Raw genomic sequence first — 57,671 nt, forward strand, 5'->3', positions numbered from 1 at the left:
TTACCACGGGCCTTACGCCTGGCACGCCGAGAGGAGAGTAGCGGGAGCAACGACGCAACCCGATCCAGCGCAGGTAACCTAACGAGGGCCTCCCGGCAGGGCGGTTCCTCGTTTTTTATTGCTTGCAGGGCGTTTCGCAGCGCTCTCACCTGGATTATCTGGTCTCAAGCGACTATCTTTTGTCAGTCTAGCGAGCTATTGCAGGGACGCCCCTAAGTTAAGGAGGAAGGTAGTATGACAACAACTGCGACGGTTACTCAGGAGTCAGGAGATGCCCGTAGGGCCAGCGCTCATGCCAGTGACGAGGCGCGCGAGCTGGCTGGCAGTCATATTCTCTGCGAGGCCCTGGTGCGCGAGGGCGTAGAGCTGCTCTATGGTTATCCGGGCGGCGCCATCATGCCCTTCTATGACGCCCTCCCGGCCTATCCGCGGCTGCACCACGTCCTGGTGCGCCATGAGCAGGCCGCCGCCCATGCCGCCGACGGCTACGCGCGCGCCACCGGTAAAGTTGGCGTCTGCGTGGCGACCAGTGGTCCGGGGGCCACCAATCTGGTCACCGGCCTCGCCACCGCTTACATGGACTCTACGCCGGTGGTCGCCATCACGGGCCAGGTGGGTCGTCCCTTCATTGGGCGCGATGCCTTCCAGGAGACCGATGTCCTCGGTCTGACCCTCCCCATTACCAAGCACAACTTCCTGGTCAGGCACGTCGAGGAGCTGGCCGATGTGGTTCATGAAGCCTTCCAGCTCGCTCGCAGCGGGCGCCCAGGTCCCGTCTTGATCGACGTTCCCAAGGATGTCCAGTTCGCCAAGACCATCTATCGCCCTGCGGCCTCTGTGCGCTCGATCGAGCTATATCGGGCCACGCGCGTGCCCCAACCGGCTCCCGAGGCCATTCAGCAGGCCGCGCGCCTCATCGCTCAGGCCCGCCGCCCAGTCATTATGTCTGGTCATGGCGTCATCCTCTCAAATGCCTACGCCGAGCTGCGTGCCCTGGCCGAGAAGACCAACATCCCGGTGATCAGCACCCTCCTCGGTCTCAGCGCCTTCCCGGTCGATCATCCTCTCTTCCTGGGCATGCCGGGCATGCATGGGCCGGCCTTCGTCAACCGCGCAATTGGGGTCACCGACCTGATTATCGGCGTGGGTCTGCGCTTCGACGATCGCGTGACCGGCAAGGTCAGCGAGTTCGCTCCCCAGGCGCAGATCATCCACATCGATATCGATCCGTCGGAGCTGAACAAGGTCAAACCTGCTGCCGTTCCCATTCTGGCCGATGCCAGGGCAGCCCTGGCGGCCCTGGTCGAGGCCGTTGAGCCGGGCGATCACGGCGAGTGGCTCAGCGAGCTGCGCCAGTGGGAGGCTGAGGAGCAGGAGCGCTCTCGCCGTCTGCGCCGTCCCGTCCCCTATCCCACCCCGACCGATATTCTCGATGCCATCTACGAGGTCACTGACGGTGAGGCGATCGTGGTCAGCGATGTGGGCCAGCACCAGATGTGGACAGCTCGCTTCTATAAGTGGACCCATCCCAACAGCCATATTACCTCCGGCGGCCTCGGCACCATGGGCTTCGCCCTGCCGGCGGCGATGGGAGTGAAGATGGGACGACCGGAGGCCACCGTTTGGGTCGTGGCCGGCGACGGCGGCATCCAGATGAATATCCAGGAGCTGGCGACGATCCGCGATGAGGGCGTTGACATCAAGGTGGCCATCATGAACAACGGCTACCTCGGCATGGTGCGCCAGTGGCAAGAGTTCTTTCACCAGAGAAACTACTCCGAAACTCCCATCAGCAGCCCGGATTACGTCAAGCTGGCCGATGCCTATGGCCTGACAGGTATGCGGGTGGAGCGACGCGAGGATGTCAAGGCCGCCGTCCAGAAGGCCATGCAGACACCTGGCCCGGTCATTATCGACTTCGCCATCGAGGCTGAGGCTAATGTCTATCCGATGGTGCCCCCAGGCGCGGCCATCACCGACATGATTATCGAGCGTGAGTAGCCTCCGACGGGTAAAGTGTGTAAGTGTGCGAGGCAAGACAGAAGGATGGGATTGAACATGACAGAGCAGGCAGTCGCCTCTGCGCGAGCTGGACAGGCAGATGCCCCTCAGGGGAGCGCGCGCCTCTACACCCTGGTGCTGCTGGTCGACGATCGCCAGGGGGCAGTTGATCGGGTGGTCAATGTGTTGCGCCGGCGGCGGGCCAACATGCGGACCCTCATCGTTGGTCCGAGCGAAGAGGCCGGCGTGGCGCGGATCACCGTGGTTGTCGACGATGCCGAGGTTGGGGTCGAGCACCTCAGCGAGCAGTTGCGTAAAATTGTCGACGTTCGTCAGGTGCTGCGCTTCCCGGCTGGGCAGGCGATCGAGCGCGAGTTAGCGCTCGTCAAGGTCAATTGCACCGCCGCTAACCGTAGCGAAATCATTGAGCTGGGCCAGCATTTTGGGGCACAGGCCGTCGATCTTGCCCCTGAGACGCTCACCCTGCAGGTAGCTGGCAAAGGCGAACAGGTGGAGCAGCTACTGGAGCGGCTCCAGCCCTATGGCATTCGTGAACTGGCGCGTAGCGGTCGCCTGGCGATTGCGCGCGAGGAATAGGAGGAGAAGCAGTCAATGGCGAATATCTACTACGATGCTGATGCCAATCTTGAGCTGATTCAGAGCAAGCGGGTGGCAGTCATTGGCTATGGGAGCCAGGGCCACGCCCATGCCTTGAACATGCGCGACAACGGCTGCAACGTCGTCATCGGCCTGCCGGCAGGCAGCAAGAGCCGTGAGAAGGCCGAGGCCGATGGCCTGCAGGTCATGACGACCGCCGAGGCGGCGGCCCAGGCCGACATTATCATGCTGCTCATCCCCGACCAGTACCACCGCGAGGTCTTTGAGCGCGATATTCGCCCGGGCCTGGCCCCAGGCAAGATGCTGATGGTCGCCCACGGCTTCAGCATCCACTATTCGCAGATCGTGCCGCCCGCTGATATCGATGTCGCGATGGTGGCCCCCAAAAGCCCCGGCCATATGATGCGCCGCCTCTTCACAGAGGGCGTAGGCGTGCCGGCCCTGTGGGCGGTCCATCAGGATGCGACCGGTCAGGCGGAGGCCCTCACGCTGGCCTATGCCCGCGCCGTTGGCTGCACGCGTGCCGGCGTGCTGCGCACAACCTTCGCCGAGGAGACGGAGACCGACCTCTTTGGCGAACAGGCCGTCCTCTGCGGCGGGGTCACGGCCCTGATCCGCGCCGGCTTCGAAACGCTGGTGGAGGCCGGCTATCAGCCCGAGGTGGCCTATTTTGAGTGTCTCCACGAGATGAAGCTGATCGTCGACCTGATGTATCAGGGCGGCATGAGCTACATGCGCTACTCCATCAGCGATACCGCCGAGTACGGCGACTACGTCTCTGGTCCGCGCATCATTAATGAGCAGGTGCGCAACGAGATGCGCAAGATCTTGCGCGAGATCCAGGACGGCACCTTTGCAACACGCTGGATTCTGGAAAATCAGGCTGGACGCCCGGCTTTCCAGGCCATGCGCCGCGCCAACGCCCAGCATCAGATCGAGCAGGTTGGCAGCGAGCTGCGCGCCATGATGCCCTGGCTCAAGCCTGTAGACAAGCGGCCTGAGATTGCGGGGCCGACCAAGAAGTGAGGACGAGGGCAGCCTGAGCTGGTTCGCCGGTGACGAGCTGGCCCTGGTCTGACCTGGTCTGGCTCTCCCACCGGCGCGCTCATCGGCTTGCCGCGCAGCGGGCGGCGAGACGCCGACAAATGGCCTCCCGCCGCCCGGTGAATGGTCACAAGGAGGAACAACAAACATGGGAGATCCTGCGGTAATTCGCGTCTTTGACACGACTCTGCGTGACGGCGAGCAGTCGCCTGGCGCCACTATGACCACTGAGGAGAAGCTGCAGGTTGCAGAGCAGCTTGTGCGCCTGAACGTCGATATCATCGAAGCGGGCTTTCCCGCAGCCTCGCCCGGTGACCTGGCAGCCGTGAAGGCCATCGCTCAGCGCGTGCGTGGCCACGATGTGGCCGTTGCCGGCCTGGCTCGGGCCAACACCGAGGATATCGACGCCGCCTGGGAAGCCGTCCGCGAGGCGGATCAGCCAGTGATCCATGTCTTCCTGGCTACCTCTGATATCCACCTGAAGTATAAGCTGAGGATCACGCCTGAAGAGGCCCTGGAACGGGTCAGGACGATGGTGGCTTACGCGCGCAATCTTTGCCCCCGCGTGGAGTTCTCGGCGGAAGATGCAACACGCAGTGACTGGGACTACCTGTGCCGCGTCTTTGAGCTGGCTATCAAGGCGGGCGCCACGACTATCAATGTGCCCGATACGGTCGGCTACGTGATGCCCCACGAGTATGAGATGCTCTTCCGCTATCTGCGCGAGCGTGTGCCGGGCATGGAGGATGTGGTGCTGAGCGCGCACTGCCACGATGATCTTGGACTGGCTACGGCCAATACTCTAGCGGCGATCCGCGGCGGCGCTCGACAGGTGGAGGTGACCATCAATGGCATCGGTGAGCGCGCCGGCAATACGGCGATGGAGGAGGTGGTGATGGCCCTGCGCACGCGCCCGGATGTCTTCCAGGCCGATACGCGCATCAATGCCCGCGAGTTCGTGGCGGCCAGCCAACTGGTCAGCCGCCTGACCGGCATCCCGGTACAGCCCAATAAGGCCATTGTGGGTCAGAACGCCTTCGCTCATGAGGCCGGCATCCACCAGGATGGCGTCCTGAAGAACCGCTTGACCTACGAGATCATGACGCCCCAGTCGGTCGGCTGGGATGATACACGCCTGGTGCTCGGCAAGCACTCTGGACGCCACGGCCTCGATGCTCGCCTGCGGCAGCTCGGCTACCGCTTGAATGCTGAGCAGCTGAAGAAGGCCTATGAGCGCTTCATCGCCCTCGCCGACGAGAAGAAGTATGTGACTGATGATGATCTGATCTATATCGTCGAGAGCAGCCTGGAGACGCCTTCGGCCATCTAAGGCCGGCGCCGGCCTGCCGGGAAAAAGGTCTTTCTCCCCGGCCGGAATGGGCCAGCGCTCACAGGATAGCTTCTGGCCGCAAGGGTGTGTCTGTCGTGAGACTCTAACGACACACCCTTGCGCCTTCTTCCTTTTTGTGTTTTATGCGTTTATTTGCGCGTGGGACGATCCTTCTCGCCCACCGCCTTGCCTGTATCGATCGAAGGAGTGAGGTCGTGACGCAGACACAGAGTTCTCAGGAAACCACATCCTCAAAGGTCTCTATTCAGGACCCGCTGGAGGGCTTTGCCTTCTTTGAAGGCCAGTTTGTGCCTATCGCCGAGGCTAAGGTCAGCATCGCTACCCATGCGCTCCAGTACGGTACCGCTTGCTTTGAAGGAATTCGTGCCTATTGGAATGCCAATCATGAGCAGCTCTACGTGCTGAAGATGCGCGAGCACTACGAGCGCATGATGCACTCTTGGAACGTGATGCGCTTCAATCTGCCTTATTCGATCGAGGATCTGGAGCGTATCACTTTAGAACTATTGCGGAAGCATAACTATCGGCAAGATGTCTACATCCGGCCTATTGCCTACAAGGCTTCGTTAACGGTCAAGCCGCGTCTGACAGGTCTCAAAGATGAGTTTGCCGTCTACACCTTTGGCATGGGCAACTATGTGGACATCGATTCGGGCCTGCGGGTCTGCACGTCGAGCTGGCGGCGGGCCAACAGCAATGCCATGCCTGTGCGGGCCAAAGTGACCGGTGGCTATGTCAACAGCGCCCTGGCGACCGAAGATGCTCTGGCCAGCGGTTTTGACGAGGCCATCATGCTGACGCACGATGGCTATGTTTCTGAGGGCAGTTCCTGCAATCTCTTCATTCTGCGCAATGGGAAGCTGATTACTCCAGCGCCCTCGGAGGATATTCTCGAGGGGATTACGCGCAACGCCTTGATTCAGCTTGTGCGCGATGAGTTTGGTATGACGGTTGAGGAGCGGCGCATCGACCGCACGGAGCTCTACGCCAGCGAGGAGATGTTCCTCTGCGGGACGGGTGTGCAGGTGTCGCCGGTCATCAGCGTTGATCATCGTCCGATTGGCAGTGGGCGGCCTGGTCCGTTCACCATGAAGTTGCAGGCGCTCTATCTGGCGGCCTGTCGGGGAGAGAACGACAAGTATCGTCACTGGCTGACGCCGGTTTACGAGTAAGCAGGGCATGCCATGGAGCAGGCGGGGCAGGGTTCTCCTTCCTGATGTCCGGGCTTACTGGAGTTGGCTCCAGTTGGCTGCCCGTTTGGGTCTGAGCGGCGGCAAAGAGGGGGGAGCCGTCCCTGTCGCTCCCTGGTTGAAGCCTGGGACTACTGACGAGTAGCCCAGGATCGTGATACAATAAAAACCACTCTTGTCCGCTGACGAAGCAGACAGAAAGGAGATAGTGAGAGCAATGGAAGGTCTTGCAGCTGAAAGACAGGAGGCCCGTGGCGATGGCACCGGTATTTCCTGTCGCTTTCACTGTGCTCGTACCGGCCACCTCTGCTAATCTGGGGCCGGGTTTCGATAGTCTGGGCCTGGCCCTCCAGCTCTACAATCGCTTTGAGGTTGTAGAGGGTGGCAATGATCCGCAGCGTCCTGTCATCCAGATCGAAGGCAGTCTGGGGGCAGGGCTTCCCACTGGTCCCGAAAATCTCTTCTTCCGCGCTTTTTCCTCGGTCTTTCTTTCGAAGGGCATGGAGCCGCCGGCGGTACGCATTCGCATGGTCATTCAGATTCCGCCGGGGGCGGGGCTAGGTAGCAGCGCGACCGCGGCGGTTGGTGGAGTGGTGGCGGCAAGCGAGTTCCTGCGCCTGCGGGGGCTGACGCTCTCCGAGCAGGAGATTCTCGAGTTGGCGGTGGCCAACGAGCAGGGAAACCATCCCGACAATGTGGCCCCGGCCCTTCTGGGTGGGCTGGTGGCGACCACGGTCAGGGATGGGAAGATCCACGCCGTCAAGACCCCCTTCCCGGATGCCCTGAAGGCTGTCATTTTTACTCCCTCTTTCTCAATGGATACGCTGGCTGGGCGTAAGCTGCTCCCTCCCAGCTATCCCAAGGACGATGTGACCTTCAATACCGGGCGTGTGGCCTTGCTCCTCTCAGCTCTGCAGACGGGGCGCTATGAGCTGATTGGGGAGGCGATGCAGGATCGCCTGCATCAGCCCTATCGCCAGGCGCTCTTCCCTGCTATGCCCGACATTATTAACGCTGCGGTGGCCGCCGGGGCTTATGGCGCCTGTCTTTCTGGCGGCGGTTCTTCTCTAATTGCTCTTGCAAGTTCGCGCTTCCAGGAGATCCTGCGCGCGATGCAGGAGGCAGCGCGCGCCCGCGGCGTGGAAGGAACCGGCCTGATCCTGCGGGCTGATAAGCATGGGGCGCGGGTTATCAACCCTCGTCATCATCGCGTGCGTCGTCCGCGCGCTCATTACTACGAAGATCAATTCTGCTGGTCGCCTGCTCGACCGGTGAAGGAGGGTTCGCTTGGACACTAGGATCGATCGCCAGCCGGAGGTCCCGCCTTCGTCGTCTGTGCGGCAGGCTCTGGAAGAGGTGCGCCTGCGCTGCGTGGCCTGCCAGGCTCTCTATCCGGTGCTGGAGCCTGGTCGGCCAGCGCGCTACCGCTGCGAGTGCGGAGAGGTTCTCGATGTGGAGATCCCTCTGCGCCTGCCGGGGGCGCCCTCTGGCCGCGGTCACGGCGGGACGTCCCATCAGACTCAGGACGAGGCTGCTGCCTGGCGCCAGCTCTTCGAGCAGCGAGCAAGGCTGCTGCCTGGCACGCCGGCGGCTCCGGTGGCTCAGCGCAGCGGCGTCTGGCGCTATCGCGAGCTGATTCTGCCGCTTCCTGACGAGGCTGTGGTCTCGCGAGCCGAAGGCAATACGACCCTTTATGCGGTGGGCAGCGATCAGCAACAAGAGACCCAGGCCAGCCCCGGCCTGCGGCGCATTGGCGACTATGCCGGCCTGGCCCAGCTCTACCTCAAGCATGAGGGAGAGAATCCAACGGGCAGTTTCAAGGATCGCGGGATGGTGGTGGGGGTGACAATGGCTCGTTTGATGGGAGCACGGGCCGTCGCCTGCGCTTCTACCGGCAATACCTCGGCCTCGCTGGCCTCCTATGCCGCTCTGGCCGGCCTGGAGGCTCTGGTGTTTCTGCCCGCTGGCCAGGTGGCTGGCGGGAAACTATCGCAGACGCTGGCCTACGGGGCGCGCATGGTGCAGATCAACGGCGATTTTGATGCCGCCATGCGCCTGGTCGAGCAGGTCTGCGATGAGCTGGGCATCTACCTCCTCAATTCGCTCAATCCCTTCCGGGTGGAGGGCCAGAAAGCCATTGCTTTTGAGTTGCTGCAGCAACTCGCCTGGCAGGCTCCCGACTGGCTGGTCTTACCCGCTGGCAATCTGGGCAATACTTCCGCGCTGGGCAAGGCTTTCCGTCAGGCCCGCGCGCTGGGCTTGATTGAGCGCCTGCCCCGTCTGGCCGCTATCCAGGCCGCCGGCGCCAATCCCTTTTATCTGAGCTATCGCGAGGGCTTCGCCCGGCGACATACGGTTCAGGCTCAGACCGTGGCCAGCGCTATTAAGATCGGTAACCCGGTCAGTTATGCTCGCGCCCGCCTGGTGATCGAAGAGTGTGGGGGCCTCGTCGAAGAGGTCAGTGATCCGGAAATCCTAGAGGCTAAGGCCGTCATTGACCGCGCCGGCATTGGCTGCGAGCCGGCATCGGCTGCCACCTTAGCCGGCCTTCGCAAGCTTGTCAGGGCTGGTATAATCAAGCCAAATGAGCGCGTGGTTGCTATTCTCACCGGCAATTTGCTCAAGGATCATCAAACCGGTATCCCACGCGCCGAGACGGTCACTATTGACCCCGATCTCGCCAGTGTCAGGAGGACACTTGATGCGCTTGGCTCCCTTACCAGCCCATCACCAGGAAGGGATGCTTCAGCAAGCACAGGGGCGCTCTAAGCAGCGCCCCCCGTGGAGATCCTGGCCGTCCTGGCTGTCCTGGCTGCTGAAGCCTGAAATCCCTGGCCTGCTACTGCTCGCGTCGGCCTTGCGTCTCTACGGTCTCAATCGAACGGAGTTCGATGACGATCAGGCCACGCTTTTTCGGATGGCCTACGATGCTGTCCACCAGGGCCTGCTGCCCGTGACGAGCAATACCGGCTCGATTGGCTCTCAGCATCCCCCTGGGGCGGTCTATCTGTTTATGCTACCCGCGGCCTTGAGCGCTAACCCGCTCTGGGCCGCCGTGCTTATTGCTCTCCTCAATGTGCTGGCTGTACTGCTAGCCTATTTCTTCTTGTATCGTTACTATGGGCGCCTGGCGGCTGTAATCGGTTCCTTTCTCTATGCTTCTGCTGTATTGCCGGTCAAATATGCCCGCTTTATCTGGCAGCCGAATATCGCTGCCCCTTTTATCTTGCTCTTTTTGCTGGCTCTCTTCCGCGGCGCTGTGGAGCGGCGACAGGGGTGGCTCGCATGGGCTGTGCTCTGGCTAGGACTCCTCTATCAGGCCCACGAGGTCAATCTCTTGCTGGCAGCTCTTCTGTTGCTCTGTCTGCTGCTTGCTCCCGAGACGCTGCGTTGGCGCGATGGTCTCCTGGCTCTGCTGGCCCTGCTCGCGGTCTTTGCACCTTCGCTGCTCTGGCTGCTGCTCTCCGGTCTGCAAGACGTCCGCTCAACTCTCAGCTTTTCCAATCATCAGACAGGCGTGCTCTCGCTTCAGGCCCTGCGCATCTATCGTCTTTTTATTATCCCCTATGATCAGCTTCCCAATCGCAGCGATACGCTTCTTGTTCCCCTTCATCGGCTCTTCTCCTGGCTCAAGCTGGCTATGCCGGCTTTGCTTCTCCTGGCTTTTCTCGGGTTGTTCTTCTGGCTGGCTCGCGGGGGGCGTCGCGGGAGAGAGCAGCCTGGGCAGGAGGCAGCCTCGGGCGGGGAAGCTGTCGCAAAGGGGGGGGACCGCTGGCGGTGGGGGCAACGGCTGTGTGCTGGCTGGGGGCGCTGGCGCGCCGATGGTCAGCGGTGTGGCGCTCTTCTGCTGCTGGTCTGGCAGCTTTTTCCTCTCCTGGTCTTCCTACGTTACGGCGGAGAGCTGCATACCCAGTACTTGCTGCTCTTGATGCCCGGCCCGTTTCTCCTGATCGGCATCGTACTGGCCCGGGGTCTTCTTTGGCTGCGCCGGCAACAGGCGTGGCTGGCGCGCCTGTCTCTGGCCGGCTATCTGCTGGCGGGCTTGCTCGTGGCCGCGCAGAGCCTGGCGGCGGCTGTGAGCGTCTTCGATACCGTTGCCGGCCATTTTGACGATCGCTCCTTCCAGCCCTATCCCTATCATAATGATCTGGCCTCTCTCCAGCAGGCTCTGGCCGCCACCGACCAGCTTGCTCAACGAGAGCGCCTCTCGCATGTCTATATTACTGTCGACGATGCTACGCGGACGGCGCTCTTCTTCCTTAGCCGACAGATGCGGACTCCGGCGACCCTCTTTGACGCTGGCTGCCTGATCTTGCCGGGAGAACGAGCCGCCATGCTCGTAGGACCATATGATCCCTGGATAACGGCGCTGCTGGAGCGCTTTACTCAAGCAACATTGGTGTCCAGGCTCCCGCGCCCGGGCGGCCTCCCGTTCTCTCTCTATCTGGTAGAGCCGGGCATGGCCCGAACCCCTGCCGCTCAGGCTTCCCCCTGGAAGCTAGGCGAGCTACAGGCTCTTTCTGATCAGGCTCAGCTCCTGACCCTGGCTGACAGCCACCGGACTGCAACGACTGCAACCTGGCTTGTCTCGTCCTGGCAGCTCACCCAGAGCGCCATGCCAGTCCTCAATACGAGCTATGCCTATCGCTTCGTCGCCAGTCCTGCTGCCTCCTCTGAAAGCTCCTCATCGCCGGGCTTCCAGACGACCTGCAGTTTTAATCGCCTGCAGGCGGGCGAGAGGCTCCTTGTAACCTTCCCTCTGGTCGACCGGCAGGCGCTTCCCTCAAGCCTGCTGTTGCGTATCTGGTCCTATCGTAATGTCTTCTATACGCCAGTCTATGGCCCTCTGCATTTAGAAACCGCTATATCGAAAGAGATGGATTTGCATCTCTTACAGACGGAGGCGGGTCTGAATCAAGTCCGGCTTTCGGTGAGCGGCGATGCGCGGGGATGACGGAGCGGGAAGGGAGGCCGCCTCCTCTAGGGAGGCTGGGCCGGGAAAGAAGTGCTTGTGGCTGATTGCTAGCTGCCGGGAGGCGGAGAAAGCGGCGCTCAGTCGCTGAATCAGGGGAGCTGACCCTGGTGCTTCCGCCTCCTGGCTGTTACAATGATGTCAGCGAAGGAGCGGCAAAAGGGACCTCTCGTTCTCTTACACCGTCCTCGGCGTCGGCTGAGCAGGAGCGCTGTCCAGGCAGGGCGGCCCAGGGTCGCGCCCGAGGGGGCAAAGAAACAAGGTGGGGCCTGCAACGCATCTCGCACCTGGCACCGAAGACATGGAAAAAAAGAAACGTCGTCTACAATGGCTCCCTCCCTGGGAGATGCCGGAGGACCCGATCAAGGCCTTCTTCTGGTTTCTCTACTGGCTACTGCGGGTAGTGGTCCGCTTCTACTGGCTGCCCTTGCTGGTGGGCGTCGGCTATGGGATCGCGCTTAATGGACTGATCGGAGCCAGCATCACCCTTATGCTTGGTCTGGCGCTCTGGGTGGTGCTCTTTGGCGTCCTCAAAATCGTAGAGCTACTCCGTGGGGTTGCAAACGTCCTTGCCACAGTCGAGCAGCTTCAGCGAGAGCTGACCTTCTTGGACAACGACCCCCTCGCCACCCAGCCCGGCCAGAGAGAGCCAGCCGAGCAGGCAGAGCCGCGCATCGTCGAGGGCACCATTGTCTACCTGGATGAGAAGCGACACGAGAGAGGGGAGCGCTCAGGGAGCGACTAGAGATCGCTTCCCGGCGGGGCAGGTGGTCACCCAGCCCCAGCCTGAACCAGCGACGATCCTGTTCCCCTTCGCCAGAGCCTGGGCGCCAGGCCTGCCGTTGAGTGGCCCTGCTCGCTCAAGCCAGCCCGGCATTGGCCTTCTTCCAGGCCAGCCAGGCGGCGTCATCGGGAGCCGGCACGTAGGAGCGCAAGAGCAAACCGTGGCCTGCAAGGCGGTAGGGACCAAGAGCGGCGGGCAGTACCATACTCTGACCACGTGCAAGGCTGAGGCGATGCTGCAGCGAAGGACCATAGTTGATCGTGACCTCCGCTCCCAGCGACGAAAGGATCTGGCAGCTACCAGCCACCTGATCGTGAACCTCTCCCTTGAGGACCAGCTCACGCAACACAAAGTAGCGGCAAGCCACCAGACAGCGCTCCTCATAGCCTGGTCCAGCGGCCAGAGCTACCGGGCGAACCTTAATGCGCGCTGAAGGCTCATAGCGTGCCACCGCTAGTGCTCGGTCAACGTGCAGCTCGCGTGGTCTCCCTTCGGCGGTCAGGCGACCATAGTCATACATACGGTAGGTAATATCGGAGTACTCCTGAAGCTCGTAGAGGAGGATGCCCGCCCCGATGGCATGCACCGTACCGGCGGGAACGAAAATCACGTCTCCCGCCTGGACCACCTCTTCGTGGAGGAGCTGCTCAAGCTGCACCTTCTCGATAGCGGCGGCCACCGCGGAGCGGCTTGTGGGAGCGGCGAAGCCGTGAACGATGGTTGCCCCTGGCTCTGCGGCCAGAATATACCAGCACTCTGTTTTACCTAACTTGCCGCCCTCGTGCTGGGAGGCATAAGAGTCATCGGGATGCACCTGGACAGACAGCTTCTGATGAGCATCAATGAACTTGGCCAGGAGCGGGAAGCGGGGACCAAAGATCGCCTCGGCCTGTGGGCCGAGCAGGGAGGTACCGAGTTCCTTCACCAACTGACCCAACGTTTTGCCCGTATAGGGGGCATTCTGAGCCAGGGTATTGACCTCAGTCTCCCAGGCTTCACCGATCAGCTTCGCGGGCGGCAGCTTTTTCCAGCCATCCTCTTCCAGGCGCCGCCCCCCCCAAATCGTCTCGTGAAGCGAAGCCTCCAACAGGATCGGATGAAGGGTCTCCACAGGACAAACTCCTCTTCAGATCAGCGTAAGGCGCTCGTAGCCTTGTACGTGAGCAACGGCGCGTCGCTGTCAAGGGTAGCACCGCCGCAGTTGGCTGTCAAGGCAGAAGCCAGGCCCCGTGAGCCTTGTGAAGGAGCCTGATGCGCCAGGCAGAACCCGCCCTTGCCCTGGACCAGGGAGCGCCACAGTTCTGAAAGAGGCGCTCGACCAGCACGGCTCTGGTCTGCTTTTTGATCTGCAGCGCCCGCCGACCGTTGATCTTCTACTCGTAATGCCCGTGTACCTCAATTTGTCTTCAAATATCGGGCATCTCGGACCAGCGTTTCAGATAGCGTGTGATCGCCTCGATGGCAGGCTCCTCGTAGCCACGCATCAAATGGCGAGCGCCGGTAATCACCTTAATCCCCTTGGGTCCCTTGAGCTGTTCGACGAACGGCTCCAGTTTGTAAAGCGGGCAGACCTCATCGAACTCGCCGGTCACAAAGAGCTTCGGGCGCTCGAACTGGCGGGGGAGACCGCCGATCGCGCGGAAGAGCGGCAGGCTGATCGCTACCACCGTACGGATACGGGGATCGTAGGGAGCGTACTGCAGAGCGATATAGGCGCCGAAAGCGTGGCCGATCACGCAGAGCTTGGCCGGATTGACCCCGGGCTGAGCAAGAATGAAGTCGACGGCGCCGGCCAGATCCAGGGGCTCCAGGCGGCCATCGGTCTGCTGCCCCTGGCTACGGCCAACGCCACGGAAATTGAAGCGCAGAGCGATCATACCCTGTTCGGCCAGGCGGCGCGCCAGGAGCAAGGTCAGCACATCCTGCATATCGCTGCTGGCCGGCTGGGGATGGCAGAGCACAGCGGCGGGGGCCTGACGAGCCTGGCCGGGATAATGGAGAATGCCCTCTAGCATGAAGGAGGGCTGTCCCTTGCTGGGGAAGATCACGCTGCGCTCGGTCGGTGCGGAGGAGGATATGGCCATAGGCTCCCCTTCAAGACTCGCTAGATGTTTCTCGCGCCTGGATGGGCGCTTTTATCTTAGCGCAGGCTGGGCGGCGCGTCAACTGCAAAACCTGGAAATCCTCTCTCTCTATGGATTTTGCTCGCGTCGCCAGGCCCGGCTCATCTCGCCCCGATCCCCAGCCGGCCCGAGCAGGCAGTGCTTGGCCTTTTCCGCTGCCGGCCCGCCGACCCTCTGTCCCTCAACCAGTTCATCCCTGCAGGGGTGACCCAGGGCCACCCGAGCCGGAAGCTGCTCCGTCTGGGTCAACGGCGCTCCCGGCTGGGGGTGCTGAAACTAACAAGCAGACGAGCAAAGTGATGAAGACACCATGACACTTATTGGATGAAGGGATAGTCTTCCATCTGCTTCTGTATAACATGACAAGAACATTTGTTAGAACTTTCTTTGCAGATCCATCCGGGGATATTACACTGGATCGTGCAGACAAATGTTGAACTTTCTCGTGCTCAGGTGGATGATGAAAAATTCATCTCTGATGTGTTGACACTGCTTGCTTTATGTGCTAGCGTTTAATATGATGGGGCAAGCAGGTATGGCGCTGTTGCCAGGACCCGTGGAGAGCAGCATGGGTCCAGCTCCACAGGGCTCTGGGATATGGCAGCCAGGCCGAGGACGAGGAGCCACCATACGCGGGTAGGTGCGGGGCTTCCGTCCGCATTTCACGTCGCTTTGTTTGGCTAGCTGAATCGGCGGTGAGAAGGAAGAGAATTGCAACTCTAGGTTATTTACTCTGTTTGCTCTGTGCTCTTGCTCATGCGCGCTGCCTTATCTTAAGAGGGGAGCAGAGATAGTGGTGGCGGTGCATGAGTCCTAAGTCCTCGCCCCGTGCCCGGGGAGCTGCTCGTTTGCCCTGTCGTCAGGGGTCGTCAGTGGCCAGGGTCTACGGTCTATGACAACTGATCCTGCCTGGTAAAAAAGGGTGGTGAGCCAGCCGACGCGCTCACAGCGGCGCGTGCGCTCATCCCGGGCAGCGAACCTGGAGGTCTCTTACACAGATACCTCTGCACCTCTGTCACACCTCTTCACGTAGGGCTGTTTTTGTTCCTGTGAAGCTCAGGTGTGGAAGGTAAAATGTGCTTTCGTTGTGATAGTGAAGCGTAGAGGCAGGAGCACTTATGGGCAATGTATTGGTCGTTGAGGACAACAGTCTGATCTCTCGCATCCTTCAGAAGCCTCTGGAAAGAGATGGAGATCATACGCTCACTGTCCTTCACGGCGAGGATGCTGTCCAGTTTGCGCTGCGCAAGATGCCGCAGCTCGTCGTCCTCAACATGGCGAGCGCCGGTGGTGACGGCGAGCAATTCATTCAGCGCTTGCGCACGCATGCGCGGACCATGTATATCCCTATCATTGTCGTCAGTGCCGCAAGCGACCCCGGCGCTAAGGTGCGAGCTTTCCGCATGGGCGTGGACGATTATATTGCCATGCCCTTCGACTCCGAAGAGCTACTGGAGCGCGTACGCACGCAGCTACGGCATGTCCAGCAGGTCATGTTATCGAGGCTGATCGATCTACCTGGGGCTTTCCAGGTGGAGATGACTATCAAGTGCAGGCTGGCTAGCCAGGAACCGTGGAGCCTCCTCTACCTCGACCTCGATAATTTTAAAGCCTTTAACGATACCTATGGCTTCCTGGCTGGCAATGAGATGATCCGCCTGGTGGGGCGCATCTGCTGCCGCGTCGTCTCTGAGCATGGTAACCTGGAGGATTTTGTCGGCCATGTGGGTGGGGATGACTTTGTAGTGGTCACGACGCCCGATCGCGCGCGCCTGCTCAGTTGCCGTATCATTGCCGCCTACAAGGAGCTGAGTCAGCCCTTCTATCGGCCTGAGGACTTGAAGCGCGGTACCATCAGCGGGGTTGATCGCAAGGGGCGTCCCTATCAGTTTCCGCTTGTCTCTCTCTCGATTGGCATCGTCAACAACCTCTCCTATCTTGCCCACAACCTCCAGGAGATCAGCTATCTGGTCGCTGAGGCCAAGCGCAACGCCAAGCGCTCCAGCGATAATATTTACTATATTTCGTCCCGTAGCGTGGCCGACTGTTTCGAGCAGCCCCTAATCTCCCCGCTGCCGCTTTCGACCGGTGCCGGTTTCCTTCCCCTGTCGGCTCTCGGCTGGGAAGTGAACAGGCGCGAGCTGGTCCATGCTTTCTGTGGCGAGGAGGCCCGCAGTGACTATGAGGTACGCTTGCGGCCCTAGCCAGCTCGCTAGGAGTGAAGGCCAGAAACGGGCTGACTGCCTCTGCTCTGCCTCGCTCCTGGCCGCGGCCTCCTCTTTGTGCTATGCTTTCTTATGGATGAAATCTGCCAGCGGGTGATGGGAGGCGCTGAGCGTCCAGTGAGAGCCTGATCTCAGCGGTTGAGATCTTCCTTCCCAGACATCCGCTGCGCTCAGCGACAAGAAAGGATGGCTGGATGCTTCTGGTATGAGTCAGTCGGACGAGCCAGTGGAGGCTGAGCGCCAGCGTCAGGCGCTCCGTGAAAATGCGCGGCGCATTATGCGCGAGAGCGATCTGCCCTCGCTCTTGCGTCGTCTTGATCGCGAGCTGCTCAAGGGGCGGGGGCGCTTTGAAGAATACGATACCCTGGTCCTTCTTAAATGGGGTTCGGGTTATACAGGACGCCATATCTGGGTCGAAGTGGTCGACGACACTATCCGCTTTCGTCTCACCCCTCATCGCATTTGTCCTACGCAGGTGCCCCTCTGTGATGGCGAATACCATATCTTTACGCCGGCCATGTGGCGTGATCGCGCTTTGCTCTGGTCTGAGCTGCAGAAATACTATGCCAAACCGGTAGCCGAAAGCTCCAGCGACTGACCAGGGAGCTGTGGTCTCACGCGCTGACTCAGCGCGTCATTGCCAGTGAAGAGGGGCGAGCCAGGGCCGGCCTCCTATCAGATTGAGCCTTCCGGATGCCGCCGGTCTTCCTCCTCGGTGAGGGCTGCGCTTCCTCCGGCGAGGCGAGAAGAGGGAGGCCTTGGGGAGGGTCAGGGCTGTTCCAGAGCCAGCATCTGAACGAGCGCGGCCTGATGCAGTTGAAGGCTAAAATTCTGGTAGCCTGGCTGGGCGTAGAACTCCTCCTGCTCGACCTCACTGGCCCAGGTCAGAAGATTGAGGAAGACCGTCCCCCAACGATAGGCTGGTTCCTGGCTCTCGTCCTCCTTGTTCCCTCCCCCTTGAGGCCGGGCCTCCTCCTGTCCACGGGCCAGAAAGGCTGAGGCCATCAGCAGCTCCGCCGCCTGCCGATGAAGGCTTTCTAGCCAGTGCTGCTCAATGGCCTCGCTCTGCTCGGGACGAACCCGGGCCAGCAGGGCCACGGCCAGCGTCGGGCTGACCGCCGGTCGCACATAGCCCCAAATATAGTGCATGGCCCACTGCTCAGGCACGTCCATCAACTGAGCGCCGGCCATCTCCTGCAGAAGGCGGGCGGGGCTGCAGCGATCACGCACCTTACGCCAGACGTCCTCGTTCTCCCAGGTGGTAAGCAGCAGGTGGTAGCGCCTGTCTCGACTGGTATAGCTGCGCACGTTTAACAGGCCGGGAGTTGGGCGCAGGGCCTCGGTCACCTGGCGCACCTGGGTCTGTGCATCGATCTCGTAGGCCGGCCTGATGTGGGCCAGGGTAGTAATCAATAGCTCCATTGCTCAGCTCTCCACTTGTCCGAAATACCTGTCTGAACTGCTCTCCTACCTTCCCTTCACTCTCCCTCTCACTCTATCTTCTTCTCCTCTTTTTATTTTTGTGGGTTCTGGCAATTTTGATCAGACCTGAAAGACGCCTTTCAATCCGGTCTACCTGGAGGAATCGAGGCATGACGGCGAGCGCTTGTCTTGGGAGACAAGGCTGCACCATGCCACGCCACGCCGGTTGTCTGGGGGAGGAGGGAGAACAGCGGGCGGGCGAAGCAGGAGAGAGGGAGAGGGGGCGGTGCCCTGGCTCGATTGAAGAGGGCTTACCGCCCCTATGCTCTCTTATCTGGCAGCCGAAGAGGGAAAGGGCTGAGGCCCTTGCTCGAGTGCTGATCTGCTCCTACTGAGCGATCTGAATGCTGCCATCCTGCTGTAGCTCCAGAATAGCCGGTGCGGCGCGCGTGCTTGTCACCAGGACGTCGTCCCAGAGGCGCAGGACGATCGGCCCGCTCACGCCCGTAAAGCTCTGGCTGCTGATTCGCTGCACGAGCTGGGCGGGCGTCGGGAAGCCTGGCGAAGCCTGGGCCTGACCTTGCCCCTGTCCTTGAGTGCTCTGGGCCTGCTGCCCTGGCTGCTGGCTCTGGTTGAGGCTCAGGGCCACCATTTCCACGGCGTCGCCAAAGAGGAGAGCGCCCTGGTCGAGAGCCGCCGCTCCGCTGCAGAAGCTCCCTGGCGAAGCAAAGAGAGTACAGAAAGCGGCATAGAACTGCTTGGGCCAGGGACTATCTCCGCTTGGGGGACGGACGGCGCTGCTGACCGTCGCGTAGATGCGAGGCAAGGAGAGCTGATTTTGACGGACCCAGGGCACCAGCTTCTGGATAGCCGTCGGCTGGACGAACTCGCCCCCGATCAGCAGAATCGGCTGCTGATCGCGGGGGAGCTGAGCGATCGCCTCTGCCAGCGTCATGACATCGTTGGAGAGCAGCGGAGCAAAGATCAGGTCGGGCCGTGGCTGAGCCTGTAGGGCGTCCTTCAAACCTGCCAGTAGATCATCGCGCGAGGCCTGGGGGCGCCCATTGGCGTCGAGCAGGCCGCTGGCCACTGCCGTTTCCTGGGCCACGATGCGGGTATGGCGGTGGGCCGTGAAAAACTGGCTAAAATAGCGCGCCGAGCTACTGGAGGAAGGGTTGCTCGGGTCATAGAAGATCGCCACGTTGCGTGCCCCCAGCTCGTTATAGGCATAGTCAGCTCCGGCGCGGCTCTGGGCCGAATCGTCTGCCGAGAAGCGGATAAAAGCAAAGCCGGGCGTGCAATGGCGGTAGAGCGAGGTCTGAGAGAGCAGATCGATGATAAAGAGGCCCGAAGAGGTAGGCGCGAGCAGAGGCACGCCGGCGCGGCAGAGCACCGGAAGCACCACCTCTGTCAGGCGACTGGGGGCCAGACCCAGGACCGCCAGAATCGGCGGGCGCCCGCTCACCTGCAGGCCGAAGTCGCCAAAGTTGCCTTTGGCGTTCAGAGTCGCTACCGCATTGGCGATCTGTAGTGCGCCCTCCTCCTCGCCAGTTGTATTGGCGAGTACCAGGTAGAGCAGAGGCGCGCCGGGAATCTTCATCTGTGCGCTGTTGTACTGCTCCTGGCTGATATAGGCTCCCACCAGCTCCTGGGTATAGGCGGCGTAGAGAATATGGCGGTCGGTGCCACCCTGGGGATCAGCGATGCCGGGGCCGCTGTCGAAGCTGACCACAATGATACCGTAGGGGTGGCCTGAGAGGCGCACGCGCAGATCCTCGCGGTAAATAGCGGCCTCGGCGCTGTTGCAGCCGGTTGTATCGCTGATGGCGACAGCCGCCGAGAGCAGAGCCTCGGCCTTCCTGGTATTTCCCGCCTGCATCGCCTGGGCGGCCTGCCGCTTATCCTGATAGCCGGCGGCATTGCAGGCATCGAAAATCTTCAGCCCGTCGCTCAGGCCGATGCCGTCAGGCGTAGGCACCAGGTGCGTGTTGGGAGGGCGGTAGTAGCGAGCATCGTCCCAGCGGATCGCCAGGAATGCGGTCAGCGAGGTCAGGAGCAAGACCAGGATCAGCGTGCCGAAAGCCAAGGCGCGCGGCGAGATCGGCACCAGCCCGCCGCGGAAAAAGCCGCTCATCTCCCACCACATCACGCGGAACGGATCGCGCACCGGGCGGCGCCGATACTTGCGGTTGGCCTTCGCCTCCTGGCGGAAGAGGTCCAGCAATACCAGACAGCCGGTGTCGCAGACAAGCAGATGGGCCTGTACCTCGGGATAAAGCAGGGCCACATTCTGCCCGCTATCCATAGCCTCGGCGTACTCGGGCAACAATTGGCGGCACTGCTGGCAGTCAATCAGGCCATCGCCTGTCGAGGGAGGCGAAATACGGATCGTCTGCTCCTGGGCCTCAGAACCAGATGAGGGAGGGGCAAAGGTGGGCGAGGCGGACGGCTGCGAAGGTGGGAGGGCCGCCTGGAAAGGCTCAGTGCTGGCCAGGGCCGGTGCGGCAACAGCCGTCTCGCCGCCTTCCACGGCGGCCAGCGACTCCGACGGAGAGGCGCGCCGTACTTTCTTCTTTTTGCGCTTGGGGCCACTTGCTGCCGAGGCTTCCTTGCAGCGTGGGCAAGAGGCCATGTGCTGCCGGGCCGCCTCAACGGCCTCCTCTGGTACGGCCTCGGGGTCCTGCTCATATTCAGCCAGGACAGAGACAGCAAAAGCACATGCTGGCGGCAGCAATTCGTCCGTTGCCATCAGCATCCTCCAGAAAATAGGCGTTTTCTGCGAATCCTACCTGCTACAACGACTGTCAGTCAGTCAGATCAGAGTTCGCGGGCGAGGGAGCGCAGGGCCAGGGTGATTTGTTCTTCCAGCGTCAGATTCTGGTCCTGGGGCAGGCGAGCGATGGCTGCCTGGGCGGCGGCGGGACTGTAGCCCAGACCGACGAGGGCCTCCAGCACCTCGGAGCGCCGGATGCCGCCGCCGGCGCTGGTCCCCGTCGCGACTGCCGGGACCTTGCCTTTCAGCTCCAATATCAGGCGACCGGCAAGCTTCTTGCCGACGCCGGGGGCGCGAGCCAGCAGCTGCACGTCCTCCTGAGCGATTGCCCGGTAGAAAGTGGGCGCATCGAGCACCGAGAGCAATGCCAGCGCCACCTTGGGGCCTACACCGCTGACACCGATCAGCAGCTCGAACATATCGCGCTCGGCCTCCTCGGCGAAGCCGTAGAGGGCCAGGCCATCCTCGCGGACGTGCAGATGAGTATAGAGCGAAACCTCGCTGCCGGGCGTACTGAAGCGAGTGCGTGTCGAAGCAGGCACGAAGACCCGTAGCCCGAAGCCTCCCACGCGGATGATCAGATGGTCCTCGTGCTGTGCCTCAAGAATGCCATGAATGCTCGCAATCATCCCTGCCTGCCTATCTCTCCCTCTGCTGTCGTATAGGAAGTAACGCCACTGGCGCGATCTGAGTAACGGTTGCTGACTTTTTGGGGAATGGTCACCATCCTCCTGATTCTGAGGGGTGGAAGTCCTCTGAAGAAAGGAGGCTGGCTCTGATCAGGTGGGAGCTGTGGAGGTGACAGATGGCGATGGCCGCTGCATCCGCCGCATCGTCGGGGCGAGGGACGGAGCGTAAGTTGAGCAGAATGCGCACCATCTCGCCCACCTGGGCCTTATCTGCGCTGCCGTAGCCGGTGACTGCCTGCTTCACCTGGCGCGGAGTATACTCCGCGATAGACAGGCCGTGGTTTGCCAGGGCCAACATGGCGACGCCGCGGGCCTGCCCGACCATCATGGCAGTTCGAGCGTTTTTGGCAAAAAAGAGTTCCTCCATTGCCGCCTCTGCGGGCTGATGAGCGGTGATCACCTCTCCCAGGCGCTCATAGATCTGCTGGAGGCGCTGAGGTAAGGGCATGCCGGCAGGTGTGGTGATCACATCGCAGGCGAGCAGGCTCAGTCTATCGCCCTGGGCGGCAACAACGGCGTAGCCTACGATGGCCGTTCCTGGATCGATGCCCAGGGCGACCCGCCGCGGCGGAGCCTTCTGGGTCATAGGGACGTGCCGCCTTCCTCACGGCGCTGCCTCTGGGAGGACAGAGCGGCCGCAGGGGTCGCTCTGGTTCCCAGCTTGCTGCCACCACAAGCCCTACTCATAGGAGGCCACCAGTTCGTCAGGAATATCGGCATTGGAATAGACGTTCTGCACGTCGTCCAGATCCTCCAGCTTCTCTACGAGCCGCATGAGCTGGTGGGCGGTCCGGGCATCGTGCAGCTCGACTCGCGTCTTGGGGACCATCGTACTCTCGGCTTTCAGGATCTTATAGTGCTTTTCCTGGAGAGCCTGACGCACCTTCTCCAGGTTAGCCGGTGTGGTGTAGACCGTCAGGATCTGGTCCTCGGTGGATGGTTCGGCATCCTCAGCCCCCAGATCGATGGCCTCCAACGAGACCTCATCCGGGTCGTGCCCGTCAAGGGCCAGCTCGATAACCCCACGCGGCTCAAAGATCCAGGAGACGCTGCCCGTCTCGCCCAGGCTACCGCCGTTGCGGCTGAAGGCGTTGCGAATCTCGGCGACCGTACGATTGCGGTTTTCAGTCATGGCCTCAATGAGAATGGCTGTTCCGCCAGGGCCATAGCCCTCGTAGGTCACCTCCTCAAGGTTGCTACCCTCGGCGCCGCCGAGCGCCCGCTTGATGGTGCGCTCGATGTTCTCCATCGGCATGTTGGCATCGCGCGCGCGCTGAATGGCCATGCGCAGACGCGGGTTGGCGGCTGGGTCGCCGCTGCCTCCCTCGCGCACCGCAACAGCGATCTCGCGCCCGAGGCGCGTGAATAGCTGCCCTCTGCGCGCATCGTTAACGCTTTTAGCTCGACGAATCTGTGCCCATTTCGAATGGCCTGACATACCGTTGCCCCCTATCTATCGCAAATGCTCTGTGTCAATGACCTCCGCTCAGAGAGAAACCGGAGGCCTGCATCGGGACTCCGCTGCCACTCTGCATACCTTTGCAGGCGTGCAGCTTGAGCTGCTTTGTCCAATGCATCAGGGCACATTGACAAGGTGCCCGTCTTGGCCCAGTCGGGCTGGGCCAGGAGCGTTCTTCGTGTCACATTGCTCGCGCCAACCAGATCAGCATGCGATGTGTGTCCTCAGTTCGGATTGTGACAGGTAAAGGGCGATCCGAACCGTGGACGGTTCTCATCGGATGTGTGTCCACAGACAGGACAGGTTTTTTTGATAGAATCTGCATCCACTTTGAGAGCTTGTGTTCCTGAAAGGACTGCCTCGTGGCTGATCTGCGCCTGCAGTTCGCCAAGGGACCATTGCGAATATACGCGATTGGCTCTGTGGGCCTTTCGCTCGAGACGCAGGCCGAGAGCAAGGGCCGCCCAATGGTGTGTACGAAGCTCAGTATATGTCCCTTGGTGTCGTCTGCTCTCATTGCTCGTTTTGCCCTGCTCAAGAGCAGAGCGGCTCACCGCCTTGAGCGCCTCACGCCAGACCAGTTGCCTTGGTCCTAAGGCGGCAAACTGCCCTGGCTGTATTCTGGGCGTCACCGGAGCGGCGAAGATCCGTTCCATGTCGTTTGCCGACCATCGCAAGAATCACTGACGCGCACCTGTAGCCCCTGCCTGGTAAAATCTCTTCTTTTTCACCCCTTATTGCAGAATGTGAAACAGGTAGTTATAGTGCTTTGAAATACCCAAAATGGTATGTCAACTTCTAAGTAACCTGGTTGGCGTGCTGCGCATCCAGGCACGGCATTATGACAACCGTTCTGGCCTTTGGAAAGTCCTTGTTTGGGCCGCCTTGCCCCTAGACGAAGCGTAGAGGTATCGGGCGGCCTCTCCATGAAGAAGGGCCGTTGTTGCCCTGCTTGCTCTATTGCTCATGAGGGAAACCACTGGCTGTATTGTAGCATGAACCAGGGGAGGGCGTCGAGGGGGCTGCTGCCAGCCAGGCAGCGATAACGCGAGCCAGCTCCTCGGGTCGCTCCTGCATCAGGGCATGACCGGCGCCAGATATAATTTGGAGCGTTGAGTTTGTGATATGATCGTGAAGATACTGGCTGTATTTGACGGGTGTCATCTGATCTTCTGCTCCTACGACGATCAAGGTAGGCAGTTGGATCTCTCCCAGGCGGGCCATGCAGTCGAAGGTGTGGCAGGCCAGGAGGTCGCGGTAGAGCTGAGCGGCGCCGCGGGCCAGCTCCTCTTGAAACTGGGCGCGCTGACTCTCGCTGCTCGTTGGGGCCAGGCTCCAGGTGGCCAGGGCCTGCAGAGCTGTGGAGGTGCCGGTCCGCGCTCCTTCCAGCAGGTCGGCTCGGACGCGCAGGCGGGCGCCGGTTCCGATCAAGATCAGCCCAGACAGTTCCTGGCTGTATTCCAGGGCCAGGGTCAGGGCGATTGCCCCGCCCATAGAGTGCCCGGCGAGAAACGGTTTCTCGATCTGCAGTTCCTGGCGAATGATCTGCCTGACAGCCTGGGCGTAGTCGCTGATGGTCACCTCTGCAGGCAGCGTGTCCGCACGCTGGCCGTGTCCTGGCAAGTCGATGGCCAGCGCAGCAAATGTGGACGAGTCAAGCTGCTTCAGGAGGGCGCTCCAGCTATGGGCGCTCCCTCCGGCGCCGTGGAGAAAGACGATTGTTTGTTTGGCCATTCTTTGACGTACTCCTTCCTCTCATGTTGAGATCGAGATATGCGCCCGGTTCGGTTGGGCCGTCCTCCGTCTTCCTGAACGCCCCCTGTCTGCTTGCATCTTGCCGTTGTCTCGGCTATGCTTGCAGGCAGTATGAGCGCTAGCTCAGCGTTTCCCTTGTAGGAAGCATACAACATTCATCGTGGAGATGGCGTATTACTCTCATGAATTCTACAGATTACGGGGAGTCTGATGGCCAGGGACAGCGGGAGTGGGAGGCGACCGACCTGAGTGGCGGGGCCGGGCAGCGGCACAGACGGCAACGGGCGCTTGGTCAGGCTGGCGAGCGCCTGGCGGCTGCCGCCCTGCGTCAGCGGGGATACCAGATTTGCGAACAGAACTTTCGCTGTCGGGTGGGCGAGATTGACCTTGTGGCCTGCGAGGGGGAGGAGCTGGTCTTTGTTGAAGTCAAGACACGGCGTGGCTCGAGCTGGGGCCTTCCTGAGGAAGCCTTGACGCCTCGTAAGCGGCGCAAGCTGATCGAGGTGGCCGCTCACTACCTCGAGCTGCATGGGGCCTACGGGCGTCCCTGGAGGATCGATGTGGTCGCCATCCAGCTCAGTGGCACTGGTCGGCTGGAGGCCCTGCGTATCCACCGTGGGGCTGTAGAGGAGGAAGACGCGAGGCCCTTTTAGGGAGCCTCCAGCTGAGGTCTCGAGCCAGCCGACCAGGACTGCCAGGAACTCTCGGCCCTGAGCGGACAGGCAGGGTAGGTCTGGCCCACTTTCCTGGTAGGCGGGACCAGTTGAGAAAGAGTAAAGAAGGAGCAGCACAAATGGCGGACTTTGTTGAGTCGGCAAAACATCTTGTCTCGGCGGCGGTGAGTCGCACCACCTGGGAAGCGCAGAAGCAACTGCGCATTCGAAGTAAGCAGGGCGAGATTGATCAACTCCTCAAGCAGCGCCAGCTCCTGTTAGAGGAGCTGGCTGGCGCCGCGATGACGCTCTATCAGCAGGGGACATTGGCTCAGCCGCAACTGGCACGCATCTGCGCCAGTATTCAGGAGCTGGATGCCGATCTGCGGAATCGGGAGCAGCAGCTTCAAGAGATCAAGAGTGAGACCTATCAGCCGGAACAGTTTGCTCCGCAGCCGCCGCCCGATTATACGCCACCGCCGCTGACCCCGAGCACCCCAGCGGCGAGTCAGGCGGGAATGGGAAACAGCGTCCCCAGCCCAGGGCCAGCGCCCGCCAGCCCTGCGAGCGCCCCGCGGGCAGCAGATAAAGTTCCTTGCCCCCACTGTGGCCAGTTGGTACGCGCGCGAGCGCTCTATTGCTCGCGCTGTGGGAAGAAAATCGGCTGAGGCGAAGCGGGAAGGACTGTGTTATAATAATTTGAGGCTCTCTGGAAAGGCTCAAGAGATACTTGAGCCACGGCTGTAGCCGTGGAGAAGGAAGACGGCGTGACTGGTGCTTCTCAAGAAGAGGTGAGCTGTACCCTTGATGTGATCAGCCATAGTGCAGCCCAAACTCAGCGGCTTGGCATGCGTTTAGGTGAGCTGCTGCGGGGCGGCGAGCTGATCCTGCTGGCTGGCCAACTGGGGACGGGGAAGACCACCTTTACGCAGGGCCTGGCTCAGGGCCTGGGCATCTCTGCGGTGGTCAGCAGCCCTACGTTTACACTCCTGAAGGAGTACCGCGGCCAGTTGGGCGGGCGCGGAGAAGGGCAGGCAACGCGCACCAGAGGTTTGGCGCTCTACCATTTCGACCTCTATCGCCTGGAGCATCCTGAAGAGATACTCGATCTGGGCTTCGAAGATTACTTTGCTCATCCAGCGGGTGTCTGCGTCGTAGAATGGGCGGACAAGGCCGCTGCGCTCTGGTCTGGCGAGTATCTACGCGTCCGCCTGAAGTTGCTCAGCGAGACGAAGCGTGCGCTCTTCTTCGAAGCCATCGGATCGTATTATTGTGATCTGCTACAGCAATTTCAGAAAAACACCTATGCTGCTCTTGGCAATTGATTCCTCCACGCGCCAGGCAAGCCTGGCTCTCTGCTCAGAGGAGACTCTCTACGCCGAAGAGACCTGGCTTGTCGAGAACAATCACAGCGTTGAGTTGTTGCCTGCGATTCGCCGCTTGCTGAGCAGCCGTAACTGGCGCCCGGCAGATCTCTCCGCTCTGGCGGTGGCTTTAGGCCCAGGCTCCTTCAACGGCGTGCGGGTGGCGGTGGCTACAGCTCGCAGCCTGGCCTTTGCGCTGGGCAAGCCGCTGGTTGGGGTAGGCACTCTGGATATCATCGCCGCCCAGCAGCGTCGCTGGCCAGGTCCGATCTGTGCCGTGCTAGAAGCGGGGCGCACAGAGCTATATGCCGCCTGCTATCTCTGCGCGGAGAGCCGGGACGAGCAGGGGCGGCTGACCCAGGAACTGCGACGGCTCTCTGATTACCTCCTGCTGCCTCCTGGGCAGCTCGTGGCCTCTCTCAGAGAGCTGGCAGCCGCCTCTCCTCTGGCGGTGCCGGGGCGTCGTGAGCTTCCTCCTTTTCTCTTCTGTGGGGAGATGAAAGCGGTCACCTGCACATTCCTGCGCTCTTCCCTGCCTGACTGCGCCTTCGCGGAGCCGTTACAGGCTACCAGGCGAGCCTCCACCTTGGCGGCCCTGGCTCTGCCGCGCCTGTTGCGCGGCGAGAGCGATGACCCGTTGCGCCTGGAGCCGCTTTACTTGCGTCCCCCTGCCATTACTGCCAGTGCACGCAAGCAACCGCTGCTGAACGCGGTGGATCAGCCGCGCTCTCTACCTCAAAGCGAGACAGAGGGGGAAGAACGTGCGTTACATCATTGAACGCATGACCTTGTCAGACGTGCCTCGGGTGATCGAGATCGAGCGTCTGGCCTATCCAACAACCTGGCCGCCCAGCGCCTACCGCAAGGAGCTGCAAGATAATCGCTGGGCGCACTATATTGTCCTGCGCGACAAAAAGATTCTAGAGGAGCACCTGGAGCCTTCTGCCTCTGAGGCCGAGAAGCCAAGGCGCTTCTTCCCTCTGTCGCTGTTGCCGGGTCGCTCGTCGACGGCGACGACCTCTCCCCAGCTTGCCTCGATCATTGGCTTTGCTGGGCTGTGGCTCATGGTCGACGAGGCGCATATCACGACGATCGCCATGCACCCTGACTATCGCCGTCAGGGCCTCGGCGAGTTCCTGCTCACCAGCCTGATCGATATTGCCTATACTATCGGCGCCCGGTGGGTCACGCTTGAGGTACGTGTCTCCAACTACGTTGCGCAAAATCTCTATCGCAAGTATGGTTTCCGCGAGGCTGGCCTGCGCCATCGCTACTACAGCGATAACCAGGAGGATGCCCTGATCATGTGGACCGACGAGATCCACAGCCCGGCCTATCGCCAGAAATTCCAGGAGCAGAAAGCCGCCCTCTTACGGAAGCTGGAAGCTCAGGGTTAGGGAGGGGGCCGGCCGATCGGTCAGGTCTGGCCAGACCCCTGGTGGGGCGAGCTGGCTGGCCTGCAGGGTGGCGGAAGTTGGTGGAGAGGGAGAGCCTCAGCAGCGTGTCGAGCCTGCTCTGCTGCGACCATCGACAGACTTCCTTTGGCCGGTGCAGGTCCCTCGATTCCCTCGCCTCTGCGGGGTGGGGGCCTGGGCAGCGCTCTGAGACGGGCCGGCCGGGGCGAGATCCAGAGATAGAGATGGAGCCTTCCAGTCATTCTGCTTCTGGAAAGGGGGTGAACTATGCTCGTTCTAGGGATTGAAAGCTCGTGTGATGAGACCGGAGCGGCCATTGTCAAGGATGGTCGCTATGTGCTGGCAAACGTGGTCGCCTCGCAGATCGAGATCCATGAGCGCTACGGAGGGGTCGTCCCCGAGGTTGCCTCACGGCAGCAGTTGGCCGCTGTGCTGCCGGTCATTGAAACGGCCCTACAGCAGGCTCGCTGTAGCTGGGAAGATATCAGTGCTGTGGCTGCTACCTATGGTCCAGGCCTTGCCGGCTCGCTGCTCGTCGGTCTGACGGTGGGCAAGACTCTTGCGCTGGCCCACGATCTGCCGTTTCTCGGGGTTAACCATCTGGAGGCTCATATCTACGCCAATTGGCTGCGCCAGGCTTCCGATGCTGACCCCCAGGCTGGTGCTGGTGCGGAGGAGACAGCATGTCCCTATCTGCCAGGCGATCCGCTCTTTCCGCTGGTCTGTCTGATCGTCTCCGGGGCCCATAGCGAGTTGGTCCTCATTCGTGATCACGCTGACTATCTTCTGCTGGGACGGACGCGCGACGATGCCGCAGGAGAAGCATTTGATAAGGTGGCGCGGATCTTGGGGCTTGGCTATCCTGGTGGTCCCGCTATCCAGCGGGCGGCCCGTCTGGCCGAGGAGGAGCTTCGTCAGCAGCGCTCGCCGCTGCGCAACCCTTATCATCTGCCGCGGGCCTGGCTGCGAGGTACCTACGATTTCAGCTTCAGCGGCCTGAAAACAGCTATGTTGCATCTGGCTGAGGGGCTGGTCGCCGATCAGCAGCCTGCTCGTCCTCTGCCCAGTGGAGGCCGACAGATCAGTCGCTATACCACGATGGGTAGCGAGGCCGCCAGGCGGGGCCAGGTCCATGTTGGCTTGCTGGCGGCGAGCTTCCAGGAGGCCATTGTCGATGTTCTGGCCGTCAAGACGCGCCTGGCCGCCCAAGAGTATCACGTGCGGCAGGTCTTGCTGGCCGGCGGAGTAGCGGCCAATGTGGCCCTGCGGGCCCGCCTGGAAGAGGAGCTAAGGCCGCTGGGTATCCAACTGCAGTATCCGCCCATCGAGTTTTGCACCGATAATGCTGCTATGGTGGCGGCAGCCGCCTTTTTCCACCTGCTGCATGGTGAGAGGCACGACCTTGACCTCGATGTAGAGCCGGGTCTGAGCCTCCCTTTCCGCCAGGAGTAAGCGGGAAGAGGCGACTGGGGGGCGCTGTGCGGCCTCATCCCCTTGGGTGGAAAGCGGGCGAGCCTGGCTCTGGAGCGGGGCGGGAGCCTGACCTGTTCATGGTTGGGATTCGTCTCCACTGCAAGGAGCAGGCAGTAGAAGACAGGCCCTGCCTGTCTGTGGCTGGCTGCCGTTCTGTCTGTATCGAGGAGAGAGCTATGGCCAAGAATCACGCGGGGCGTCCGGCGCCGACGACCCATGCGCTGGGCATCGACCTGGGAGGCACCAAGACCCTGGCGGCAGTCATCGATGTCTCCAGCGGCGAAGTGATTGCCTCGGCGCGCAAGCGCACGAAAGCCGAGCGCGGGCAGGACTTCGTCGCCCGCCGGGTGATAGAGGTAGCTCGTGCGGCCCTGGAGGCCGCAGGTCTGCGCAACGGGCGCGAGCTGCTCGCGGTGGGGATCGGGGCCGCCGGCCAGATCGATCGTCAGGCCGGCGTGATTCTGGATGCGCCCAATCTCGGCGTGCGCGATATGCCGGTGGCGGCTCTGCTGAGTGCCGAGTTTGAACGCCCAGTCGCTGTTGGCAATGATGTCGAGGTGGCAGCTCTTGGCGAGTATCTCTACGGGGCTGGACGCAGCTACAGGAATTTTGTCTGTGTCTTTATCGGCACCGGCATCGGCGCGGGTATCATTCAAAATGGCCGACTCTACACGGGTCTCTCTGGCACCGCCGGCGAGATTGGCCATATCACGGTTGAGGCCAGCGGGCGCATCTGCGGCTGTGGCGCGCGCGGCTGCCTGGAAGCCTACGCCTCGCGCACGGCCATCACGCGCGCCATTCTGGCGGAGATCCATCACGGTCGCAAATCGGTATTGGCCGATGAGGCCCTGCTCCAGCTCAAGGGCGGCGAAACCATCATCCGCTCGGGATTGCTGGCCAGCGCTATTCAGCAGAACGACGAGCTGGTGATTGAAGTTGTCAGTGAAGCTGCCGACTATCTGGGCTACGGCCTGGCATCGATCATCAACTTTTACAACCCTGAGGCCCTCATCCTGGGGGGAGGAGTGATCGAGGCCGTCGACCTGCTCTTTGAGCGGGCGGTGCGGCGAGCGAGAACCGTGGCCCTGGCCCTGCCCGCTCGTCAGACGCCCATCCTGCGCACGCGGCTGGGTGATTTCTCGGGCGTCGTGGGCGCAGCCTGCCTGGCAGCCCAGGCGACAGGCTATCGTCTGCGCGAGAGCGAAGAGCTGACTCCAGAAGAGTAGGCAGCCAACCAGGCGGAGAGAGAATACTGCGCCTGGTTGGCTGATCTCCTGGGGAAGAGACTCCCCATCGCTGGCTCTGGGCAGGCTGTAGGCAACCGTCTCCTCGCGACCGGCCAGGCCTCCCTCTACCAGCTCTAGCCGCCCATCAGTCGCTCCGAGGGGCCAGCAGCCTCTTGCTAGGGCAGGGGCTTGCTCTCAGCCGAAGGGAGGTCGGCGGGTTCCTCCAACTTGGCAAAGAGTGGCTGAGGAGGCGGGAGCCGTCTGCCAGCGGGCACCGTTTCAAGCTGCCAGCGGGAGGCGCTCACATCGCCCTCAAAGCCCAGGTAGCCATGCAACTTCTGGGCGGAGAAAGGCAGGTAAGGATAGAGCAGCAGGCGCAGACCACTGAGTACCTGCAACATCACATAGACGGTAGTTCCGGCGGCCTGGCGATCCTCCTTGATCCGCTTCCAGGGGGCCTGCTCATCGAGATAGCGATTGGCCGCATGGGCCACGGCCATTGCCGCCTGTAGCCCATCCTTAAAGCGGCAGCGGCTGATCAGCTCGCCAACGCTACGAAATCCCTTCTCCACCTCTGCCAGCATCGCCTCGTCGGCGGCACTCAGTGGGCCGGGAGCAGGGACCGTGCCCCCAAAGCGGCTTTGGACAAAGGTCAAGGTACGATGGACCGCGTTGCCGTAGGTAGCGACCAGCTCATCGTTATTGCGCCGCACCAGCTCCTCAAAAGTAAAATCGGTATCGCGTCCCTCGGGAGCGGAGGCCGACAGGTAATAGCGCAGCGGATCGGCTCCATAGAGGTCCAGCACATCCTTGGTCCAGACCACATTTCCCCGGCTGCTCGAGGCCTTACTGCCGCGCATCGTCATAAACTCGTTAGCGGGAACATCGTAGGGCAGATTGCGATCTCCATAGCCCATCAGCATCGCCGGCCAGATAATCGTATGGAAAGGGATATTATCTTTACCGATAAAGTAGTAGGCTTTCACCGGGGGATTGGTCGACCCGGGAACCCACCATTGCTTCCAGGCCTCGGGATCGCCCTGGCGCTGCGCCCACTCCACCGTGGCCGAGAAGTAGCCGATCACCGCATCAAACCAGACATAGATGCGCTTTTCATCATAGCCCGCCAGGGGAATAGGCACGCCCCAGTCGAGATCGCGCGTAATGGCCCGCGGGCGCAGACCCTCCTTCAGCCAATTCATGGTGAAGCTATAAACGTTGGGACGCCAATGCTCCTTGCCCTGAGAAAGCCACTGCAGAATTGGCTCCTGTAGCTTGGGCAGGTCCAGAAAGAAATGCTCGGTATCGCGGATCTCCAGCGGCTGCTCTCGGCTGCCACACAGGCGGCAGTGAGGCTGGATCAAATCGACAGGATCAAGGACGCGCCCGCAGTTGTCGCACTGGTCGCCGCGCGCCTGCGGATAGCCACAGTGAGGACAGGTTCCCTCAACATAGCGGTCCGGCAGAAAGCGGCGGTCCGTTGGACAATAGGGCGATTGCATCGTATCCTTATAGACATAGCCCTTCTGATAGAGCGTCAAAAAGAAGTCCTGTGTAATGCGATAATGATTCTCGGTGCCAGTTTCCGTATAGAGGTCCCAGGAGATCCCCAGTCGCTCCCAGATCTCGCAGATCTGGCGATGGTAGTAAGAGACAAACTCGCGCGGCGAGATGCCCTGACGCTCGGCGTCGACCAGGATTGGCGTGCCGTGCTCATCGCTGCCAGAGATCATCAGCACGTGGTTACCGGCCAGCCGATGGTAGCGGGCAAAGGTATCGGCGGGCAGGTAAGCGCCGGCGATCTGCCCCACATGGGTCGACGTTTTGGCGTAGGGCCAGGCCACGCAGACCAGAATATACTCAGCCATAGAACATGACTCCCTTGCTTGCTGATGGAGGTCGGTCGTTCTATCTTCTTGTTGCTCGCTTGCCAGTAGCGTTTCGTCTGTTGCCTTCTCTCGCAGAGAGACACTGCGATGGATGAGGAAGTGAAGAGACCACCAGGCGGATTGTGCCTCATTATAGCATAGACCGGGAGAGGGGCAAGACCCCGAGCCGGGCGCGAGCACGGGCAGCGCGGGCCGACCCGGGCCGGCTCAGGTTAGAGCCGTGGCGGGAGGCCATTACATACCGATGTAGCGGGCATAAAGAGAACGAGCGATTTGCTCATTATCAGTCCCCTTAATAATGGCGCGCCCATCGGGGAAGACCGTCATCTCGTAGTCTTCGATTTGGAAGCGCAGCAAGTACGCATTATGCTGGACATGGGCGAGCGCCTGGAGGCGCTGGGCGAGAGCGGCCAGATCGAGGGAAGCCCCACGCTGGCGGCTGCGAACCTGAACAGCGTTGCGGCCACAGAGCGCGGCTGTGTTGCTTTGAGCAGAGGCATTCAAGAAATCGAAGCGGCCCAGGGCACATGTCGGACAATCGTCCTGACGAGGCAACTCCAGGCGCTCCCACGTATTTTCCCAGAGATCGGCCACCAGCAGCGCCCGGCTGATGGCTGGACTGGCGAGCAGGATCTTGAGGGCCTCCGTGGCGGCGATGCCGCTGATCAGGCTGACGATTCCGTTGAGGACGCCAGCGGTGTCGCAGGTGGGGGTGCTCCCCGGAGGGGGCAGCTCGGGGAAGACGCAGCGCAGACAGGCCGTTTCACCGGGGAGAATATTCATCGTCACCCCGTGGGCGGCGATCACGCCGCTGTAGATCCAGGGCCGTCGGTGCTTGACACAGACATCGTTGAGCAGATAGCGCGTCTCGAAATTATCGGTCGCGTCCAGCACCAGGTCCACACGCTGCACCAGAGACTCGGCCTCCTCGGCATCGAGGTCTGCGACCAGGGCCTCGATCCTGACCTCGCTGTTGATGCGCTCCAGCTTCCTGGCGGCGGCCACCGCTTTAGGGAGATGGGCCTGCACGTCATCCTCATCGAAGAGAATCTGGCGTTGCAGATTGCTCAGCTCGACGTAATCGCGGTCTACGATCAACAGGTGGCCGACGCCGGCGCGACAGAGGTGATTGGCGAGCATGGTCCCCAGCGCCCCGCAGCCGACGATGGCCACGGAAGAAGCAAGCAAACGTTCCTGGCCCTGCTGGCCAATAGGCCCAAAGAGGATCTGTCGCGAGTAGCGCTCTGAAACAGCCATAACGAGCAATCTCCCCCCGATTGGGGCAATTCTCTAGCCGCCCGCCTGGGGCATTTGCACCAGGGCGAAGCTGCCGGTAAGCCAGATGTGCCTTCATTCTACCACAGGAGGACAATCGGAGAAAAGGCAGGCAGAGCGAGAGGACTGTTTCTCAACGGCGCCGGCAAGTGGGCGGCGGCGCCGCAGGCCCCGCCCTCAGCTTGCTCGCCTGGCCAGGATAGTACTCTCGAGAGCCTGAGTTGGCAAGGCCAGGCAGGTGTGTTACAATGCAAAGGGGTGGGTCGTCTTTGCTGTTGAGGAGAGATAAAGTGCAGTGCCTGAGCAAGACGGCTTTAGACAGCGGAAAAGACGATGAAGAAAGTGCTGGTCATCGACGATAATCCTACAATTGTAGAGCTTATCAAATATGCTGTCAACCTCCAAGGCTCGTACGAGGTCATCGTGGCCTACGATGGCGTGCAGGGCCTGGAGCAGGTCTATGCCCATCACCCCGACTGCGTCATCATCGATGTCAAGATGCCTCGGATGGATGGCTACCAGTTGGTGCGCTGCCTGCGAGGCGATGCGCGTACCGCCGATACTCCTATGATCATCCTAAGTGCGATGACGCGCGAGGAGGATCAGCTCACGGGCCTTCTCTCCGGGGTTGATGAGTATCTGACCAAACCCTTTAAGCCTAGCGCCCTCAATGCGGCTATCGAGCGCGTTCTGCGCCTGACTCCCGCCGATCGCCAGCGCCGCATGGATGAATTGATGCGCAGCCACAGCGAGCAACAGCAACAGCAGCAGCAATAAGAGCGGCGAGCCGGCTGAGCGCGCCAGGGACAGCGCTTTGGGCCGCTCCGCTCCGCCCCGCCGCATCGGCCTGCTGCGGTGGCTCTTGGTCAACTACATGCACAACAGGCAGGTGTCAACCGAAACGCTCCTTACTCCCTGGGTGGCCGGGATCTTTTGTGTCAGGCTTGCCTTTTTCTGCCAGGGGCCTGAGCCACTCTTCACTGGCCGGGAAGGAGAAAGATGGTCGCGGGAGGTGCGCCGCGCTCTCTGTCTCCCTCTCTCCGTGTCGGTTTTGGTTTCTCTTGCTATTTGAACATTTATTTCATGTAATTGCTGATCGAAGATGCTATCTATCCGTCTCATGGCTCGTGAACCAAGGACAGCGCAATTGCCGCGGGTGCTCTTCGTTGATGACGATCCGCATGTCCAGGGCCGTATCAGGCAGGCCTTGGAGCATATGTTTACCGTCCGCTGTGCCTCTTCGCTGGAAGAAGCTCGTCGCTGCCTGCTCGAGGAGCCACCTGACCTGCTGATCTGCGAGATCGTGCTGGGCAACGAGAATGGCCTCGACCTCTGTCGCTTTGTGCGGGGCCAGTCTTCCTTGCGTCATCTCCCCGTGATGATCCTCAGCTCGCAGATGACGGTACAGGATAAAATCGATGGATTCGCTGCCGGAGCCGACGATTACGTTGTGAAGCCAGTTGATGCACGTCATCTTGCTGCTCGCTTGCGTCTCCTTCTGCGCATTAAGCAGTTGGAGCTGCGCAATCAAGACTGACAGACTGGGGGAACCTGCGGCGCTCCTGGGGTGTGCGCCCCGGAGGGGCCGCAGCGGTCTCCCTGCTTCCTGCGGCTCGTTTCTCCCTTGCCTCTTTCGTCCGTCTCGCTGTCCCTTCCCTTCCCTTCCCTCCCCTCCCCATCTCTTCATCGTTTTCTGGCCTTCTCTCTCTCCTTCCCGTAACCCCATCGGGCCATTGCCTGCTCGTTAACGCCATCAGGGAGGAAAGCGGCGTGTCCTCTGCGCTCTTGTTGAAGAAAAGAGAGGGAGCGCCTGTTCTCATCTTATCCCTATCTGTCTGGGTAAGACCGAACGGCAGCGGGCTCCCTCTCTTGCCTATGAGGGGAGGCCTGTCTCCCCTCTTGAGCTGGGCGCTATCGGGGCTGATCTGGCCTCACAAGAGGTAAGAGGCCGCAAGCTCTAGTCTAACAGCGCTCAGCACTGCTCAGCTTAGCCTGGGAAATGGCAGGCCACGTAGTGATCGCGCTCTTTCTCTTCGAGCGGCGGCGTCACCTCGCGGCAGACCTGCTGTGCTTTCCAGCAGCGTGGATGGAAGTTGCAGCCCGGAGGTGGATTGACCGGACTGGGGACGTCGCCTTCCAGGATGATGCGCCTGCGGCGGGCCTCTACCTCGGGATCAGGCACGGGGATCGCCGAGAGCAGGGCCTGTGTATAGGGGTGCAGCGGCAATTCATAGAGCTTCTCACTGTTGGCCAGCTCAACGACCCGTCCCAGGTACATCACCGCAACGCGATCGCTGATATGCTTCACCACCGAAAGGTTATGAGCAACAAACAGATAAGTCAGACCGAACTCGGCCTGCAGGTCCTGGAGAAGATTCAGAACCTGCGCCTGAATAGAGACATCGAGCGCCGACACAGGCTCGTCGGCGACGATGAAGGAGGGACGCAGCGCCAGGGCGCGGGCAATACCGATACGCTGGCGCTGGCCGCCGCTGAACTCGTGGGGGAAGCGGTTCACATAGTAGGGGTTGAGTCCCACAACCTCTAACAGGTGGGCCACCTGCTCGCGGATCTCGCGGGCATTCCCACGCTTAAAATTTTCCAGCGGCTCGGCGATAATCTGTCCCACGGTAAAGCGCGGGTCGAGCGAGCCGAAGGGGTCCTGAAAAATCATCTGCATCTCGGCGCGCTTCTTGCGCAGCTCAGAGGGCGGCAGCTTTGTCAGCTCAACCCCGTTCAGCTTGACGCTTCCCTCAGTTGGCTTGATCAGCTGCAGAATAGCGCGTCCGGTGGTCGACTTGCCGCAGCCACTCTCGCCCACCAGGCCGAGCGTCTCGCCGCGGCGAATCGACAGATCGACGCCATCGACGGCCTTCACGTGGGCGATCGTACGATTGAAGAGGCCGCCCTTGATTGGAAAATGGACCTTCAGACCCTTCACCTCGACCAGCGTCGTTCCGGTGGCGGTCGAGGTCGCCATCTGCTGTTGTGCCATAGCGTCCTTCTCCCTCTCCCTGACTAGCTAGGATAGAAGCAAGCGGCGAGCTGCTCACCGCGGCCTACCGGCTTCAACTCTGGCCGTTCCTGACGGCAGCGAGCCTGGACCCGCGGGCAGCGCGGTGCGTAGGGGCAGCCGACGATATCGCGTGAGAGGTCGGGGGGCTGCCCGGGGATGGGAGTCAGGCGCGTGCCGCGCTTCTCGTCCAGGCGAGGAATCGACTGCAGGAGTCCGACGGTGTAGGGGTGGGCTGGCGTCTGGAAGATCTGGCGTACCGGGGCCGACTCGACAACGTGGCCGGCGTACATCACGATCACATGCTCACAGGTCCCGGCTACCACGCCCAGATCGTGGGTGATCAGCATCAGGGCCGTGCCGAACTCCTTGGCCAGGCCCTTCATGAGTTCGAGAATCTGGGCCTGAATGGTCACATCGAGGGCCGTGGTCGGCTCGTCGGCAATCAGGAGCTGCGGGTTGCAGGCCAGAGCGATGGCGATCATAACGCGCTGGCGCATGCCGCCGCTGAACTCATGGGGGTAGCTTTTGGCTCGTCGGCGGGCATCGGGGATACGGACCAGATCGAGCATCTCGACGGCCCGCTGCCAGGCCTGGTCGTTCGAGATGCCCTTGCGGTGACGCTTCACCGTCTCGGCGATCTGGTAGCCGATGGTGAAGACCGGATTGAGCGAGGTCATCGGGTCCTGGAAGACCATCGAGATCTTGCTGCCGCGCAGCTCGGTCATCTCTTCGTTATTCTTCTCCAGGATATTCTCGCCGTTGAAGAGGATCTCACCCCCGACAATCTTGCCCGGCGGCGAAGCGATCAGGCGGATGATAGAAAGCGCCGTCACGCTCTTGCCACAGCCGCTTTCTCCTACTACTCCCAGGGCCTCACCGGGCCGCATAGTGAAGGAAACATCGTCCACGGCCCTGACGACGCCGCTGCGGGTGAAGAAGTAGGTTTTGAGATTATTCACTTCCAGCAGATTTTCTGGCATGGGTGTATGCTCCGCTCTTGCATGGTTCGCTTAGTCTTTGGTGCGAGGATCGAAAGCATCGCGCAGGCCATCGCCAAGGAAGGAGAAGGCCAGTACCAGGATGGCCAGAGCCAGCGATGGGACAAGGACTTCCCAGGGATGAGTATCGACGGCATTGCTGGCCTCGGAGATCATCAGCCCGAGGCTGGAACCGGGTTGCTGTACACCCAGGCCCAACAGGCTGATGCTTGCCTCCCCGATGATGGTGTTGGAGATATCGAGCGTGGCGGCCACGACAACGATGCTGAACAGGTTTGGAATAATGTGGCGCCAGATAATCTTGAAGTTGCTGCTACCGGCGGTGCGGGCCGCTTCGATGAACTGCTGTTCCTTGATCTGAAGCGTTTGTCCGCGCACAAGACGGGCCATCAAAGGCCAGGAGACGAGCGCCAGGGCTCCGGAGACCAGCAGCAGGCGGGCGTTCCCGTTGGGACCGATGATAGGGACGTTGCTCAGAGTGGTGTCTGCCCAGGTGCCAAAGATCCCGGTAAGCAGGATGATGAACAGCAGGCCCGGGAAGGCGAAAATGATGTCCGTGAGACGGGCCAGGACTTGATCGATCCAGCCGCCGAAGTAGCCGGCCAGGACACCGACCAGGATGCCCATGGTAATGTCGATCAACTCCACCAACACCGCTACGCTGATAGAGACGAGCAGGCCCTGCATCAGGCGCGCCAGAATATCGCGTCCCAGGTCGTCGGTGCCCAACCAGTACTGAGCAGATGGCAATTCATCCTGGTGGCTCAGCTCCTGGTGGTAGAAGGTGCGATAGACCGTTGCAGGAATTGGCCCATTGTCGGGGCTGTCGTAAATCCCTCCAAGATGCTGGTAGATGAAAGGTCCAACGATCGCCAGCAGCACCATGAAGAGGATCACGCCCAGGCTGACCATAGCGCGCGTATCGCGACGCAGGCGCCGCAGCGATTCGCGCAGCGGTGAGACCGGTTTGCGCTCCTTGGGTCCTTCGGTCTCGGGAATCACCCCAGGCGTCTCGACGAGCAACTCCGGCTCAGCTGGCACCATCAGGTTCGTGTCCGGGGCAATCAGGGGGGAGGCTGGTTGAATCTCTCGGTCACGCATATCCATTGGTTAGGCCTCCTATTCAAGCTTGATGCGAGGGTCGACCAGCGTGTAGGCGATGTCCGCCAGCAGGTTGCCCAGCACGACCCCGACGGCCAACAGCACAGTAGTCGCCTGAATTACCGGATAGTCGCGGTCAAGCACGGAAGAGACGGTGATAGTGCCGATGCCTGGGATGTTGAAGATGTTCTCGATAAGGAAAGCTCCTGTAATGGTAAAGCCCAGCGTGACGCCTGTCACAGTGATCAGAGGGATCAGGGCATTGCGCAAGGCATGCCGATAGATGACAAGGCGTTCGGATAGCCCTTTGGCGCGGGCCGTACGGATGTAATCCTGGCGCATCACTTCCAACATGCTTGTCCGAGTGATACGCGCGAAGTAGGCGGCCCCGGCTAGACCGAAGACAAGCACGGGGGCAAGCTTAAATTGGATGTCGCTCCAGGTGTAGTGCCAGGGTTCGCCCCAGTTGGCTACCGGCCAGCCGGCCCCCGTTTCCTGGTCGATGAAAACGATCAGCACCTGCACCAGGACGCAGAAGACAAAGATGGGCATCGCGTAGAGAACCAGCATGATGCCCATGTTGAGCGTGTCCACCCAGGTATTGGCCTTGAGCGCGGAGATGATCCCTACGGGTACCCCGATGAGCAGATAGATGACCAGGGCCCAGAGAGCCAGCTCCATAGAAACCGGCACGCCGTCCCGGAGAATGTCCCAGACCGGACGTCCCTGTGTCTTGAAGGAGTAGCCAAAGTCAAAATGGGCCAGGTGGACGAGGAAGTTCCAGTACTGCTGATACCAGGGCAAATCCAATCCGTAGGCATGCTTCAGCTGCGCGTAAAGCTGGGGAGAGAAGTGCTCGCCTAGCATGGTGCGGATGGGATCGCCCGGGGCAAAATAGCCCATGATGAAGGTGATGAAGGTGACTCCAATCACCACGAAGACTAAGCCTATGAGGCGCTTGATCAGAAACTGTATCATGCTAAGCCCCTTACTGTCCTGTCAGCGCTCGCTTGACGAGAAGGAGACGTTCCTCAAGCCTCTCTATGCTCCCTTGCTATCTCGCTCTGCACCTGCCCCCTGCCTCCCTCGCGGACAAGTGTACCCATGTCACGTTCCGCCAGAGGTGGAAGATCTATGAAATGGCACCCTCTCATAGATGGATCTGGACTGTAGCGGACAACAGACGTTACATGACGGATCTTGTCCCTTATTTTAAGGAGCGCTATCAGGCTTGTCAAGCTAGAGGTTGTGCTTCTGCCATCATATTATTACGCTCGCCTGTCTGCTTTGCTCACATGCTCGTAGAACAATTTCCCACCGTCAACTCGCTCCTGTCGGGCTGAGCTGGTGAGCGACCTGCGGTTGGACGCTGGCCTGAAGCGACCGGTCTGACGGCAGTGCTTTGGCAGAGTCAAGCAAGGAAACAGGTAGGGAAGAAAGAAAAACGGACAGACGAACAGCCAGGGTTATTATAAGGAGCGCTTGGGGCCAGGTCAAGGGCTGGAGGGAGAGAGGTAGGAGAAAAAGAGGGGAGCGGAGCCTGGTATGGGAGAGCTTTGACTCCCGCGCCATCAGGCTCCGCTCCGAGAGATTTCTCTACCGGGCGGGCGGACCAGCTACCTGACTGGCTGTAGTACCGCTTCTTACCGGCTGCTCTCTTCCTGGCTTGTGGATACCAGCGCTGGCTCTGTCAGTTAGTGCTGAGTGATGTAGATCTGCGACCAGTAGTTGGGTGGAATCAGCTGCTGTGGATTGTAGAAGAAGCCGTGGACATAGGTCTTGACCACATAGGCGGCCTGGACCTGCTCCATCGGCAGCCAGGCGACGTCGTTGACGAGCTGCTGCTCAGCCTGATTGTAGACCTGGTAGCGAGCCGGGCCGTTAGGCATGGCGTCGGCCTGCTCCAGTTGCTTCTGAGTAGCCTGCTGCTGTGCGGCATCGGGGCTATGGTTCTGGCCGTAGTTCATATTGTTGTTCGGCACTCCGGCGTCGAACTGCAGGGTAAGCCAGTCCTGCGGATCAGGATAGTCGGCGATCCAGGCGATGCCCCAGAACTGCAGGCCGTGAGGGTTGTTCGTTGCTGAGACAATGTCGTCGAGCAGCTTGTTGAAGTCCTCAGCGCGGACTTTGACCGTGATGCCGAGCACGCTCTGCCACATCTGGGTCAAAGCGGCGACCTCCCGATCGGCATCGGCGGAGCCACTGGGGTAGGTCAGGGTGATCGTTGGCAGCTGCGAGACGCTGGTCAACCCTTCATCTTTGAGGCCGGCCTGCAGGTACTGCTTGGCCAGGGTTGGGTTCCCTGCGGTGCTGGTCGTGCCATCTGGCCCTTTGAGGTTCGGGTTATAGCCCGGCATGCCTTTGGGCACGATGTGATTGGTGGGAATGTAGATATCCTTCCAGACAGCGTGAACGATCTCGTCCTTGTTAATGGCCAGGGCGAAGGCCCGACGCATGTTAATGCTGTCAAAGGGCTTAACCAGATAGTTCATAGTATAGTAGTTGATCCACAGCTGGGGGGCCAGGTGGAAGTCGTTCCCTTTGCGGGCCTGATCGATGTTGGCGCTCGGAACGCCGGCTTCATCGACTTGCCCGGCGCGATAGGCCTTGTAGGCGGTATCAGCCTGCTTATAGAAGGGGAAGATGACCTTCTGCAGCTGGGGCTTGGGGCCGTAGTAGTTGGGGTTGGGAACAAAGACGATCTGCTTGCTGTGCTGGTAGGACTGGACCTTGAAGGGGCCGGCGCCGCCGCCTTCGTCGAGGTGGTCGGTCCAGGAGGACCCGTACTTATCGATCAGCTTCTTCTCGACAACGTAAGAACAGGAGTAGGTCAGGGCGTCCAGGAAGTAAGCGGCCTTCTTTTTAATAGTAATGACCACGGTATTCGGGTCAGGAGTCTGGATGCTGTCGCCGATGATGGTCTTGATCTTGCCTTTCTGGAGAAGGTCGCCATCTTTGATCAGCGCCAGGTAAATGGGGGCCGTGGTCGAGTGCTCTGCTGGTTGCAAGGCGCGATCGATGCTGTAGGCTACGTCTGCCGAAGTGAGAGGAGTGCCGTCGCTGAATTTGAGGTTGGGACGCAGATGGAAGGTCCAGGTCAGACCATCAGCCGAGGTCTCCCAGGAGGCAGCTAGCTGCGGCTGAACGGTCAGGTTGTTATCGAGCTGCACCAGGCCGGTGAAGACCATATCGATGGCCTGGATCGAGTAGAGATCGGTCGAGAGGCCGGGATCGAAGGTCGCTATGTCGCTGACGCCGGCCTCTGGATAGATAAAGACCTGTTTGCTGGCTGGGGCTTTCTCCGTGGAAGTCGTTGATGTTCCGCCACCACAGGCGGTCAGCAGAAACGCTACGATACAGAGGAAGGTGAGGGCTAGGCCCACAGGGTAGGTTCTCTTGCGTAGCGCGGACATGGATCGTGCTCCTCCTGTGAGTTGAACGCCAGCCACTGCAGCAGCCCGCTCAGCGGCGGGAAGGTGCTGCTTGGTGGTAGCTTTGCCAACGTTCAAGTTCCCCCTGGACTCCTTTGCCGGGCGGAGGCCGCCGAGGGAAGAATGACCGATCCAAAAAACAGGATACGTGCGGTGTTACCAATGAAACACGGCACGCGAAGAGAACAGTCCCTTCTTTAGGGCTGGACGGTAAGAAGGACCGCTGCCCTATAGGTTGCGCTGGCACCCAGAGTAGCTGAGTCACCCCTGGTAGTAGGTGGGCTTTAACCCTGTTCAGGTTAAAGACATTATTACTACGTCTTGTCGGAAGCGGATCTCTCAGTCTCCCTGCAGGCTCGCGAGAAGGAAGGCGGAGAAGATCGGGGGGGAGGAGGAGCGCAGGACCAGTAGATCCCTGGAGGCCCGGCCAGGGCAGCCAGCCGTCACGTGGTCTGTGCTGGCTGGCTGGCTGGCTGCACCTGCCCGAGGCCGGGCCTCAGTGGACGCTGATGTAGACCTGTGACCAGTCGTCAGGAGGCATCTGCAGTTGAGCATCCAGAGTGAAGCCCTGCACGTAGGGCTTGACTACGTAGGCGCTGCGTACCTGAGTGATGGGTAGCCAGGCCACGTCGTTGACAAGCTGCTGTTCGGCGTTCTGATAAGCCTGCAGGCGAGCATTGGAGTCCGGCAGCGTATCGGCGACCTCTAGCAGCTTTTGGGTGGCCTGTTGCTGCAGATGATCTGACGAGTTGTTCTGGCCATAGTTCACCTGATTGTAGGGGGAACCAGCATCGAACTGGAGCGTTGTCCAGTCCTGAGGATCAGGATAGTCGGCCACCCAGCCGATGGCCCACATTTGCAGGCCCTGGGGGTTACCGGCGGTGTTGGATAGCTCGGCCAGCATTTGATTGAACTCCATAGCCTCGCCTCTGACCCTCACACCCAGCACGTTCTGCCACATCTGAATGGCGGCGGTGATTTCCCTGGCCTGGTCTTGATCGCCGGCAGAGTAGGTAATCGTAATGGGCGGAAGCTGGGAGGCACTGCTGAGGCCCTCATCTTGCAGACCTTTTTGGAAATACTGGCGTGCCAATTGAGGGTTCCCGCGCGTGCTGGTTGTGTTGTCTGGACCGCGCAGGTTCGGGTTATAGCCCGGCATTCCCAGGGGAATAATGTGGTTGGTGGGAATGGGAACGTCTTTCCAGATGGCGTGCACCAGCTCGTCTTTATTGAGGGCCAGGGCGAAGGCCCGCCGCATGTTGATGCTGTCGAAGGGTTTGGCCAGGTAGTTCATGCCGTAGTATCTGATCCACAGCTGCGGGATCAGGTGAAACTCTGGTCGGTTGCGAACGCGGGCGACCTGCTGGCTGGGCACGATCGTGATGTCAACCTGACCGGCCTGATAGGCTTTGTAGGCCGTGTCTGTGTCCTGGTAGAAGGGAAAGATCACCTGCTGTAGCTGAGGCTTGGGACCGTAGTAGTTGGAGTTGGGAACAAAGACGATACGCTTGCTGTGGGTATATTCCTTGACTGTGAAGGGGCCGGCTCCTCCCCCCTCTTGTAGGTGATCGGTCCAATTATCTCCGTACTTGTCGATCAGCTTCTTCTCGACAACGTAGGAACAGGGATAGGTCAGGGCATTGAGAAAATAGGTGGCTTTCTGGCGAGCCAGGATCACAACCGTTTCGGGGTCCGGCGTCAGGACGCTGTCGCCGATGATGGTACGGATCTTCCCTTGGGCCAGCCGGTCAGCATCCTTAATGACGCCCAAATAGGTGAGGGCTGTAGTGGAGCGTAGGGCAGGCTGCAGGGCACGGTCCAGGCTATAGGCGACATCCATTGAGGTCAATGGGGTGCCATCGCTGAATTTCAGATTCGGCTTCAGGTGGAAGGTCCAGGTGAGGCCGTTGGGCGAGACCGTCCACGAGCTGGCAAGCTGAGGACGGACGATCATGTTCTTATCTAGCGAGACCAGACCAGTGAAGACCATCTGGATGGCTGTGACTGAGGGCACGTCGAAAGCCTTTGCGGGGTCAAAGGTTTTCAGGTCCGGAACCCCACGCTCCGGCTCCACGAAGATCTGCTGGCTGAGCGGAGCTTTGCGGGCGGAGAGCGTATTGCCGGAGCTGCCGCCTCCGCAGGCGCCCAGCAGAACAGTCAGAAGGAAAAGCAGCGCTACAAAGCCTGCTGCGCTCGTACGTTGCTGGGTAGACATAGGAAGCTTCTCCATCGCTGCTGAAAGCAAGCTGCCATACGTGGCTAGAGATCACTTCGTCTGCTGCTGGATAGTCTTGCCTGCCCGCCAGCCGAACAAAACCAACCAGCCGACCGACCGACCAACCGACCAACCAACCAACCAACGAGCTAGCTCGCCAGCCACCTGATCAAGCAGCACAATGGGAGGCCATTCCCCGAGGTATCCCGCTTGGGCGGTGCCTGGTGGTGGATAGCCTGCCGCCTGACTGCGGGCTGCCGCTGTGGCTGGCGGCGTCAGGGCGAAAAGGAGCGTTGTGGAAGGCGTCTGGCTTGCTCTGGGCTGGCAGCTCATTAAGCTTAAGATGGCAAGCAGCATCCGAAGTCTGGCACCACCATCGCTGTTATCATACGGAGCCCCTCTGCCGGGAGCAAGCGAACGAAGAGAGAGTAGGAAAGGAGGACCATCGAGGCGAGCGATGCCTGCGGAGCGCAAGATACCAGGCAAATTGGGCCTTGATGGGCCTGGATCGCGCGACCAGGCACGGGGGAGGTATGTATGAAGGAGCTGGAAGGAGCCGCGGCAAAAACCAGACGCTGGCAATTGTCTCTCAAGACAGCGCACCGGAGAGGTGTCCTGCGGCTGGCCAGCTCCTGGGTCCTGCCGCGCTCCTTCGGTCCCCCCTTCAGGACCAGGTAAGAAGAGGCCAGCCGGTCACGACTGGCTTTCGACGACGTAGATGTTGGCCCAGTCGTCGGGCGGGATAAGGTTCATGGCATTGTCCTTAAAGCCCACCACCAGCGGGTTGCGCAGAAAGACCGCGTCTACCTGCTCCAACGGCAGCCAGGCGACATCGTTGACGAGCTGCTGCTCGGCCTCCTGGTAAAGGCGCAGGCGAGCGGCTGTGTCCAGCGTACTATCGGCCTCCTGTAGCTTTTTCTGTACGAGCTGCTGCATAGCAGCATCACTGCTGACATTCTGACCATAGTTCATATTATTGTTGGGGACGCCCTGGCCGAACTGGGCCGAGAGCCAGTCTTGAGGGTCGGGATACTCGGCGACCCAGGCCAGGCCCCACATCTGCAGGCCATTGGGGTTGCTGGTGGCTGCCGTCACGCGACTCAACAGAGTATTATAGTCGACGGGGTCGGGAGTGACGGTGGCGCCCAGGCTCTGACGCCACATCGCTATAAGAGCGTTGGCCTCCTGATCCAGGGTACTCAGCCCTGTGGCATAGGTCAGCTTGATAGGTGGCAGGCTCGACAGGTGCTCTTCCTGCAGGCCCTGAGCCAGGAGCTGGCGAGCCTTCGCCGGGTTGCCGGTCAGATTCTGGCTACCGTCAGGACCGGTCAATCTGGGGTTATAGCCGGGCATGCCCTGCGGCACGATATGGTTTGTCGGCTGTACCGTGCCTTTCCAGACCTGCTCGGCGATGGCGACCTTGTTGATCGCCAGAGCGAAAGCCTGACGGATATGGATATTGTCGAAGGGCTTCACAAGATAGTTCATCGTATAGTAGTTAATCCATAGCTGAGGAACCTGGTGAAAGTCTGCCCGCTTCTTATCGCTGGCGTAGCTGGCCAGGGGAACGCTGGTCAGGTCGACCTGGCCATTCTGGTAAGCGTGATAGGCGTCGCTCGCCTGGCGATAGAAAGAGAAAATGATGCGACCGAGCTGGGGCTTGGCGCCGTAGTAGTAGGCGTTAGGGACAAAGTCGATTTCCTGGCCGTGGACGTAGCGGGCCACCTTGAAGGGGCCGGCCCCGCCGCCCTCCGTCAAATGATCACTAAGATTGCTATGATATTTTTCAACCAGGCGCCGCTCAACGACAAAAGAGCAGGGGTTGGTCAGCATGGCCAGGAAATAGGGAGCTTTTTGGCGCGTGACCAGGACCACGCTCTGCTTGTCTGGTACCAGGATACTATCGCCGATCAGAGTAGGGATGGTGCCGCTCAGCAACTTGTCGGCATCGCGCAAGAGGGCCAGATAGAGAGGGGCCGTCGTCGAGCGTGTCGACGGTTGTAGGGCGCGATCGAGACTGTAGGCCACATCTTGAGCGGTCAAGGGAGTGCCGTCGCTGAACTTCAAGTTCGGCTTCAGGTGGAAGGTCCAGCTTAGGCCGTCGCTAGAGACCGTCCAGGAGCTGGCGAGCTGGGGACGAACCTGTAGCTGGTCATCAAGCTGGACCAGCCCTGTAAAGATAAGCTCAACGGCTCGGATCGCCGAGGGATCGGTTACCAGGGCCGGATCAAGGGTAGTATAATCGGAGAGACCAATCTGCGGCTCGCGATAGATCTGCTTGCTGGCCGGGGCCTTCACCAGGTGGGGCTGGCGGGTGCCAATCTGGCAGGCAGCCAAGACCAGCATAAGGGCCAGCAGAGTGAGCGCGCTCATCAGGCTCTCTTGAAGGGTCCTGCCCTTCTTCTTCTGAAGCTTCTGCCGATCGGTCTGACTCATCATCCTATCTATGCTCCTGCAGAATCGTTGCGCCGGAGAGTAGCCCGGAGGATATCTAAAGGAAGAACGCAGAGCAGAGGGAAAAGCATCTCCTGAGAGTTGAGTCGCTGGCCTGACGCCTCTCCTGTCTAGCGCCTCTTTTCTCCGCTCTTCCGGACTGTGGGCGTTGTGAGAAGAGAGGAAAAAAGCCGGAACACAGAGCGGTCCTGCTCGGCTGGCTCACCCTGTCTATCTTCCTCCCTCTGTCCCACCTGCTTGCCGTGCAGGACTGGCTGTTGGTGTCCCGGCTTCTGGCTGCAAAGAAGAGATAAAGCGGCTAGCGACCTCGCACCTGCCTCGTAGAGAAGCCTGTGCGAACCCATCTGCTCTTCCGCTGCTAAACTATCCCATCTGGCGATCTGAGGCCAGCGTATTGCGTGGGGCCAGGGCGGCGGCTCGCAGCGCGGCGCGCAGGAAGACGCTTAGATCGGTCTCACTCAGATCGCTGGGCCAGCCCATGAACTCTTCGCCTGCCGCCTGCACGATCTGCAGCGTATGGCCCTGGTCGGCGGCGGCATCCGCCTGAGCAGCGACCAGCCCGATCGTGGCAAAAAGCGGCTTCGGCTCATAGCCAAGGTTGAGATAGCGGCGGGCGGCCAGATAGGCACCTTCAAGATCGCGCGCCTCCAACTCCCCCTGGAGCGTCTCCAGCAGAGCAGGGGCCAGCAAGCCGCCGCCGACGTGCATGTGGGGAGCGCTATGCTGAGCTTGGCCGCTGACCAGACCCAGATTCTTGCGCAGCTCATTCACAAAGACAGCCGAGGTGAAGAGCAGCGGGACCACCTCGATATCCTGTACCTGAGCAAAGACCAGGCGAACGGCAGCGGCGTACAGGAGGCCGTGGGCTGCCTGGATAAAAGCGTTCCGATCCTCGTCACCGATCTGGTGCAGAATATCGGCGGCGGCCAGGGAAATAACCGAGCCGACCGCGCGTGGCGAGGCCGCGCCCTGAATGAGGGCCTCATGAACGGCCTGGCAAACCTGGGCCGGGCCGGCATCGCTCAGCAGCAGCCCCCGCAGAGGGAGGGCGCGCTCATTGCGCGGCGGCGAGATGCGTCGGCGGATCAGCTCGAAGTCCCCCTGATGCTGAGCGATAAAGTCGCGCACCGTTCCAACCCAGGCCGGTTCCTCGCTACTGACGGGCAGGTGAGGAGCCAACCAGTGAATAATATTGGGGGCCCGGTCTCCCCATTCTACGGGATCGAGCAACTGGTAGCCGCGCACCGCGAACATCAAGGGATGGCCCGCCTGATGGAAGGTCATAGCCAGGCCCTCGTAGGTGCGGGCCTGCATTGTCCGGTAGTCGGCGCCGGTGGCATAGAGACCCAAGAGGAGCCGCTCAGCTAGCTCGGCCTGGTTGTGATAGATAGCCTCACGCATCAGCGTGCCGACGCTCTTTCCTTCAGGCAGCTCGCTGGGATAGTAAGGCCGGGGGTAGGTCGGCTGCCTGTCACGCCCTGCGCGCACAGCGGCACTGGCCGCACATAGCGCCTGGACCAGCAGCGGCAACGGACGTAAGCGGTTCTCCAGGCTCTCGCCTACCAGATGATCGTAGGCATGCAGCCAGCGGCTCAGGACACTGGCGGCGGTGAGCGTCAGCACCGTGTGTCCTTCGGGGTCGCCATGAGCGGCGATCATCCCAACGCGCCCGATCAAGACATCGATATCTGCTTTGCCATGAACCAACTCCCGGGTCACGCTGGCCAGGCGCGACGCATCGGCAGCCGCCGCGGCCTCAACCAGCTCCGAGAGATCAACCCTCATGCCGACTGATGCCATAAAATATCTCCATTACATTTATAGTATCTACTATACCGTTTCAAGCGAACAAGAACAGAGAGAGGGAAGCGAAGCCACAGAGGGAGGAGACGGACCAGCCTCTGACCCGTGACCCTGCGGCGCTGGGGCGCTGGCGTAGGCCGGGAAGGCTCGGGGCAGAAGAAAGAAAGGCGCGCATCAAGCGGACTGTTGCAGCTCGCGGATCGCCTGTTCAATGCGCGGAATCTCGGCGTATTCCTCATCGAGAAGCTTGTAAGCGCGCTCCAGGTATAGCTCAGCGATACGGGCTGAATGCTTGCCCGCATCGCAGGCTGCCGTGATGAGGGCGCTGCCCTTGTACTTCTCGGGGAGGAGTCGCACGATGCGCTGCATCTTCTGGCGGGTTTCCTGCAGAAGATGGGCGTCGTTGCCTTCCAGGGCGTAGCGAGCCACCCCAACCAGTTTCCCCAGCTCTGCCAGGCGCTGGCGGTCCGTCATCGTCTGAAAGAGCAGCTCCTCTGGGTCCAGGTCGTCCAGAGCGGGCAGCTCATCCTTTGGAGAAAGGCGGCTGGCGCTCTGCTCAAAGGAAGCGCTGTAGTTCAGATAGAGCTGGCCATACTCCTGGCAAGCCTGAGCCGCCAACTGCATCTTGGCCGCTTCATCGCGTGGGTGGATTGCCCCCAGTTCGCAGAGATCATCATCGCGGTATTGGGCCAGGACCTGCAGATAATCGAGATCTCTCCCTGACTCTAGCTCCTCAAGCATCGGAGGGATGGGCATCACCTGCACATTTGGCTCATCCATGGGCAGATGAGCCGCCAGGATCGAAGGCAGATATCTGGCCAGGGATAGCGGGAGAGGCGGCACCACGCAGTAGGTGTAGAAGAGGCGCCGCTCATCCTCGCTGCTGCGGGCAAAAAAGATCGCATGTCCCTTGGGTGCCTGGGGGTCACCACGCAAGAAGCGCAAATCCATAGTCTCCTCCCGTTGCTCGTGGCCTGTGCTACTCTTGTCTTGCTAGCTAGATAATAAGGCGTTTGGACTCCCCTGGCAAGGTATCGGCCTGACCTCTCGTCTCTGACTTCTGCTCTGCTGGGCTGCCCTCTCTGTGTTCTGGTAGAGTCGGCCTGGCCAGCCTACCGTGCCGGCGGGAGCGGGTGGGCCTGGCTATCAATTAGGCCAGGCCCTTGCGAAGCTGGCGGAGGCGTTTCAGCAAATCTTTATTGGCGCTGAGGGCCTCCTCACTCAAGTCCCCCCCAGTAGGAATACTCTCTTCATAGGCTTTGAGCTGCTCGAGCAGCTCAGATGGACCGGCAAGGCGCACATACGACTCCAGCAGCGCGCGGGCCTGCTGTTCCTGATTCAAGCGCACCTCAGTAATGGCGGCCTGCGCATAGAGAGGGGCATATTGGCGCATAAAAGGAGCGGTCCACTGCTCAGGCTGGGGCAGCGACTGGCGCACCTGTTCCACCAGGTTGATGGCCTGCTGTAGCTCTCCGGCGGCCTCGGAGAGCTGGTCGCGTGCCAGCAGCACCCCGGCGCGCTCGTAGCGCGTATCCGACTCACCCAGGGGCAAACGCTGCTGCTGATAGAGCTGGAGGGCGGCCTCGAGGCTTGTCCAGGCCTCGTCGAGCTGCTCACTGTTGCGGCGAGCCAGGCCCAGGGCCAGCAGTGTCTCGGCCTGGCCGGCCAGATCCTCGCCCTGCTCGAAGCCTCTCAGCGCCGTCTCGCAGCGTTCAATGGCCTCTGACCAGCGCTGCTGGCCGATCAGGACCTGAGCGGTCCCCAGGGTAGCGGCAGCCGTGCCGACCGGATTCTCCAGTTGCTGGAACTGTCGTTCGGCCTCGCTGTAGGTCAACAGGGCCGCCTGCAGCTCGCTGCGGGCCAGGTAGGTACGGGCCAGGGCTAGCAGCGCCTCAGCGGCCAGCAACGGCTCCTGAAGTACCTCGGCCTGCTGACGGGCCTCACTAAAGCGGCCCTCGGCCCGCGTAAACTCGCCAACCGTCAGATACCACTCGCCCTCGGTCAGGGCCAGTAGCGGAACAAGGCGAGCATGCTGCGGCCCGGACTCGCTGCCCGGGCGCGCCCTCGTGAGCTGCTCCCAGGCGGCCTGAAGCGAGCCACCGGCAATTGCCAGCCGGGCCTGACGCAGGGCGGCCTCGGCCAGCCCATAGGAGCGGAACGGCTCGGCTAGCTGGGCGGCGTGTCTGGCAGCCTCCTCGTAGAGTTCGTGAGCGCGGGAAGGCTGGCCGCGCTGGCGGTGAATCTCACCCAGACCCAGCAGCGCCTGACTTGCCAGGAGCGGATTGGTTGAAAGATGGGCCTGCCGCTGGGCCGCTGAGAACGTTTCTGTGGCCCGCTCTAGCTGACCGCGTCGTCGCAGAATCTCGGCCAGACAGAGCTGAGCCTCTGCCGTCCCGGGACGACGCGCCAGCGCCTGATAAGTACGCAGGGAGCGCTGTACCTGCGAGCTGGCGTAAGCCAACTGCCCGCGGCGAAGATTGATCTCGCCCAACAGGCGCAGGGCCTGAGCAAGCCCCAGGGCATTACGCTGATTCTCATAGACCTGCTGAGCGCGTTGAGCGCTGGCCAGAGCCTGTTCGAGCTGATTGTTGGCCAGGGCGACGGCGGCCAGACCGAGGTTGCCATCGGCTTGCCCCAGCTCATACTCCAGCTCCAGGGAGCGTCGGATCACCTCACCGAAAAGATCGGCGGCCTCGGCCAGCCGCCACTGCTCCAGACAGATCTGGGCCAGGCCATTCAGAGCATCGACCGCCCCATAGTGATCGCGCTGCGCCTCGTAGACGGCCAGGGCCTGCCGATAAGCTTCTTCTGCCGTTGCAAACTTTCCCTCAAGCCGACAGGTATCGCCGTAGCTGCGGCGGGCGTCGGCCTCCGTAATCGCCTCGCCCGCCTCCTGAAAAGCTGCCACCGCCTGTTGATAATAAGCGGCAGCCTGGGCGATATGGCCGCGCTGAAGCTCCAGATGCCCTAGAGCGAGCCAGACATTGCCCTGTCCCCTGACAGCGCGCTGTTGCTGGTAGAGAGCGCTGGCCTCCTCGTAAGCCTGCTGAGCCAGATCGAGATGGGCCCGCTGCCGCTCCAAATGCCCCAGGGCCATCGTGGCAGCCGCCTCGCTGAGGGGCTGCTCGGCCTGACGATAATAATTGCGAGCGCGCGAGTAGCTGATGATGGCGCTATCGATGAGATTATTCTGTTGCTGGACCTCTGCGAGCAGCATGCGGCTATCGCCGGCGTGGCGATAATCGCCGGCCAGGCGGAAGCGCACCTCGGCATCGCTGAAAGCTTCGGCGGCCTTATCAAGTTTGCCCTCATTGAGAGCATCAACTCCCTCACGGAGCCGCTGATGGGCCACGGAGATATCTTGAGTTGTCATGGCACTCTGATCTCTCTAGCCAGTGGCTCGGGCCTTGGTTTCTTCCTGGATGAACAGTCGTCCCACTTATTGTAGTGCGTCGCTGGCAGAAAGTCAAAAAGGGGACAAGGCTGAGTCGCTGTGGTACAATACATCCGGGCCAAAACGATGGAAGCGTGGCAGGCGCCTGCTCGGGTAGCGAGTCGATCTTGCAAGAGGAGCTATTTCCAATGTATGAAGACGTCTTAAGAAAGGTGAGCTTATTTTCGAGCCTGAGCGACAAGGAACTGAAAGCTATCGCCAGGAGTCTCCAGGAAAGGCACTACAGTCGCGGCACAGCCCTCTTTCATCAGGGCGATACGGGGACTGGCCTCTACATCATCACCGCGGGGCGAGTGAGCATTATCCAGGCCAACGATCCCGATCGGGCGGAGGAAGTAATCGGAACGGCAGGACCCGGGGAAGTGCTGGGAGAGATGGCGCTCTTGGATGATCTTCCGCGCTCGGCCAGTGTCGTGGCCGATGAAGAGACCACAGCCATCATTCTGCCTATCTGGGAGTTTCGGAGCGTGCTGCGACAGCAGCCAGAGATTGCGCTCAAGCTGCTGAGCGTGCTCAGCCGTCGCTTGCGCAAAGCGGAGGGGCGCCTGGCGGAGCACTGAGGCGGAAGCCGGGGAGCGCAGTGTGGTTGATGCGGGCCGAGAAGAGAACGGGGGACCGGCCTGGGGCTGAAGCAGAGGCCAGTGAGGGGGAAGGAATGAGGCGAGAGACAGCAGGTGACAGACAGCAGGCAGGGGCAAGGGAGGGGCCAGAGTCCCCCAATCCATCAGCGTCGTGGGCGCGGCCGAAGCGGGGACGTGGTTTCCAGGGCAAAGACAGGCAATCCCCACCCGGGGAGAGCAGATCAGCGCGATAGGTAGGAAGAAAGCCCGGGTCTTCCTGCCACGGCGACGGTTCCGTCGGTTCCGATTGTCAGCGGACGGTGCTGCTCGGGTCGTGAGGGAGGTGGGATAAGCGCTGAGGCAGGCTTATTCGGCCTTCTCGCGATTGAGCAGCTGCTGGATTTCCTCGAACATCGTCTCGACATCGCCGAAGGAGCGGTAGACGCTTGCGAAGCGGATGTAGGCGATTTTATCCATGCGGCGCAAGCGTTCCATCACCAGCTCACCGATCACGCTGCTGGGTACCTCCTGCCGGCCCATGCGATAAAGCTCTTGCTCGATCTCGTCGATGGCGCTCTCGATTTCCCCGACGGGAAGGGGCCGCTTCTCACAGGCTTTGCGGATGCCGATATAGAGCTTTTGCCGATCGAAAGGCTCGCGGCGCTGATCGCGCTTAATGACCATCAGGTGGGATGGTTCGACCCGCTCGTACGTACTGAAGCGCCCTTTGCAGCGTTCGCACTCACGTCTCCTGTGGATTGCATCGCCGATATCGCGCGAGTCTTTGACTCGGGACTCGGTGCCGCCACAATATGGACATTTCATCCCGCAGCTCCCAACTCTGGGTAGAATACTGTCGAGATGATTCTATCACAGAAGCAGAAGTGGCGACAGAGACGGTGAAGCCTTGCTGGCCGCGGCTAGCCTGGCTCGCCGGCGGGAGCCGCGCCCTGGCCCTCGGCTGGTATCCGCAATCCGCAAGGAGGAAGACCGGCCCCGTCTGGCCGTGTGGCCTCATGTAGGAGAGGCTGGCCCTGACTGTCCCTGGACTTTCGCTGCCTGATCTGTCGTGCTCTGGGCCGCGCCTTCCTCTAGCTCAGCGCGAGCACCAGAGACAGGCGAGTGTTTCCCCGGCGCGCCTGACCTTCCTGGCGTCGCCGGCGCGAGGAGCGCTTTTTCTCCCTCACAGCAAACTCGTTCCCCTCCGGCCGCTCCTTCCCTACATAGCCCGAGCGCAGCCGTGATCCTTCGCGCCAGTAGGCATACCAGTAGGGGCCATGTCCCTGGCCCTCGCGACAGGTGCTGCAGGTCGGTTTCCCGCACTTGCGGTACTGGAGCTGATAGGTAACATGGTGATCGCTCGGAATCTGCGCCATGAAAGCCACTCCCCTTCCTTCATTCCACTGTACAGAATTGCCGCAACGCTATCTCTAGCTTAACAGCAATGGATGAACATTTTATGAATTCAGGACCTCCATAGATGAAAATTTGTTCATCGTTTGGGCGTGCATCTGTTGTTGGAAGGCCGTGATTTCATAACACCTTTTTCATGAAAGCTGGGCGGGCCGGAGAGTCCTGGTCACGGGAGTCTGCTGAGTGATATAATGGGCTGGACCCAACTGCGCCCACGGTTGGGGTCGGCTCTCCTGCGTTTAGCCCAGGCGCCAGCAGATCGCCTGGACCGACTGGTGTTGTGGCCTTGGAAAGAGGGAGTCAGAAGCTATGCAGATTATCATCAAAGGCAAGCAGATGGAGGTTATGCCTCGTCTGCGGCAGCACATCGAGCGCAAGGCTCACAAGCTGACGCGCCTCATCTCTCCCCGCAGCAGTGCCGTTCGTCTCGAGGTGACCATCGCAGAGGAGCACACCCGCAGCGCCCAGGATCGCTACACGGTCCAGGTCCTGCTGACTGGAACAACGCCTGTTCTGCGCAGTGAAGTCAGCGCTCCCAAAGCCACCGCGGCCTTCGACCAGGCTTTGAGCAAGCTGCTTGCCCAGTTCTGCCGTCAGAAAGATCGGCAGACCACTGCGCGTCGTCATCAGCGTCCACCCGTTAAGGTGCTGGCGTTGGCGCGCTCGGGGCGGCTTTCGCTGCTTGAGGGGGAGATGGGATCGGTGGTGACGGCGGCGCGGGAGGAGGAGGCTGAAGAAGCGGAAGATCTGGCTGTTCCCGCTCGTCTGAGCGAGGAGCAGAACGAAGCGTTGTGGGCCAGGATCAAAGAGATCCGCAGTCTGCCCACCAAGCCGATGAGCGACAAAGAGGCGATTCTCCAGATGGAGGCTCTGGGTCTTCCCTTCTATCCCTTTGTAAACGAGGCCACCAACAGCGTGAACGTCATGTATCGCCTGGAGAAGGGTGGCTATGGCCTATTGATCCCCGCTCTTGAGTAGTCTCCGTCTGCCTTCCCGGTTGGTCGGGTCTCTATGGCCAGGGTTGTTCTTTGCCTGTTCTGTTCTCGCAAGGGAGGTCAGGCGCCAGGTTGGTCGGCGCAGGAGCGGCTAAGAGGGCTATGACAGAGGGCCTGACGGAGGTAGGCCCGGGAGTGCTGGAAGGAAGTGGGGGAGTCGCGCCAGTCTGAGAGAAAGTGGAGTCAGGGGGCGGATAGCAGGCAAGCGCGGCTAGTCCTGTCAAGAGGGCAAGAGCATGGCTGAGGTGGCAGTCTCTTCACTGCAGGCTGCGCCTCAGCCATGTGCTATTTCTTTGTCTGAGAGCGCCGCCTTTCCTGGACATCTCCCTGCCTTGGCCAAGCCTGTCGCTGGCGCTGGGCCGGAGTCTGGCTAAAGGGCGATCTCGAACTGCCAGGGGCGCGGAGGAGGATCTTGGAACTGCCCAAGAGGATCGGCGGCGCGGATAGTCAGCCGATGGGCCTCTGGAGATGGAAGCGGGCGGAAGCGGGCCCGTCCCTGGTAGACAGAGTGGTTCGGGTCGCTGGCCAGTTCGGGCCGCGCCAGTAACATTCCCCCCTGGTCTCCGCTCCATTGCTGGCCCAGGTTATCTTTCAGGAAGAAGATCAGCCGTGGGACGAAGGCGAAGCCGGGCGTGAGCGGTGGCCTGATCCACAGGTAATGCAGGTCGAAGTACTGGGTGTAGAACTGGATCTGGTAGAGCATCAGCGTCATATCCTGCTGCTTCTGCTCCAGCTCCAGAGTTAATGTACGCAGGGCCTCGCGCGGAGCTGGCTGCTCTTCCTGGCTGCTGGTGGGGGGTTCCAGGGGGGCGGCGACGACCACGGGGGGGCGTGAAGCCAGCTCCAGGGCCTTGGGAGAGAACGGCCTTGGGTCCTGCAAGATCTCATTGCAGGTCTGCAGGCAGGCTTCGCAGATATAAGCGGCGCCTGGCCCGGCTATCATCCGTCTGACCTCGGGTGGGCGCCGACCGCAGAAAGAGCAGCGAGCCAGTGTTCGATCAAAGCTCATAATGGCCCAATCCTCGATGCTAGAGCAAGCAAAGCAACCTCTACGCCGCCTCGCTGCGCCGTAAGGCGGTAGCGGCCTCCTCGTAGAGGCCCAGGCGTTCCAGGATCGCTGCGTGGGCCTGCCACTCCAGGCGGTCGTCCAGGGGCCGCAGCAGGGTGGCGGGATTCTCCACGGGAGCGAGCTGGGTGGGCGTAGAGCCGTTCATGATCTGGCCTGATGGCGTCGTCAGGGCTGTCAACTGCCGGGGGCCGTACTTGCGCTGCAGCGCCAGAGCGATCAAGTGGTCGGCGAAGTGTGGGTTCTTCGGCAGGAGCGAGCCATGCAGATAGGTGCCATAGGCGTTGCGATAGACGGCCCCTTCGGTACCATCCTCGGCATTATTGCCGTGGCCCTTGAGGACCTTGCCCAGGGGGCGAGCGGTACCCAGGTAGGTTCGTCCGCCGTGATTCTCGAAGCCGACGACGGTCATGCCGTTCCAGCTAATGACCACGTCGCCGATGCAGCGTGGCGAGCGCGGACCCTTATGGATTGTCCAGGCATCGAAGACTCCCAGCCCCTTCATATCGGGGCCTTCTGCTGGGCGATAGTAGTGAGCCAGCAACTGATAGCCGCCGCAGACCGCCAGCACGGGCATATCGTCCTCAATAGCGGCCCACAGGCCGATCCCCTTGGTCTCGAAGAGATCCTGGGCCACAGGGGCCTGTTCCTTGTCCTGGCCGCCTCCGATGAAGAGCAGATCGTACTCATCGGGGGCCAGGGCGTCGCCGATGCCCAGGCCCACGACACGTAGCTCGATGCCGCGCAGCTCACAGCGACGCTTTAGCGTCAGAATATTGCCACGGTCCCCATATAAATTGAGCTGATCGGGATAGAGATGCCCCAGAGTGAGCGTCAGCCGGGCCTCGTTCCTGCCATGCATCTACTCTCGTCCCTCCCAGTAGTGAGGCGTCAGCCCTCGCCGTTCCAGCTCGCGATGAAGCTCCAGCAACCCTGTGTAGGTTGGCACGATAAAGAGCGTCTCCCCGACGGGAGTCTGCTCGATCGCCTGCTCCAGCGCTGTGGCCAGCCCGTGGCCTGGAGATAGAGGAGTCTGGGTCTGCTGACCAGCCGTCTGCTCCTCAACGGCAAAGGATGCCGCCCTGCCAGCTCCTTGGCGCGGCGATGGCTGGCGCCTGGCTCTGGCGCGGCTCCGCCGTCCTTTTGTCTGGGAGCCAGCCAGCTCCTGTAGCGTGCGCAGCGGTATTGATGGGATGACCATCATCTCCTCGGGAGCGAAGCCGGCGTATTTAAGGCGCAGGGCCAGATCGAAAGCGCGCGTGCCGGACACCGTCAGACTGGCGGTCAGGCCCCTGGCGCGTTCGAAGTCCACATCCCAGATCCACGAGACATCACGGCCATCGGCGATATTATCGTTGAGTACAAAAAGTACATGGCGCGGCGTACCCTCGCTGAAGAGCGTGCGCAGCACCTCATTCAAGCCGGTAGGATTCTTGGCCAGCAGCAGGCGCAGGGTACGGCCTG

Annotated in this window: 47 protein-coding genes (1 of these 47 running past the window's edge); 22 read left to right on the top strand and 25 right to left on the bottom strand. The window is 61.1% G+C overall.

Annotated features, from left to right (window positions below; translation table 11 throughout):
- Positions 1-234 precede the first annotated feature (234 nt).
- The 9 genes from ilvB (at position 235) to ACFMO7_RS05840 (ending at position 11,921) form a co-directional block, all read left to right on the top strand.
- Entirely contained in the window at positions 235-2,001 is a 1,767-nt protein-coding gene (gene ilvB, locus ACFMO7_RS05800; protein ID WP_376794569.1) for a biosynthetic-type acetolactate synthase large subunit, read from the top strand.
- A gap of 57 nt (positions 2,002-2,058) precedes the next feature.
- A complete protein-coding gene (gene ilvN / locus ACFMO7_RS05805; protein ID WP_376794570.1) occupies positions 2,059-2,598 on the top strand; it encodes an acetolactate synthase small subunit in 540 nt (179 codons plus the stop codon).
- A gap of 15 nt (positions 2,599-2,613) precedes the next feature.
- Positions 2,614-3,645: a ketol-acid reductoisomerase gene (gene ilvC / locus ACFMO7_RS05810; protein ID WP_376794571.1), complete on the top strand. Its 1,032-nt coding sequence runs from the start codon at positions 2,614-2,616 to the stop codon at positions 3,643-3,645.
- A gap of 166 nt (positions 3,646-3,811) precedes the next feature.
- Positions 3,812-4,993, top strand: a complete 1,182-nt coding sequence (locus ACFMO7_RS05815) for a 2-isopropylmalate synthase (RefSeq protein ID WP_376794572.1) — start codon at positions 3,812-3,814, stop codon at positions 4,991-4,993.
- A 215-nt stretch (positions 4,994-5,208) separates the two neighbouring features.
- The gene (locus tag ACFMO7_RS05820) at positions 5,209-6,186 is read left to right on the top strand and encodes a branched-chain amino acid transaminase (protein WP_376794573.1); all 978 of its coding nucleotides are present in this window, start codon (positions 5,209-5,211) and stop codon (positions 6,184-6,186) included.
- A gap of 275 nt (positions 6,187-6,461) precedes the next feature.
- On the top strand, positions 6,462-7,502 hold the full coding sequence (thrB, locus tag ACFMO7_RS05825; RefSeq protein ID WP_376794574.1) for a homoserine kinase: 1,041 nt from the start codon (positions 6,462-6,464) through the stop codon (positions 7,500-7,502).
- Positions 7,492-8,973 carry a threonine synthase gene (thrC, locus tag ACFMO7_RS05830; protein WP_376794575.1) on the top strand — a complete coding sequence of 494 codons (1,482 nt, stop codon included), beginning with the start codon at positions 7,492-7,494 and terminating at the stop codon, positions 8,971-8,973. Before thrB ends, thrC begins: the two co-directional genes overlap by 11 nt.
- Positions 8,945-11,158: a glycosyltransferase family 39 protein gene (locus ACFMO7_RS05835; RefSeq protein WP_376794576.1), complete on the top strand. Its 2,214-nt coding sequence runs from the start codon at positions 8,945-8,947 to the stop codon at positions 11,156-11,158. Before thrC ends, ACFMO7_RS05835 begins: the two co-directional genes overlap by 29 nt.
- A 319-nt stretch (positions 11,159-11,477) precedes the next feature.
- Positions 11,478-11,921, top strand: a complete 444-nt coding sequence (locus tag ACFMO7_RS05840) for a hypothetical protein (protein ID WP_376794577.1) — start codon at positions 11,478-11,480, stop codon at positions 11,919-11,921.
- 115 nt (positions 11,922-12,036) lie between these two features.
- On the opposite strand, the gene ACFMO7_RS05845 is transcribed toward ACFMO7_RS05840, so the two are convergent.
- Complete coding sequence (locus ACFMO7_RS05845) at positions 12,037-13,071, bottom strand: type I phosphomannose isomerase catalytic subunit (protein ID WP_376794578.1); 1,035 nt, start codon at positions 13,069-13,071, stop codon at positions 12,037-12,039.
- A gap of 295 nt (positions 13,072-13,366) precedes the next feature.
- Positions 13,367-14,044 (bottom strand): alpha/beta hydrolase, encoded by a 678-nt coding sequence (locus tag ACFMO7_RS05850; RefSeq protein ID WP_376794579.1) that lies wholly within the window; start codon positions 14,042-14,044, stop codon positions 13,367-13,369.
- A gap of 1,157 nt (positions 14,045-15,201) precedes the next feature.
- Between ACFMO7_RS05850 and ACFMO7_RS05855 the strand changes: the two genes are divergently transcribed.
- Positions 15,202-16,287: a response regulator gene (locus ACFMO7_RS05855; RefSeq protein ID WP_376794580.1), complete on the top strand. Its 1,086-nt coding sequence runs from the start codon at positions 15,202-15,204 to the stop codon at positions 16,285-16,287.
- Between the two features lie 226 nt (positions 16,288-16,513).
- On the top strand, positions 16,514-16,906 hold the full coding sequence (locus tag ACFMO7_RS05860) for a hypothetical protein (protein ID WP_376794581.1): 393 nt from the start codon (positions 16,514-16,516) through the stop codon (positions 16,904-16,906).
- Between the two features lie 170 nt (positions 16,907-17,076).
- Here ACFMO7_RS05860 and ACFMO7_RS05865 read toward each other — a convergent pair whose 3' ends face one another.
- From ACFMO7_RS05865 to ACFMO7_RS05890, 6 genes are all read right to left on the bottom strand, one after another.
- On the bottom strand, positions 17,077-17,730 hold the full coding sequence (locus tag ACFMO7_RS05865) for a hypothetical protein (RefSeq protein ID WP_376794582.1): 654 nt from the start codon (positions 17,728-17,730) through the stop codon (positions 17,077-17,079).
- A 388-nt stretch (positions 17,731-18,118) separates the two neighbouring features.
- Positions 18,119-20,479 (bottom strand): hypothetical protein, encoded by a 2,361-nt coding sequence (locus ACFMO7_RS05870; RefSeq protein ID WP_376794583.1) that lies wholly within the window; start codon positions 20,477-20,479, stop codon positions 18,119-18,121.
- 68 nt (positions 20,480-20,547) lie between these two features.
- Entirely contained in the window at positions 20,548-21,132 is a 585-nt protein-coding gene (gene ruvA / locus ACFMO7_RS05875) for a Holliday junction branch migration protein RuvA (RefSeq protein WP_376794584.1), read from the bottom strand.
- Between the two features lie 91 nt (positions 21,133-21,223).
- Positions 21,224-21,778 (bottom strand): crossover junction endodeoxyribonuclease RuvC, encoded by a 555-nt coding sequence (gene ruvC / locus ACFMO7_RS05880; RefSeq protein WP_376794585.1) that lies wholly within the window; start codon positions 21,776-21,778, stop codon positions 21,224-21,226.
- 93 nt (positions 21,779-21,871) lie between these two features.
- A complete protein-coding gene (locus tag ACFMO7_RS05885; protein WP_376794586.1) occupies positions 21,872-22,630 on the bottom strand; it encodes a YebC/PmpR family DNA-binding transcriptional regulator in 759 nt (252 codons plus the stop codon).
- Positions 22,631-23,608: 978 nt separating this feature from the next.
- Entirely contained in the window at positions 23,609-24,385 is a 777-nt protein-coding gene (locus tag ACFMO7_RS05890) for an alpha/beta fold hydrolase (protein WP_376794587.1), read from the bottom strand.
- A 203-nt stretch (positions 24,386-24,588) separates the two neighbouring features.
- Here ACFMO7_RS05890 and ACFMO7_RS05895 point away from each other — a divergent pair, with 203 nt between their 5' ends.
- The 7 genes from ACFMO7_RS05895 (at position 24,589) to ACFMO7_RS05925 (ending at position 30,537) form a co-directional block, all read left to right on the top strand.
- The gene (locus tag ACFMO7_RS05895; RefSeq protein ID WP_376794588.1) at positions 24,589-25,059 is read left to right on the top strand and encodes a YraN family protein; all 471 of its coding nucleotides are present in this window, start codon (positions 24,589-24,591) and stop codon (positions 25,057-25,059) included.
- A gap of 140 nt (positions 25,060-25,199) precedes the next feature.
- Positions 25,200-25,727 (top strand): hypothetical protein, encoded by a 528-nt coding sequence (locus ACFMO7_RS05900; protein WP_376794589.1) that lies wholly within the window; start codon positions 25,200-25,202, stop codon positions 25,725-25,727.
- A gap of 99 nt (positions 25,728-25,826) precedes the next feature.
- Positions 25,827-26,384, top strand: coding sequence for a tRNA (adenosine(37)-N6)-threonylcarbamoyltransferase complex ATPase subunit type 1 TsaE (gene tsaE / locus ACFMO7_RS05905; RefSeq protein ID WP_376794590.1), 558 nt, complete (start codon positions 25,827-25,829; stop codon positions 26,382-26,384).
- Positions 26,365-27,201 (top strand): tRNA (adenosine(37)-N6)-threonylcarbamoyltransferase complex dimerization subunit type 1 TsaB, encoded by an 837-nt coding sequence (gene tsaB, locus ACFMO7_RS05910; RefSeq protein WP_376794591.1) that lies wholly within the window; start codon positions 26,365-26,367, stop codon positions 27,199-27,201. The genes tsaE and tsaB overlap by 20 nt, the downstream gene beginning before the upstream one ends.
- Positions 27,185-27,820: a ribosomal protein S18-alanine N-acetyltransferase gene (rimI, locus tag ACFMO7_RS05915; RefSeq protein ID WP_376794592.1), complete on the top strand. Its 636-nt coding sequence runs from the start codon at positions 27,185-27,187 to the stop codon at positions 27,818-27,820. The genes tsaB and rimI overlap by 17 nt, the downstream gene beginning before the upstream one ends.
- 285 nt (positions 27,821-28,105) lie before the next feature.
- Entirely contained in the window at positions 28,106-29,290 is a 1,185-nt protein-coding gene (locus ACFMO7_RS05920; RefSeq protein WP_376794593.1) for a tRNA (adenosine(37)-N6)-threonylcarbamoyltransferase complex transferase subunit TsaD, read from the top strand.
- A 197-nt stretch (positions 29,291-29,487) separates the two neighbouring features.
- Entirely contained in the window at positions 29,488-30,537 is a 1,050-nt protein-coding gene (locus ACFMO7_RS05925) for an ROK family protein (protein WP_376794594.1), read from the top strand.
- A 176-nt stretch (positions 30,538-30,713) separates the two neighbouring features.
- Here ACFMO7_RS05925 and metG read toward each other — a convergent pair whose 3' ends face one another.
- Both metG and ACFMO7_RS05935 read right to left on the bottom strand, forming a co-directional pair.
- On the bottom strand, positions 30,714-32,606 hold the full coding sequence (gene metG, locus ACFMO7_RS05930; protein ID WP_376794595.1) for a methionine--tRNA ligase: 1,893 nt from the start codon (positions 32,604-32,606) through the stop codon (positions 30,714-30,716).
- Between the two features lie 54 nt (positions 32,607-32,660).
- Positions 32,661-33,683, bottom strand: a complete 1,023-nt coding sequence (locus tag ACFMO7_RS05935; protein WP_376794596.1) for a ThiF family adenylyltransferase — start codon at positions 33,681-33,683, stop codon at positions 32,661-32,663.
- A gap of 351 nt (positions 33,684-34,034) precedes the next feature.
- Between ACFMO7_RS05935 and ACFMO7_RS05940 the strand changes: the two genes are divergently transcribed.
- Together ACFMO7_RS05940 and ACFMO7_RS05945 are read left to right on the top strand one after the other, a co-directional pair.
- A complete protein-coding gene (locus ACFMO7_RS05940) occupies positions 34,035-34,478 on the top strand; it encodes a response regulator transcription factor (RefSeq protein ID WP_376794597.1) in 444 nt (147 codons plus the stop codon).
- Positions 34,479-34,821: 343 nt separating this feature from the next.
- Complete coding sequence (locus ACFMO7_RS05945; protein ID WP_376794598.1) at positions 34,822-35,238, top strand: PleD family two-component system response regulator; 417 nt, start codon at positions 34,822-34,824, stop codon at positions 35,236-35,238.
- Between the two features lie 450 nt (positions 35,239-35,688).
- On the opposite strand, the gene ACFMO7_RS05950 is transcribed toward ACFMO7_RS05945, so the two are convergent.
- The 10 genes from ACFMO7_RS05950 to ACFMO7_RS05995 all read right to left on the bottom strand — a co-directional run bounded on the left by ACFMO7_RS05950 (position 35,689) and on the right by ACFMO7_RS05995 (position 52,092).
- Positions 35,689-36,696 carry an ABC transporter ATP-binding protein gene (locus ACFMO7_RS05950; RefSeq protein ID WP_376794599.1) on the bottom strand — a complete coding sequence of 336 codons (1,008 nt, stop codon included), beginning with the start codon at positions 36,694-36,696 and terminating at the stop codon, positions 35,689-35,691.
- 23 nt (positions 36,697-36,719) lie between these two features.
- The gene (locus tag ACFMO7_RS05955; RefSeq protein WP_376794600.1) at positions 36,720-37,697 is read right to left on the bottom strand and encodes an ABC transporter ATP-binding protein; all 978 of its coding nucleotides are present in this window, start codon (positions 37,695-37,697) and stop codon (positions 36,720-36,722) included.
- A gap of 30 nt (positions 37,698-37,727) precedes the next feature.
- Entirely contained in the window at positions 37,728-38,822 is a 1,095-nt protein-coding gene (locus tag ACFMO7_RS05960) for an ABC transporter permease (RefSeq protein WP_376794601.1), read from the bottom strand.
- 12 nt (positions 38,823-38,834) lie between these two features.
- Positions 38,835-39,794, bottom strand: coding sequence for an ABC transporter permease (locus ACFMO7_RS05965; RefSeq protein WP_376794602.1), 960 nt, complete (start codon positions 39,792-39,794; stop codon positions 38,835-38,837).
- Between the two features lie 716 nt (positions 39,795-40,510).
- A complete protein-coding gene (locus ACFMO7_RS05970) occupies positions 40,511-42,229 on the bottom strand; it encodes an ABC transporter substrate-binding protein (RefSeq protein WP_376794603.1) in 1,719 nt (572 codons plus the stop codon).
- Between the two features lie 514 nt (positions 42,230-42,743).
- Entirely contained in the window at positions 42,744-44,462 is a 1,719-nt protein-coding gene (locus ACFMO7_RS05975) for an ABC transporter substrate-binding protein (RefSeq protein WP_376794604.1), read from the bottom strand.
- A 693-nt stretch (positions 44,463-45,155) separates the two neighbouring features.
- Positions 45,156-46,901, bottom strand: coding sequence for an ABC transporter substrate-binding protein (locus tag ACFMO7_RS05980; protein ID WP_376794605.1), 1,746 nt, complete (start codon positions 46,899-46,901; stop codon positions 45,156-45,158).
- A 378-nt stretch (positions 46,902-47,279) separates the two neighbouring features.
- Positions 47,280-48,716, bottom strand: a complete 1,437-nt coding sequence (locus ACFMO7_RS05985; protein ID WP_376794606.1) for a hypothetical protein — start codon at positions 48,714-48,716, stop codon at positions 47,280-47,282.
- A 177-nt stretch (positions 48,717-48,893) separates the two neighbouring features.
- Positions 48,894-49,670: a hypothetical protein gene (locus ACFMO7_RS05990; RefSeq protein WP_376794607.1), complete on the bottom strand. Its 777-nt coding sequence runs from the start codon at positions 49,668-49,670 to the stop codon at positions 48,894-48,896.
- A 199-nt stretch (positions 49,671-49,869) separates the two neighbouring features.
- Entirely contained in the window at positions 49,870-52,092 is a 2,223-nt protein-coding gene (locus ACFMO7_RS05995) for a tetratricopeptide repeat protein (protein WP_376794608.1), read from the bottom strand.
- A 209-nt stretch (positions 52,093-52,301) separates the two neighbouring features.
- Here ACFMO7_RS05995 and ACFMO7_RS06000 point away from each other — a divergent pair, with 209 nt between their 5' ends.
- Positions 52,302-52,733: a cyclic nucleotide-binding domain-containing protein gene (locus ACFMO7_RS06000; RefSeq protein ID WP_376794609.1), complete on the top strand. Its 432-nt coding sequence runs from the start codon at positions 52,302-52,304 to the stop codon at positions 52,731-52,733.
- 366 nt (positions 52,734-53,099) lie between these two features.
- Here ACFMO7_RS06000 and nrdR read toward each other — a convergent pair whose 3' ends face one another.
- Complete coding sequence (gene nrdR, locus ACFMO7_RS06005; protein WP_052888556.1) at positions 53,100-53,558, bottom strand: transcriptional regulator NrdR; 459 nt, start codon at positions 53,556-53,558, stop codon at positions 53,100-53,102.
- A gap of 266 nt (positions 53,559-53,824) precedes the next feature.
- Positions 53,825-54,109, bottom strand: coding sequence for a DUF6788 family protein (locus tag ACFMO7_RS06010; protein ID WP_376794610.1), 285 nt, complete (start codon positions 54,107-54,109; stop codon positions 53,825-53,827).
- Positions 54,110-54,455: 346 nt separating this feature from the next.
- Here ACFMO7_RS06010 and hpf point away from each other — a divergent pair, with 346 nt between their 5' ends.
- The gene (gene hpf, locus ACFMO7_RS06015; protein ID WP_376794611.1) at positions 54,456-55,124 is read left to right on the top strand and encodes a ribosome hibernation-promoting factor, HPF/YfiA family; all 669 of its coding nucleotides are present in this window, start codon (positions 54,456-54,458) and stop codon (positions 55,122-55,124) included.
- 387 nt (positions 55,125-55,511) lie between these two features.
- Here hpf and ACFMO7_RS06020 read toward each other — a convergent pair whose 3' ends face one another.
- The 3 genes in view from ACFMO7_RS06020 to ACFMO7_RS06030 are tightly spaced (at most 40 nt apart) and all read right to left on the bottom strand, a layout consistent with a single transcriptional unit that may run on beyond the window.
- On the bottom strand, positions 55,512-56,150 hold the full coding sequence (locus ACFMO7_RS06020; protein WP_376794612.1) for a ClpX C4-type zinc finger protein: 639 nt from the start codon (positions 56,148-56,150) through the stop codon (positions 55,512-55,514).
- A gap of 40 nt (positions 56,151-56,190) precedes the next feature.
- Positions 56,191-57,045 carry a type 1 glutamine amidotransferase gene (locus tag ACFMO7_RS06025; protein ID WP_376794625.1) on the bottom strand — a complete coding sequence of 285 codons (855 nt, stop codon included), beginning with the start codon at positions 57,043-57,045 and terminating at the stop codon, positions 56,191-56,193.
- A 24-nt stretch (positions 57,046-57,069) separates the two neighbouring features.
- Positions 57,070-57,671: the end of a MurT ligase domain-containing protein gene (locus ACFMO7_RS06030; protein WP_376794613.1), read on the bottom strand. The gene runs 997 nt beyond the window's last position; 602 of the gene's 1,599 nt are visible here — the last part of the coding sequence; the start codon falls outside the window, past its right edge; the stop codon is at positions 57,070-57,072.

The organism is Thermogemmatispora sp. (assembly GCF_042408735.1).
Taxonomy (GTDB): Bacteria; Chloroflexota; Ktedonobacteria; order Ktedonobacterales; family Ktedonobacteraceae; genus Thermogemmatispora.

What these genes read in the sequence shown, in the direction of transcription:
- ilvB (WP_376794569.1), top strand. Translation starts at nt 235, where the DNA reads ATGACAACAACTGCGACGGTTACTCAGGAGTCAGGAGATGCCCGTAGG.
- ilvN (WP_376794570.1), top strand. Translation starts at nt 2,059, where the DNA reads ATGACAGAGCAGGCAGTCGCCTCTGCGCGAGCTGGACAGGCAGATGCC.
- ilvC (WP_376794571.1), top strand. Translation starts at nt 2,614, where the DNA reads ATGGCGAATATCTACTACGATGCTGATGCCAATCTTGAGCTGATTCAG.
- ACFMO7_RS05815 (WP_376794572.1), top strand. Translation starts at nt 3,812, where the DNA reads ATGGGAGATCCTGCGGTAATTCGCGTCTTTGACACGACTCTGCGTGAC.
- thrB (WP_376794574.1), top strand. Translation starts at nt 6,462, where the DNA reads ATGGCACCGGTATTTCCTGTCGCTTTCACTGTGCTCGTACCGGCCACC.
- ACFMO7_RS05835 (WP_376794576.1), top strand. Translation starts at nt 8,945, where the DNA reads ATGCTTCAGCAAGCACAGGGGCGCTCTAAGCAGCGCCCCCCGTGGAGA.
- ACFMO7_RS05840 (WP_376794577.1), top strand. Translation starts at nt 11,478, where the DNA reads ATGGAAAAAAAGAAACGTCGTCTACAATGGCTCCCTCCCTGGGAGATG.
- ACFMO7_RS05850 (WP_376794579.1), bottom strand. Translation starts at nt 14,044, where the DNA reads ATGGCCATATCCTCCTCCGCACCGACCGAGCGCAGCGTGATCTTCCCC.
- ACFMO7_RS05855 (WP_376794580.1), top strand. Translation starts at nt 15,202, where the DNA reads ATGGGCAATGTATTGGTCGTTGAGGACAACAGTCTGATCTCTCGCATC.
- ACFMO7_RS05860 (WP_376794581.1), top strand. Translation starts at nt 16,514, where the DNA reads ATGAGTCAGTCGGACGAGCCAGTGGAGGCTGAGCGCCAGCGTCAGGCG.
- ACFMO7_RS05865 (WP_376794582.1), bottom strand. Translation starts at nt 17,730, where the DNA reads ATGGAGCTATTGATTACTACCCTGGCCCACATCAGGCCGGCCTACGAG.
- ACFMO7_RS05870 (WP_376794583.1), bottom strand. Translation starts at nt 20,479, where the DNA reads ATGGCAACGGACGAATTGCTGCCGCCAGCATGTGCTTTTGCTGTCTCT.
- ruvA (WP_376794584.1), bottom strand. Translation starts at nt 21,132, where the DNA reads ATGATTGCGAGCATTCATGGCATTCTTGAGGCACAGCACGAGGACCAT.
- ruvC (WP_376794585.1), bottom strand. Translation starts at nt 21,778, where the DNA reads ATGACCCAGAAGGCTCCGCCGCGGCGGGTCGCCCTGGGCATCGATCCA.
- ACFMO7_RS05885 (WP_376794586.1), bottom strand. Translation starts at nt 22,630, where the DNA reads ATGTCAGGCCATTCGAAATGGGCACAGATTCGTCGAGCTAAAAGCGTT.
- ACFMO7_RS05890 (WP_376794587.1), bottom strand. Translation starts at nt 24,385, where the DNA reads ATGGCCAAACAAACAATCGTCTTTCTCCACGGCGCCGGAGGGAGCGCC.
- ACFMO7_RS05895 (WP_376794588.1), top strand. Translation starts at nt 24,589, where the DNA reads ATGAATTCTACAGATTACGGGGAGTCTGATGGCCAGGGACAGCGGGAG.
- ACFMO7_RS05900 (WP_376794589.1), top strand. Translation starts at nt 25,200, where the DNA reads ATGGCGGACTTTGTTGAGTCGGCAAAACATCTTGTCTCGGCGGCGGTG.
- tsaB (WP_376794591.1), top strand. Translation starts at nt 26,365, where the DNA reads ATGCTGCTCTTGGCAATTGATTCCTCCACGCGCCAGGCAAGCCTGGCT.
- ACFMO7_RS05920 (WP_376794593.1), top strand. Translation starts at nt 28,106, where the DNA reads ATGCTCGTTCTAGGGATTGAAAGCTCGTGTGATGAGACCGGAGCGGCC.
- ACFMO7_RS05925 (WP_376794594.1), top strand. Translation starts at nt 29,488, where the DNA reads ATGGCCAAGAATCACGCGGGGCGTCCGGCGCCGACGACCCATGCGCTG.
- ACFMO7_RS05935 (WP_376794596.1), bottom strand. Translation starts at nt 33,683, where the DNA reads ATGGCTGTTTCAGAGCGCTACTCGCGACAGATCCTCTTTGGGCCTATT.
- ACFMO7_RS05940 (WP_376794597.1), top strand. Translation starts at nt 34,035, where the DNA reads ATGAAGAAAGTGCTGGTCATCGACGATAATCCTACAATTGTAGAGCTT.
- ACFMO7_RS05945 (WP_376794598.1), top strand. Translation starts at nt 34,822, where the DNA reads ATGGCTCGTGAACCAAGGACAGCGCAATTGCCGCGGGTGCTCTTCGTT.
- ACFMO7_RS05950 (WP_376794599.1), bottom strand. Translation starts at nt 36,696, where the DNA reads ATGGCACAACAGCAGATGGCGACCTCGACCGCCACCGGAACGACGCTG.
- ACFMO7_RS05955 (WP_376794600.1), bottom strand. Translation starts at nt 37,697, where the DNA reads ATGCCAGAAAATCTGCTGGAAGTGAATAATCTCAAAACCTACTTCTTC.
- ACFMO7_RS05960 (WP_376794601.1), bottom strand. Translation starts at nt 38,822, where the DNA reads ATGGATATGCGTGACCGAGAGATTCAACCAGCCTCCCCCCTGATTGCC.
- ACFMO7_RS05965 (WP_376794602.1), bottom strand. Translation starts at nt 39,794, where the DNA reads ATGATACAGTTTCTGATCAAGCGCCTCATAGGCTTAGTCTTCGTGGTG.
- ACFMO7_RS05970 (WP_376794603.1), bottom strand. Translation starts at nt 42,229, where the DNA reads ATGTCCGCGCTACGCAAGAGAACCTACCCTGTGGGCCTAGCCCTCACC.
- ACFMO7_RS05975 (WP_376794604.1), bottom strand. Translation starts at nt 44,462, where the DNA reads ATGTCTACCCAGCAACGTACGAGCGCAGCAGGCTTTGTAGCGCTGCTT.
- ACFMO7_RS05980 (WP_376794605.1), bottom strand. Translation starts at nt 46,901, where the DNA reads ATGATGAGTCAGACCGATCGGCAGAAGCTTCAGAAGAAGAAGGGCAGG.
- ACFMO7_RS05985 (WP_376794606.1), bottom strand. Translation starts at nt 48,716, where the DNA reads ATGGCATCAGTCGGCATGAGGGTTGATCTCTCGGAGCTGGTTGAGGCC.
- ACFMO7_RS05990 (WP_376794607.1), bottom strand. Translation starts at nt 49,670, where the DNA reads ATGGATTTGCGCTTCTTGCGTGGTGACCCCCAGGCACCCAAGGGACAT.
- ACFMO7_RS05995 (WP_376794608.1), bottom strand. Translation starts at nt 52,092, where the DNA reads ATGACAACTCAAGATATCTCCGTGGCCCATCAGCGGCTCCGTGAGGGA.
- ACFMO7_RS06000 (WP_376794609.1), top strand. Translation starts at nt 52,302, where the DNA reads ATGTATGAAGACGTCTTAAGAAAGGTGAGCTTATTTTCGAGCCTGAGC.
- nrdR (WP_052888556.1), bottom strand. Translation starts at nt 53,558, where the DNA reads ATGAAATGTCCATATTGTGGCGGCACCGAGTCCCGAGTCAAAGACTCG.
- ACFMO7_RS06010 (WP_376794610.1), bottom strand. Translation starts at nt 54,109, where the DNA reads ATGGCGCAGATTCCGAGCGATCACCATGTTACCTATCAGCTCCAGTAC.
- hpf (WP_376794611.1), top strand. Translation starts at nt 54,456, where the DNA reads ATGCAGATTATCATCAAAGGCAAGCAGATGGAGGTTATGCCTCGTCTG.
- ACFMO7_RS06020 (WP_376794612.1), bottom strand. Translation starts at nt 56,150, where the DNA reads ATGAGCTTTGATCGAACACTGGCTCGCTGCTCTTTCTGCGGTCGGCGC.